At 63.4% G+C, this 56438-nt stretch carries 56 protein-coding genes, 1 tRNA gene and 1 pseudogene (2 of these 58 only partly in view); 23 read left to right on the top strand and 35 right to left on the bottom strand.

All coding sequences use genetic code 11. The features are described from left to right. The 4 genes from ACRECX_RS02220 to ACRECX_RS02235 all read left to right on the top strand — a co-directional run. Positions 1–903, top strand: the 3' portion of a protein-coding gene (locus ACRECX_RS02220; protein WP_431557176.1) for an ATP-binding protein. 633 nt of this gene lie to the left of the window's left edge; 903 of the gene's 1536 nt are visible here — the last part of the coding sequence; its start codon lies off the left edge, out of view; its stop codon occupies positions 901–903. Positions 904–1038: 135 nt separating this feature from the next. Further along, complete coding sequence (locus tag ACRECX_RS02225) at positions 1039–1458, top strand: DUF1801 domain-containing protein (protein WP_431557177.1); 420 nt, start codon at positions 1039–1041, stop codon at positions 1456–1458. 343 nt (positions 1459–1801) lie between these two features. After that, the gene (locus ACRECX_RS02230) at positions 1802–2389 is read left to right on the top strand and encodes a PAS domain-containing protein (protein WP_431557178.1); all 588 of its coding nucleotides are present in this window, start codon (positions 1802–1804) and stop codon (positions 2387–2389) included. Positions 2390–2520: 131 nt separating this feature from the next. Continuing rightward, positions 2521–3192, top strand: coding sequence for a PilZ domain-containing protein (locus ACRECX_RS02235; protein ID WP_431557179.1), 672 nt, complete (start codon positions 2521–2523; stop codon positions 3190–3192). A gap of 53 nt (positions 3193–3245) precedes the next feature. Here ACRECX_RS02235 and ACRECX_RS02240 read toward each other — a convergent pair whose 3' ends face one another. Further along, positions 3246–3818: a TetR/AcrR family transcriptional regulator gene (locus tag ACRECX_RS02240; RefSeq protein WP_431557180.1), complete on the bottom strand. Its 573-nt coding sequence runs from the start codon at positions 3816–3818 to the stop codon at positions 3246–3248. A 135-nt stretch (positions 3819–3953) separates the two neighbouring features. On the opposite strand from ACRECX_RS02240, the gene ACRECX_RS02245 reads away from it, so the two are divergent. The 3 genes from ACRECX_RS02245 (at position 3954) to ACRECX_RS02255 (ending at position 5503) form a co-directional block, all read left to right on the top strand. Beyond that, the gene (locus ACRECX_RS02245) at positions 3954–4235 is read left to right on the top strand and encodes a hypothetical protein (protein ID WP_431557181.1); all 282 of its coding nucleotides are present in this window, start codon (positions 3954–3956) and stop codon (positions 4233–4235) included. 113 nt (positions 4236–4348) lie between these two features. Next, complete coding sequence (locus ACRECX_RS02250) at positions 4349–4999, top strand: hypothetical protein (RefSeq protein WP_431557182.1); 651 nt, start codon at positions 4349–4351, stop codon at positions 4997–4999. Between the two features lie 48 nt (positions 5000–5047). Beyond that, positions 5048–5503 carry a nuclear transport factor 2 family protein gene (locus tag ACRECX_RS02255; protein WP_431557183.1) on the top strand — a complete coding sequence of 152 codons (456 nt, stop codon included), beginning with the start codon at positions 5048–5050 and terminating at the stop codon, positions 5501–5503. Between the two features lie 247 nt (positions 5504–5750). On the opposite strand, the gene ACRECX_RS02260 is transcribed toward ACRECX_RS02255, so the two are convergent. Then, complete coding sequence (locus ACRECX_RS02260; protein WP_431557184.1) at positions 5751–6170, bottom strand: hypothetical protein; 420 nt, start codon at positions 6168–6170, stop codon at positions 5751–5753. 19 nt (positions 6171–6189) lie between these two features. After that, positions 6190–6819: a TetR/AcrR family transcriptional regulator gene (locus tag ACRECX_RS02265; protein ID WP_431557185.1), complete on the bottom strand. Its 630-nt coding sequence runs from the start codon at positions 6817–6819 to the stop codon at positions 6190–6192. A 269-nt stretch (positions 6820–7088) separates the two neighbouring features. Between ACRECX_RS02265 and ACRECX_RS02270 the strand changes: the two genes are divergently transcribed. From ACRECX_RS02270 to ACRECX_RS02280, 3 genes are all read left to right on the top strand, one after another. After that, positions 7089–8057, top strand: coding sequence for an efflux RND transporter periplasmic adaptor subunit (locus ACRECX_RS02270; RefSeq protein ID WP_431557186.1), 969 nt, complete (start codon positions 7089–7091; stop codon positions 8055–8057). Next, the gene (locus ACRECX_RS02275; RefSeq protein WP_431557187.1) at positions 8054–11200 is read left to right on the top strand and encodes an efflux RND transporter permease subunit; all 3147 of its coding nucleotides are present in this window, start codon (positions 8054–8056) and stop codon (positions 11198–11200) included. Before ACRECX_RS02270 ends, ACRECX_RS02275 begins: the two co-directional genes overlap by 4 nt. A gap of 333 nt (positions 11201–11533) precedes the next feature. Next, the gene (locus ACRECX_RS02280; protein WP_431557188.1) at positions 11534–12187 is read left to right on the top strand and encodes a transglutaminase-like cysteine peptidase; all 654 of its coding nucleotides are present in this window, start codon (positions 11534–11536) and stop codon (positions 12185–12187) included. A 132-nt stretch (positions 12188–12319) separates the two neighbouring features. Here ACRECX_RS02280 and ACRECX_RS02285 read toward each other — a convergent pair whose 3' ends face one another. The 4 genes from ACRECX_RS02285 to ACRECX_RS02300 all read right to left on the bottom strand — a co-directional run bounded on the left by ACRECX_RS02285 (position 12320) and on the right by ACRECX_RS02300 (position 14640). Further along, entirely contained in the window at positions 12320–12631 is a 312-nt protein-coding gene (locus ACRECX_RS02285) for a DUF6949 family protein (protein WP_431557189.1), read from the bottom strand. 107 nt (positions 12632–12738) lie between these two features. Continuing rightward, entirely contained in the window at positions 12739–12954 is a 216-nt protein-coding gene (locus tag ACRECX_RS02290; protein WP_431557190.1) for a DUF3126 family protein, read from the bottom strand. 28 nt (positions 12955–12982) lie between these two features. Continuing rightward, positions 12983–13828, bottom strand: coding sequence for a serine O-acetyltransferase (cysE, locus tag ACRECX_RS02295; RefSeq protein WP_431557191.1), 846 nt, complete (start codon positions 13826–13828; stop codon positions 12983–12985). A 59-nt stretch (positions 13829–13887) separates the two neighbouring features. Further along, the gene (locus tag ACRECX_RS02300; RefSeq protein WP_431557192.1) at positions 13888–14640 is read right to left on the bottom strand and encodes an alpha/beta fold hydrolase; all 753 of its coding nucleotides are present in this window, start codon (positions 14638–14640) and stop codon (positions 13888–13890) included. 75 nt (positions 14641–14715) lie between these two features. Between ACRECX_RS02300 and ACRECX_RS02305 the strand changes: the two genes are divergently transcribed. Beyond that, positions 14716–14979: a zinc-finger domain-containing protein gene (locus tag ACRECX_RS02305; protein WP_431557193.1), complete on the top strand. Its 264-nt coding sequence runs from the start codon at positions 14716–14718 to the stop codon at positions 14977–14979. Positions 14980–14988: 9 nt separating this feature from the next. Next, positions 14989–16173, top strand: coding sequence for an FAD-dependent monooxygenase (locus ACRECX_RS02310; RefSeq protein WP_431557194.1), 1185 nt, complete (start codon positions 14989–14991; stop codon positions 16171–16173). On the opposite strand, the gene nhaA (ACRECX_RS02315) is transcribed toward ACRECX_RS02310, so the two are convergent. Next, entirely contained in the window at positions 16166–17368 is a 1203-nt protein-coding gene (gene nhaA, locus ACRECX_RS02315; protein ID WP_431557195.1) for a Na+/H+ antiporter NhaA, read from the bottom strand. The genes ACRECX_RS02310 and nhaA (ACRECX_RS02315) overlap by 8 nt on opposite strands. 161 nt (positions 17369–17529) lie before the next feature. Then, positions 17530–18063, bottom strand: a complete 534-nt coding sequence (locus ACRECX_RS02320) for a Dps family protein (RefSeq protein ID WP_431557196.1) — start codon at positions 18061–18063, stop codon at positions 17530–17532. A 223-nt stretch (positions 18064–18286) separates the two neighbouring features. On the opposite strand from ACRECX_RS02320, the gene ACRECX_RS02325 reads away from it, so the two are divergent. Then, positions 18287–18619: an antibiotic biosynthesis monooxygenase family protein gene (locus ACRECX_RS02325; RefSeq protein ID WP_431557197.1), complete on the top strand. Its 333-nt coding sequence runs from the start codon at positions 18287–18289 to the stop codon at positions 18617–18619. 22 nt (positions 18620–18641) lie between these two features. Here ACRECX_RS02325 and nhaA (ACRECX_RS02330) read toward each other — a convergent pair. Together nhaA (ACRECX_RS02330) and ACRECX_RS02335 are read right to left on the bottom strand one after the other, a co-directional pair. Continuing rightward, positions 18642–19951: pseudogene (gene nhaA, locus ACRECX_RS02330) on the bottom strand (Na+/H+ antiporter NhaA). Positions 19952–20007: 56 nt separating this feature from the next. Beyond that, positions 20008–22140, bottom strand: coding sequence for a molybdopterin-containing oxidoreductase family protein (locus ACRECX_RS02335; protein ID WP_431557198.1), 2133 nt, complete (start codon positions 22138–22140; stop codon positions 20008–20010). Positions 22141–22382: 242 nt separating this feature from the next. Here ACRECX_RS02335 and ACRECX_RS02340 point away from each other — a divergent pair, with 242 nt between their 5' ends. After that, positions 22383–23192 carry a diguanylate cyclase domain-containing protein gene (locus tag ACRECX_RS02340; RefSeq protein ID WP_431557199.1) on the top strand — a complete coding sequence of 270 codons (810 nt, stop codon included), beginning with the start codon at positions 22383–22385 and terminating at the stop codon, positions 23190–23192. Between the two features lie 160 nt (positions 23193–23352). Further along, positions 23353–28317, top strand: a complete 4965-nt coding sequence (locus ACRECX_RS02345; RefSeq protein WP_431557200.1) for a hypothetical protein — start codon at positions 23353–23355, stop codon at positions 28315–28317. A 59-nt stretch (positions 28318–28376) separates the two neighbouring features. On the opposite strand, the gene ACRECX_RS02350 is transcribed toward ACRECX_RS02345, so the two are convergent. The 4 genes from ACRECX_RS02350 to aspS form a co-directional block, all read right to left on the bottom strand. Further along, the gene (locus ACRECX_RS02350) at positions 28377–28709 is read right to left on the bottom strand and encodes a hypothetical protein (protein ID WP_431557201.1); all 333 of its coding nucleotides are present in this window, start codon (positions 28707–28709) and stop codon (positions 28377–28379) included. Positions 28710–28742: 33 nt separating this feature from the next. Continuing rightward, positions 28743–28829: transfer RNA gene (locus tag ACRECX_RS02355), tRNA-Leu, on the bottom strand. A 105-nt stretch (positions 28830–28934) separates the two neighbouring features. Continuing rightward, a complete protein-coding gene (locus ACRECX_RS02360; RefSeq protein WP_431557202.1) occupies positions 28935–29966 on the bottom strand; it encodes a ceramidase domain-containing protein in 1032 nt (343 codons plus the stop codon). 228 nt (positions 29967–30194) lie between these two features. After that, positions 30195–31973, bottom strand: coding sequence for an aspartate--tRNA ligase (gene aspS / locus ACRECX_RS02365; protein ID WP_431557203.1), 1779 nt, complete (start codon positions 31971–31973; stop codon positions 30195–30197). Positions 31974–32109: 136 nt separating this feature from the next. Between aspS and ACRECX_RS02370 the strand changes: the two genes are divergently transcribed. The 3 genes from ACRECX_RS02370 (at position 32110) to rnd (ending at position 34111) form a co-directional block, all read left to right on the top strand. Next, on the top strand, positions 32110–32400 hold the full coding sequence (locus tag ACRECX_RS02370) for a hypothetical protein (RefSeq protein WP_431557204.1): 291 nt from the start codon (positions 32110–32112) through the stop codon (positions 32398–32400). Positions 32401–32565: 165 nt separating this feature from the next. Next, a complete protein-coding gene (locus ACRECX_RS02375; protein WP_431557205.1) occupies positions 32566–32799 on the top strand; it encodes a hypothetical protein in 234 nt (77 codons plus the stop codon). Positions 32800–32926: 127 nt separating this feature from the next. Beyond that, positions 32927–34111: a ribonuclease D gene (gene rnd, locus ACRECX_RS02380; RefSeq protein ID WP_431557206.1), complete on the top strand. Its 1185-nt coding sequence runs from the start codon at positions 32927–32929 to the stop codon at positions 34109–34111. On the opposite strand, the gene ACRECX_RS02385 is transcribed toward rnd, so the two are convergent. The 8 genes from ACRECX_RS02385 to ACRECX_RS02420 all read right to left on the bottom strand — a co-directional run bounded on the left by ACRECX_RS02385 (position 34079) and on the right by ACRECX_RS02420 (position 42049). Then, positions 34079–34276 carry a DUF2905 domain-containing protein gene (locus tag ACRECX_RS02385; RefSeq protein ID WP_431557207.1) on the bottom strand — a complete coding sequence of 66 codons (198 nt, stop codon included), beginning with the start codon at positions 34274–34276 and terminating at the stop codon, positions 34079–34081. The two genes, rnd and ACRECX_RS02385, sit on opposite strands and share 33 nt — an antisense overlap. A gap of 3 nt (positions 34277–34279) precedes the next feature. Further along, positions 34280–34606, bottom strand: a complete 327-nt coding sequence (locus tag ACRECX_RS02390; RefSeq protein ID WP_431557208.1) for a MerR family transcriptional regulator — start codon at positions 34604–34606, stop codon at positions 34280–34282. Further along, positions 34606–35538 (bottom strand): DnaJ C-terminal domain-containing protein, encoded by a 933-nt coding sequence (locus ACRECX_RS02395; RefSeq protein WP_431557209.1) that lies wholly within the window; start codon positions 35536–35538, stop codon positions 34606–34608. Before ACRECX_RS02395 ends, ACRECX_RS02390 begins: the two co-directional genes overlap by 1 nt. 188 nt (positions 35539–35726) lie before the next feature. Beyond that, complete coding sequence (gene ppx, locus ACRECX_RS02400) at positions 35727–37244, bottom strand: exopolyphosphatase (protein WP_431557210.1); 1518 nt, start codon at positions 37242–37244, stop codon at positions 35727–35729. 10 nt (positions 37245–37254) lie between these two features. Beyond that, positions 37255–39432 carry an RNA degradosome polyphosphate kinase gene (locus ACRECX_RS02405; RefSeq protein WP_431557211.1) on the bottom strand — a complete coding sequence of 726 codons (2178 nt, stop codon included), beginning with the start codon at positions 39430–39432 and terminating at the stop codon, positions 37255–37257. A 113-nt stretch (positions 39433–39545) separates the two neighbouring features. Then, positions 39546–40217, bottom strand: a complete 672-nt coding sequence (locus ACRECX_RS02410) for a chromosomal replication initiator DnaA (protein WP_431557212.1) — start codon at positions 40215–40217, stop codon at positions 39546–39548. Beyond that, a complete protein-coding gene (locus tag ACRECX_RS02415; protein ID WP_431557213.1) occupies positions 40214–40825 on the bottom strand; it encodes a CDP-alcohol phosphatidyltransferase family protein in 612 nt (203 codons plus the stop codon). Before ACRECX_RS02415 ends, ACRECX_RS02410 begins: the two co-directional genes overlap by 4 nt. A 108-nt stretch (positions 40826–40933) precedes the next feature. Then, complete coding sequence (locus ACRECX_RS02420; RefSeq protein WP_431557214.1) at positions 40934–42049, bottom strand: DUF2066 domain-containing protein; 1116 nt, start codon at positions 42047–42049, stop codon at positions 40934–40936. 193 nt (positions 42050–42242) lie between these two features. Between ACRECX_RS02420 and purM the strand changes: the two genes are divergently transcribed. The 4 genes from purM (at position 42243) to ACRECX_RS02440 (ending at position 46108) form a co-directional block, all read left to right on the top strand. After that, a complete protein-coding gene (gene purM, locus ACRECX_RS02425) occupies positions 42243–43331 on the top strand; it encodes a phosphoribosylformylglycinamidine cyclo-ligase (protein ID WP_431557215.1) in 1089 nt (362 codons plus the stop codon). Then, entirely contained in the window at positions 43328–43996 is a 669-nt protein-coding gene (gene purN, locus ACRECX_RS02430; RefSeq protein WP_431557216.1) for a phosphoribosylglycinamide formyltransferase, read from the top strand. Before purM ends, purN begins: the two co-directional genes overlap by 4 nt. Positions 43997–44252: 256 nt before the next feature. Then, a complete protein-coding gene (locus ACRECX_RS02435; protein ID WP_431557217.1) occupies positions 44253–45617 on the top strand; it encodes a cytochrome P450 in 1365 nt (454 codons plus the stop codon). Positions 45618–45730: 113 nt separating this feature from the next. Beyond that, positions 45731–46108, top strand: coding sequence for an ester cyclase (locus ACRECX_RS02440; protein WP_431557218.1), 378 nt, complete (start codon positions 45731–45733; stop codon positions 46106–46108). A gap of 9 nt (positions 46109–46117) precedes the next feature. On the opposite strand, the gene ACRECX_RS02445 is transcribed toward ACRECX_RS02440, so the two are convergent. Further along, complete coding sequence (locus ACRECX_RS02445) at positions 46118–46837, bottom strand: vWA domain-containing protein (RefSeq protein ID WP_431557219.1); 720 nt, start codon at positions 46835–46837, stop codon at positions 46118–46120. 8 nt (positions 46838–46845) lie between these two features. Next, positions 46846–47268, bottom strand: a complete 423-nt coding sequence (ndk, locus tag ACRECX_RS02450) for a nucleoside-diphosphate kinase (protein WP_431557220.1) — start codon at positions 47266–47268, stop codon at positions 46846–46848. Positions 47269–47408: 140 nt separating this feature from the next. Here ndk and ACRECX_RS02455 point away from each other — a divergent pair, with 140 nt between their 5' ends. Then, on the top strand, positions 47409–47759 hold the full coding sequence (locus ACRECX_RS02455; RefSeq protein WP_431557221.1) for a DUF3147 family protein: 351 nt from the start codon (positions 47409–47411) through the stop codon (positions 47757–47759). Positions 47760–47768: 9 nt separating this feature from the next. Here ACRECX_RS02455 and ACRECX_RS02460 read toward each other — a convergent pair whose 3' ends face one another. From ACRECX_RS02460 to ACRECX_RS02505, 10 genes are all read right to left on the bottom strand, one after another. Continuing rightward, positions 47769–48218, bottom strand: coding sequence for a DNA polymerase III subunit chi (locus ACRECX_RS02460; protein ID WP_431557222.1), 450 nt, complete (start codon positions 48216–48218; stop codon positions 47769–47771). Next, complete coding sequence (der, locus tag ACRECX_RS02465; RefSeq protein ID WP_431557223.1) at positions 48215–49570, bottom strand: ribosome biogenesis GTPase Der; 1356 nt, start codon at positions 49568–49570, stop codon at positions 48215–48217. Before der ends, ACRECX_RS02460 begins: the two co-directional genes overlap by 4 nt. A 53-nt stretch (positions 49571–49623) precedes the next feature. Beyond that, entirely contained in the window at positions 49624–50895 is a 1272-nt protein-coding gene (locus ACRECX_RS02470) for a PQQ-binding-like beta-propeller repeat protein (RefSeq protein ID WP_431557224.1), read from the bottom strand. A gap of 96 nt (positions 50896–50991) precedes the next feature. Continuing rightward, complete coding sequence (locus ACRECX_RS02475; RefSeq protein ID WP_431557225.1) at positions 50992–51672, bottom strand: tetratricopeptide repeat protein; 681 nt, start codon at positions 51670–51672, stop codon at positions 50992–50994. A gap of 159 nt (positions 51673–51831) precedes the next feature. Further along, a complete protein-coding gene (gene panB, locus ACRECX_RS02480) occupies positions 51832–52692 on the bottom strand; it encodes a 3-methyl-2-oxobutanoate hydroxymethyltransferase (RefSeq protein WP_431557226.1) in 861 nt (286 codons plus the stop codon). A 93-nt stretch (positions 52693–52785) separates the two neighbouring features. Next, the gene (locus ACRECX_RS02485; protein ID WP_431557227.1) at positions 52786–53358 is read right to left on the bottom strand and encodes an NnrU family protein; all 573 of its coding nucleotides are present in this window, start codon (positions 53356–53358) and stop codon (positions 52786–52788) included. Between the two features lie 26 nt (positions 53359–53384). Further along, positions 53385–53741 carry a DUF805 domain-containing protein gene (locus tag ACRECX_RS02490; RefSeq protein WP_431557228.1) on the bottom strand — a complete coding sequence of 119 codons (357 nt, stop codon included), beginning with the start codon at positions 53739–53741 and terminating at the stop codon, positions 53385–53387. Between the two features lie 168 nt (positions 53742–53909). Beyond that, the gene (locus tag ACRECX_RS02495; protein WP_431557229.1) at positions 53910–54299 is read right to left on the bottom strand and encodes a hypothetical protein; all 390 of its coding nucleotides are present in this window, start codon (positions 54297–54299) and stop codon (positions 53910–53912) included. A gap of 75 nt (positions 54300–54374) precedes the next feature. Further along, positions 54375–55364, bottom strand: a complete 990-nt coding sequence (locus tag ACRECX_RS02500; protein WP_431557230.1) for a hypothetical protein — start codon at positions 55362–55364, stop codon at positions 54375–54377. Positions 55365–56050: 686 nt separating this feature from the next. Next, positions 56051–56438, bottom strand: the 3' portion of a protein-coding gene (locus tag ACRECX_RS02505; RefSeq protein WP_431557231.1) for a hypothetical protein. Its footprint extends 656 nt past the window's final position; 388 of the gene's 1044 nt are visible here — the last part of the coding sequence; the start codon falls outside the window, past its right edge — the gene reads right to left on this strand; its stop codon occupies positions 56051–56053.

A 56438-nucleotide genomic window follows, 5' to 3' on the forward strand; every position in this document is an offset into this window, starting at 1 on the left:
CCGCTCATGCTGGACCATTCGGATACGGATATCTATTCCGACGAATTGTATCCTATTGAACTTGGTGACGGTGCCGACAAAACTACCGAACAGATTCGGGTTCGCATTGCACTCATCCCGCCGGATTTTGCCGCGGGCGAGAATAGGCTAGCGAAGGCACTTCAGCATCAGGGCTTTTACCTGATGCGCAATAACCGGCAAATTCAACGCGCGGCGACATTGGACTACTTTTCTAAGCACAACGATTTCAACCGCATGCGCGGAGAGATCTTTCTTTCCGGAAATTTAGACAGGTACGTTGGCATTGAGTTTACCAAACGTACCGTGGTGTTCGACCAGTCAATCCAAGACAAACTGGGTCAGCACCTTCGCGCTCAGTGCACTGCAATAAAGAGGCGCGAGTCTGGTCGCGGAGTCGAAGCGACTTCCGCCGAGCAGGACAAGTTTCACGAGCAGGCGTCCAAGGCGATCACCGAAAAGAGTCACCTGCTGATGACGCCCAAGGCAATCGTCGAGCGCAGAGCACAACGGACCGAGACGCACGGCCGAGTTCGTCCCAGCGACGAGCATAACGGCAGCGAGCGTAAGAATTTAAGCAACACACAGCGTAGTGGCGTTGCAGAGCGCTGTCGATTTGTGAAGCAGGGGCTCGGCCCCAACGGGCAAATCTTCGAGTGTGATCTTGAAGGCCGTACCGTAGTCATTCGGTGGAACGTTGAACATCCTTTCTACAAGCGGTTTATCGTAGACAATCAGGATGACGGTCGCCTCGTCACGGCTGTTGATTTTCTGGTCTACTCAATGGCGTGTGCAGAGCTTCGGGAGCGCGATGAAGATCACGTTGAGTTCATCAACAATATGAAGGCTGTGATCTCGGCCAATCTGCGGACGCTGCTAACCTGAGCGATGCCGTGGTGGCGCTGAATGGGGCGAGCGCTACCGCTCGCCCCGCCACTCCCGGAAGAGAACCGTAATGGGCGTAACCCGGGTTGCGCTTCGCTTCACCCGGGCTACGACAACAAGAAAGCAACAACACCCATGAAGAAGAGCGGCGCGAAGGAGGGACAACGAGAAGCCTCCCCCTCCCGGCTCATCGATGCGCGCATCAAGGCGCTCGGCGATTGGCGAGGCGAGACGCTTGCGCGGGTGCGCGCGCTCATCAAGGAGGCCGACCCCGACATCGTCGAAGACGTGAAATGGCGAAAGCCGTCGAGCCCGCTCGGCGTGCCGGTGTGGGAGCACGCCGGCATCGTCTGCACCGGCGAGACCTACAAAGACAAGGTGAAGCTCACCTTCGCCAAGGGCGCGGCGCTCGAGGACCCGTCGGGCCTCTTTAACGCGAGCCTCGACGGCGGCACGAGGCGCGCCATCGATCTCCATGAAGGCGACAAGATCGACGAGAAGGCGTTCAAGGCGCTCATCCGCGCCGCAATGGCGCTGAACACAAGCAGCAAGTAGCAAGTAGCCCGGGTAGAGCGCAGCGAAACCCGGGGACAAGGAAAACGTAGCCCGTAGGATGGGGTTAGGCGCGAAAGCGCCGTAACCCACCATCGGAACCCGCGGCAGACTCAGCCGGTGGGTTACGCGCCTTCAGCGCTAACCCACCCTACGGCTTCACCCCCGGCAACCTTAACGGCCGCCGCCTCTGCCCCCGGCCCCCACGCCCGCGGCGCTGGCATGCTCCCTGCTTAACAAATCCTGAGTACGCCCGCCGGCGTGTGCCAAAGCGGGATTTACCCTGGATTGGCCCAAACATGTGCGGGCTTAAGAGGAGCATGTAGCGTTTTGCGTCGGGTGGGTCATGCAGCAGCCAACGAGTAGGCAGCTTTACGCGTATTGGGACGGCATACGCAACGGCCGCATCGCGCCGCGCCGTTTCGAGATCGAGCCGGCCAAGATCGCGCCCCTCCTGCCCGAGACCTTCATCGCCGAATGTAGGGGCCTGCTCGGCTTCCGCTTCCGCCTGGCGGGCACTAAGATCTGCCAGCATTTCGGCCGCGAATTGCGCGGGATCGACTTCTTGAGCCTATGGGCGGGGAACGACCGGGATGCGCTGGCCTCGCTGGTGCGCACCGTGCTGACCGACGGCGCCGTGGGCCATGGCACCTTCCGCGCCTATTCGCAGACCCGCCGCGAGGCGAGTTTCGAATTGACACTCATGCCCTTGATCCACACCGGCCAGACGGTCAACCGCCTGCTCGGCGCCATCACCGCCATCGAGCCGCCGTTCTGGCTCGGCGCCGAGCCGCTCACGGCGCTCGAGGTCGCCGAGTTGCATCTCCACTGGCCCGACGGCGTCCCGGCCTTCATGGCGGGTGGCGGCGCGGATATCGTGCGCCTAGCGCGGCGGCGCTTCCGCGTCGTCCACGGCGGCCTGAGCAACGACTGACGCCGAATTGCCTGGATTAGGGCCGCTTTTTGCCAACACGCTTAGCCGTTCCTTAATGCATGCCCACTTAGCGTGACGGGCAGCCGCCTGCTTTCGATTCCCACTCGGAGCCGGCGCCAAGGCCGCCAGCCATGAGCGTGTTGAAGATGGAACAGTCCGCCCCGCCGCAATCCGCGAGGCTTCGTGAGCGCCGCGCCGAGCGCCGCAGCGGTCGCCCCTACCCGGCGATCGTGCAGGACCGGCGCCGCTATCGCCGCGTGCCCGTCGATCTCCAGGGCCGCTTCATGCGCGAGGACAAACAGGAATATCCCTGCGAGGTGCGGGACATGTCGGCCGGCGGCATGTACCTCTCGGCGCCCGTCTCGTGCCACCGCGGCGAGCGCATCGTCGCCTATCTCGACAATCTCGGCCGCATCGAAGGGGTGGTGTCGCGCACCTTCGAGGGCGGCTTCGCCGTCAAGATCAACGCCAGCCAGCAAAAGCGCGAGCGCATCGCCAACCTGCTCACGTGGTACGTCAATCGCGAATATCTCGGCCTCGGCGAGGAGCGCCAGCACGAGCGCTTCCCGCCGCGGGTCAGCGCCTCGAAGCTCATCCTGCCCAACGGCGAGGTCCACGACTGCCGGGTGCTCGACGTGTCGATGAGCGGCGCCTCGGTCGCCATCCGGCAGAAGCCGGCGATCGATACGGTGGTGGTGCTCGGCCGCTTGCGCGGCCGCGTCGTCCGCCACCACAACCAGGGCGTCGCCATTCAGTTCGCCGACCTGCAAGATCCCGACAGCCTCGCCCGCTCCTTCGGCTAAAGGCGCCCGTTCTGCCATCGGCAGACCCGAGCTTTGGCGACTGCTCGTAATTGCTACTTGGTGGGAACGTAACCCAAATAGCTCCTGAATTCGTCGCTGACTGCATCGATGGCGTGGGTATCTCCAGTTAGGCGGCCGATCAGCAGCGCGCCCTGAACGCCGGCGAAGACCTGCATGGCGACATCGCGCGGGCGCTGATCTTTGATGTGGAATTGGCCGCGCTCTGCGCCTTCGCGGACGATGCTCTCCAGCAAATCGAGATGCAGCTTGGTGAAACGGTGCAATGTGCTTTGCACGGACGAAGAGATCCCATCAAACACCGACGCGAACGATCCACCAGGGCACATGCGTTCGGCCTTGCCGTGAATATGTCGGAACATGTCGAAATAGCGCTCCAGCCGCGCGGCAGGATCTTTGCCCTCGACTTTCGCAGACTGCGTCCGTACCCAGTCCGCCGCGCGCTCGAGCACGGCCACGGCGATAGCGTCCTTGGAGTCGAAATGGTGATAGAGGCTTGGCTTTCGGATACCGACCCGGTCGGCGAGGTCCTGAAAGCTGAAGCCGTGAAAGCTGCGCGTCTGGATCAGATCCTGCGCCGCATCTAGGATTTTTTCCTTGGTGGTCATAGCTACCTAACGTAAGGTAGCTCAACGTCAACGTCAAGCCCATTTTCCCGAAAATTAGCCACTTGACTTTCTACCTACCAATCGTTAGATAGCGTAGACTACCGAATGGTCGGTAGGCAAGCAAGGAGAGAACCAATGACCAACATTGCAAAAATCCTCACAGTCGCTGCGACCCTGACGGTCGGCACCGGCGCCATCAGTGGGATGGCTCTGGCATCTGGGAGCGGTATCCCGGCCCCCTATCGGCTCGGCAATCATGTCGACGGGCCAAGCGTCTCCGTTCCGTCATCTAACGAGGGGAGCGGTATCCCGGCCCCCTGGCGGGTCGGCAATCATGCCGACGAGCCAAGCCTCTCCCTCTTCCGTTCACCTGGAGCGGCGAGCGGTATCCCGGGCCCCTATCGGCTAGGCAATTAAGGTGATGGGGAGCCCTAGGCCACCTCGTTCTAGGCGCCGAGCGCACGAACGAGACTCTCGCGCCCAGGGCTCCCCCTTCCAAAGAGCTTGAGCGATTGATTGGAGTAACCGCCATGTCAACGCAAGCAGACCTACAACCGAGCGCAACGATACTGCCTTTCATCAGGGAGCCGAGTATATGGCATCCGGTGATCGTGGCCGGGGCTCTGCGGCAGGTCACGCGGGAGCTGTTCGACACCTATCATCCCGAGCGCCACTATATGCGAGGGCCGGGGCCAAGATGGCATGAGAAACACGCGCCCGACAGCATCGCCGTCCGGCCGAAGCGTGGCTCGTTCGTCCTCCATACGATCCTGCTCTTCCTCGTTCTTCTGTCCAGCGGCGCGTTGTCGAGCTTCGCCCTCGCGCAGGAAACGGCTCCCCTCAACATGGATCCACCCTATGTGGAAGTCATTGTCACCGCCTGTCCGGTGATCGAGGCTCCGCTTGAGCCGATCAACCAGGGAAAGGTGTACGACGACGAACGGTCGTTGACGCGGGCTGAGCGCGTTGCCTTCTTCCGCGCGTCCGGCTGCATCGACGTTCCCATTCCGCCGGAATACATGATGCAAGAATTGTCATACCAGCAGTGCATGGGCCATGCGGGCTACCTCGCCGCCATGCAGTATCTCGAGCAGAACAAGACCCTGGTCAGAACGCCGGTGATCGGACAGTGGGCGTGCATCCCGGGCGGCACCCCGTTTGTCGGCGTCGCCTACCAATAGTACCCGCGTCGTGTCGGCCATCCCTTCGCATAGTTGGAGGACCTTCCAATGCTATACAGTTACATCGTCAAGAAACGAATCCGAGAGACCTTCGACCACGTCAACAACCATCGCTGGGACGAGGCGGTGAAGGCAGCCTCGCCACATGTTCATCACCGCGTTTCCGGCATCCACGCGCTTGCTGGTGAGCGCCACAGCAAAGAAGCCCTGCGTCGCTGGTTTGAGCGCCTCGGCCGCGTCCTGCCCGATCTCCGTATCAAGGTCAACAACGTCTGGGTGAAGGGCTGGCCGTGGTATACCACCGTGTTTGCGCAGTGGGACGGCACCGCGACGCTGCTCAACGGCGACCCATACGTCAATCGTGGTCTCCACGTGTTCACCCTGCGGTGGGGGAGGCTCCATGCACTTGAGGAATTTTACGACTCACAAGCAACGGCCCGTGGTCTTGCCGCCCAAGCAGCGGCTGGCCTCGAAGAAGCTGTCGCCGAACCAATTGTAAGCTAACAGAAGCGCAGTCAGGGGCCCGTAGCGGTTATCGACATCGGCAAGAACACGTTCCATCTGATCGGCCACGATGAGCATGGAGCGATCGTGCTGCGCCAGAAGCTATCCCGTGTACCAGGACAGTTCGTGAAGCCCCTCCTCAAGGGCTAAACGCCGACGGTGTTCGTGCTCCATTTTGTCGCGCGCCCCCGCAGCAAATAGGCAAAGATGAGGACGTGAACGACCACCATGGCCGGCACATTGAGAACTACAAGGTAATAGGAAGCGCCCCATTGCGCGGGATCGACTCCGCCACCAATGAAGAGATGTTCGCATAGACCAGGTCGAGAAGGCCGACCACATTGAACAGCCAAATCACCGGCACTGCGAAACCGCTCTCAAATCGAACGCAGGCAAGCGAAAGAAGCGCAAGAAGAACAGCCGCCAAATCACCGTAGGCAGTCGGTACCGCAAAAGCGCTCGGTAACTCCGGCGAGACAAGTCCCGGCATTAGGAACATCAAACCATTGATGCGCAGGCACGCGTAGAGCAGGAGCGGAGTGAGCGCGCTCTTGATCGCTCGATCCTTGATGTTAGGCCATATGTACCATCTGCCAATGAGGCCGAAGACAAGCAATGCCACGCCGTAGCTAATGAAGAAATGGATATAGTTGGCGGTAGTCGACATCGGGTCCGCAGTTGCGTTGCTAAGCTCGTTGCGCGCACATGCTAGAGGAACGTACGTCTCCGATGCTGTTCGTAGTTGTTACTTGGTGGGGAACGTAACCCAAGTAGTTCCTGAATTCGGCGATGACTGCATCGATGGCGTGGGCATCTCCAGTTAGGCGGCCGATCATCAGTGCACCCTGAGCGCCGGCGAAAATCTGCATGGCGACGTCGCGCGGGCGCTGGTCTTTGATGTGGAACTGGCCGCGCTCCGCGCCTTCGCGGACGATGCTCTCCAGCAAATCGAGATGCAGCCTGGTGAAACGGTGCAATCCACTTTGCACGGACGAAGAGACCCCATCGAACACCGCCGCGAAGGATCCACCAGGGCACACACGCTCGCCCTTGCCGTGAATGTCTCGAAACATTTCGAAATAGCACTCCAGCCGCGCGGCCGGATCCTCGTCATCGGCCTTCGCAACCTGCGTCCGTACCCAGTCCGCCGCGCGCTCAAGCACGGCCAAAGCGAGGGCCTCCTTGGAGTCGAAATGGTGATAGAGGCTTGGCTTTCGGATGCCGACCCTGTCGGCGAGGTCCTGAAAACTGAAGCCGTGAAAGCTGCGCCTCTGGATCAGATCCTGCGCCGCATCTAGGATTCTTTCCTTAGTCATGGCTACCTAACGTAAGGTAGACACGCTTTACCGTCAAGACATTTGTTCGATAATTTTCCCCTTGATATTTGGTCTACCGAACGTTAGGTAGGGGACTGTCTCGATTGATAGGAGCTTATTCGATGTCAAGGAAACCCGGACAGAAGGTGGTCACCAGAATCCTAAGCGGCGGCATTGCCGTTGCGCTCCTTGGTGTGGGGCTGAGCGCGTGCAATCCCACCGAGGCAGCAGACCCACGACAAGAGCCGCCGCTCGTCCGCATTGCCACGGTGGAGCTGGCCGCCCCGAGTGAGCGGGCCTTCACAGGCGTCGTCTCCGCACGCATTCAGAGCAATCTCGGCTTTCGCGTCGGAGGTAAGATCATCGAGCGCCTCATCGACACCGGACAGTCGGTGAAGCTTGGCCAGCCCCTTATGAAGATCGACCGTGCCGATCTCGATCTGGCGATTGCCGCGCGCGACAAGGATGTCGAAGCTGCCCTGGCGACGGCGGTTCAGACCCGTGCCGACGAAGCGCGCTACCGCAAACTGTTGGCTGATGGATGGGTATCGCGTCAACGCTATGAGCAGGCCAAGTCGGCGCTCGACAACGCCGAGGCGCAGCTGGCGGCAGCCGAGGCAAATGCTCAGGTTGCAAAGAACGAGGGAGACTATTCTGTCCTCTTGGCCGATGCCGACGGCGTGATCGTTGAGACACTCGGCGAGCCCGGGCAGGTGGTCGCCGCAGGGCAAATCGTTATCCGGCTTGCGCACACGGGTCCGCGCGAGGCGACTGTAAATCTGCCGGAGGCAATCCGGCCCGCGATCGGCTCGGAGGCGAGCGCGACTGTCTATGGCGATCACAGGTCGCGTTTCCCAGCGCGGCTGCGGCAGTTGTCCGATGCTGCGGATCCCGTGAGCCGCACATACGAAGCCCGCTATGTCCTGGAAGGCGCAGCCGCGGACGCGCCCTTAGGCGCAACCGTTACGATCCGGATTCTTGACGACGGCTTGGCAAAGATTGTCGCAGTTCCCCTTGGCGCGATCGCCGACAAGGGCGCCACTTCGGGGGTCTGGCTTATCGACCAGAGCACGTCGACCGTCACGTTCCGTCCCGTGACGCTTGCAGGGCTCGGAGATGAGACGGCGCTGATTGTGCAGGGTCTCGCTGTTGGCGACCAAGTGGTGGCGCTCGGCGCCCATCTGCTCCACGAGGGCGAGAGCGTGCGAACGGCAGGAAAGGAAATGGCATCGCGATGAACAGGTTCAATCTTTCCGCAATTGCCGTTCGCGAACGGGCCGTCACCCTGTTCTTCCTCCTCCTGCTGGTGGCCGCTGGCGCCTACGCCTTCCTTATGCTCGGACGGGCGGAGGACCCCTCCTTCACCATCAAGACCTTGACGGTCACGACGGTATGGCCTGGCGCGACGGCGCGCGAGATGCAGGACCTCGTCGCCGAACCGTTGGAGAAGCGGATTCAGGAGCTGACTTGGTACGACCGGGTGGAGACGACCGCACGGCCAGGTTATGCGTATATGACGGTTACGCTGAAGGACAGCACACCGCCATCTCTCGTGCAGGAGGAATTCTACCAGGCCCGCAAGAAGCTCGGGGATGAAGCGCGGAACCTGCCCCCCGGCGTGTTCGGCCCCTTCGTCAACGACGAGTATTCGGACGTGAGCTTCGCCCTTTATGCACTCAAGGCCAAGGGCATGCCGATGCGCGAGCTGGTGCGGCAAGCCGAGATTATCCGCCAGGACCTTCTGCATGTGCCTGGCGTCAAGAAGATCAACATCCTCGGTGAACGTCCCGAGCAGATATTCGTCGAGTTTTCCTTTGCCAAGCTGGCGACCCTCGGCGTGTCGGCACAGGATATTTCCGCCGCCTTGCAGCGGCAGAACACCGTCACACCGGCGGGTTCGATCGACACCCAGGGCCCGCAGATTTTTATACGGCTCGACGGCGCTTATGACAGCGTCCAGGCGATCGCCGCCACGCCGATCGTCGCCAATGGGCGGACGCTCAAGCTGTCCGACATCGCAGAGGTTCGCCGCGGCTACGAGGATCCTCCCACCTTTGTCATCCGACACCAGGGCGAGCCGACCGTCATGCTGGCCGCCGTGATGCAGGAGGGCTGGAACGGTCTTGAACTCGGCGAGGCGCTGGAGGAGAGGTCCGCGGCTATCGCACAGACGCTGCCGCTCGGGATGACGCTCGACAAGGTGACCGATCAGGCCGTCAACATCACGCACGCGGTTGACGAATTCATGATGAAGTTCGCAATGGCGCTCGGCGTGGTGCTGCTGGTGAGCCTGCTCAGCCTCGGCTGGCGGGTCGGCATTGTCGTCGCGGCTGCCGTCCCTCTGACGCTTGCCGTCGTGTTCCTCATCATGCTGGAAACCGACCGGTTCTTCGACCGCATCACGCTCGGCGCCCTCATCCTGGCGCTTGGTCTTCTCGTGGACGACGCCATCATCGCCATCGAAGTGATGGTGGTGAAAATGGAAGAAGGCATGGACCGCATCAAGGCGGCCGCCTATGCGTGGAGCCACACTGCGGCGCCGATGCTGTCCGGAACACTCGTGACGGTCGCCGGGTTCCTGCCGGTGGGCTTCGCGAGCTCGTCGGCCGGCGAATACGCCGGCAACATCTTCTGGATCGTGGGGTTCGCCCTCATCGTCTCGTGGATCGTCGCTGTGGTCTTCACGCCGTATCTAGGCGTAAAGATGCTGCCCGAAATCAAACCCATCGAAGGCGGCACCCACGCCATATACGGCACACCCAACTACCGGCGCCTGCGCCGGCTCATCGCCTTTGCCGTGCGCCACAAGTTCGTGACCGTCGGTATCGTTGGCATCGCCTTCGCGCTGTCCGTCGTCGGCATGGGCGCCCTCAAACAGCAATTCTTCCCGACATCCGACCGCCCTGAAGTGCTGGTGGAGGTTCGCCTGCCGGAAGGCACCAGCATTGAGACGACGACCGCGGCGGTCGAGAAGCTCGAGCACTGGCTGGACGACCAGCCCGAGGCTGAGATCGTCACGAGCTATGTCGGTCAGGGCGCGCCCCGCTTCTTCTTCGCGATGGCGCCGGAACTGCCTGATCCTGCCTTTGCCAAGATCGTCGTGCTGACCCCGGACGCCGAGGCGCGCGAGGCTTTGAAGCAGCGGCTCCGAGAGGCGGTGTCACAGGGGCTTGCCCCCGAGGCCTATGTGCGCGTCACGCAGCTCGTGTTCGGACCCTACACGCCGTTCCCGGTCGAGTTTCGGGTCATGGGACCTGATCCCGCACAATTGTACAGCATCTCCGAGAAGGCCCTCGACATCATGCGGGGCGTTCCGGACGTGCGGCAGGCCAACCGCGATTGGGGCAATCGCACGCCGGTACTCCGCTTCATCCCCGATCAGGATCGGCTGAACCTCATCGGCCTCTCGCCGGCGGAGGTGGGCCAGCAGCTCCAGTTCCTCCTCACCGGCGTCGCCGTTACGCAGGTCCGCGAGGACATCCGCAATGTCCCCATCGTCGCGCGCAGCGCCGGCGGCGAGCGGCTGGACCCGACGCGTCTGGCGGATTTCTCGCTGATGAGCCGGGACGGCCGCCAGATTCCGCTCGACCAGATCGGCCATTCGGAAGTCCGGCTGGAAGAGCCGATCCTGAAGCGGCGCGATCGCACACCTGTCATCACGATCCGCGCGGACATCAATGAGGCGACCCAGCCTCCGGAGGTTTCCAAACAGATCCAGACGGCCCTTCAGCCGCTGATCGCATCGCTGCCGGCGGGGTACCGCATCGAGATGGGCGGATCGATCGAGGAGGCTACCAAGGCCAACACCGCGCTGGGTAAAATCTTCCCGGCCATGATCGCCGCCATGCTGATCGTCATCATGCTGCAGGTGCGGTCCTTCTCGACCATGGCCATGGTCATGCTGACGGCACCGCTTGGTCTCGTTGGCGTCGTGCCAATGCTGCTGGCATTCAACCAACCCTTCGGATTCAACGCCATTCTGGGCTTGATCGGACTGGCGGGAATCCTAATGCGCAATACGCTGATCCTGACCGAGCAAATCAAGGAGAACCGTGCTGCCGGCCTCGACGACTATCACGCCGTCATCGAAGCCACGGTGCAACGCACGAGGCCCGTGATCCTGACCGCGCTTGCCGCCGTGCTGGCCTTCGTTCCCCTCACCTCCTCCGTCTTCTGGGGATCGATGGCCTATACGCTGATCGGCGGCACGGCGGTCGGCACGGTGCTGATCCTGCTCTTCCTTCCCGCGCTCTATGCCGCGTGGTTCCGGATCAAGCCGACTGCCGATGACGTCCATGAGTCATCTGCCGATGACGTCCATGAGTCATCCGTCTCGATGCAGGAGTTGGGCTCCGCCGATTTGTCACCGGCGGCCGCATGAAAGTCGCCTCGGTTTCCATCCCGACATGATTGACGAAGCGTTGCGCGCCACAGCGCCCGCCAACGCGCCATAACGGCCGCCAAACCCGCCGCAACCGCCGGCAAACGCGCCGTAACCGCCGCCAAACCCGCCGCAATGGGAGATTAGAGCGCCGTTTCGCGCAGGTGCGCGCTTTGTTCTATATTGTCTAAAATTTTAGCTAATGGCGGAACATTCAGGTTTGAGTAGGTCTCACTAAAAAACAACTACCAATAATCCTTCAAAACGCGGGCTTGTTTTATCAGGATCGCAAATTCTCTTTGCGATAGTGCCTCCCAACAACAGGGGGGTGTAATGAAACAGTTTGTTCTAGGGTCCGCGTTTCTGATGTTTATTTCGTCGTTACCGGCGGACGCCACCAATAATCATGCGATCAGCCTCAAGCCGCAGCTTGAGCCGCAGAAGATCGCGTTCCTGCAATCGTTCGGCGATACCTTGCCGCCTATCGGCTACGTGAACTTTTGCCGGGAAAATGGGGCCGAATGCCGCCCGTCTCCGCGCTTCGCCGACCTGGTTCAATTGAAGGCCACAAGGTTCGACCAGCTCGCGGAAGTCAACAAACGGGTCAATGACGCAGTTGCGCCGATCACGGACCTTGAGCTCTACGGCAAGGTGGAGCAGTGGGCCTATCCCGCCGAGGGCAAGGGCGACTGCGAGGATTATGTCCTGCTCAAGCGCCGCATGCTGATCGAGCGCGGCTGGCCCGAGAGCACGCTTCTCATCACCGTCGTACGCGACGAAAACAACGAAGGTCATGCCGTGCTGACCGTCCGCACCGATCGCGGCGACTTCGTCCTCGACAACAAGCAGCCCGACGTCATGGCGTGGGCCGACACGCCCTACACCTTCGTCAAGCAGCAATCGGCGCACAATCCCTTGGTTTGGATCTCGCTCCTGCCGCCGAATCTGGAGCCGCAACCAGCGCTCTCAGCCTCGAACCGGAATTAAGGAGAATTCGATCCCGCCCGCGGGACCCAAGTTTAAAGGCCCGGTGACATCCCCCACCCATCCCCGACCCAACCGGGCCTTTCCTAGAGCCGGTCTCGCAAGAGACCGGCTCCTTTTTTTCGGGGCTTGGTCCTAGAGCTTCAGAATGAGATCGATCAACAAGGCGCCGGAGAACAGGCTCCATACGGCGGCGATGGCGAGAGACACGCCGAACCAGACCCTCGGCCGCGCCTCGACCCGCATCCCCCGCCAGGCATTGCGCATGAGGATGGCAGGTCCCGCCAGCACGCGTAAAAGGACACCGCCGAGCGAAGCAAGGATCGACTTCGGTTCGAGGTTGAACCGCATCGGCTCGCCGGAGACGAGCTGGACGAAGCTCGCCAGCACGCCGGCCATAACGAAGCCGACGGCCATAACGTAGAGATAGAGTGCTACGGACAGCATTGGGCCCCTCGCCGTGCTTTCCCGAGCACTCTAGCGAGAGGCGCCTTGCCCTTTGCGTGAATTCTTAAGGACTGGTTAACGCCCGTGCCGCTGCGGCACGGAGACCGTCAGTTCTGGAGGTCGTAGTCGAGAATCGCCATCTGGAATTGGTAGGCCGTCTCGCCCTCATCCTCATCGTCGCGGAACAGGACGCCGATGAATTCCTCGCCGATATAGACCTCGGCGGAGTCCTCCTTCTGCGGCCGCTGCCGGACCTGGATGGCCGGCAGACGGAACGTCTTCTTGAGATAGTGCTCCAGCTTGAGTATCTCGTCGCGTGTCAATGCTACCCCCTCGGAGCCGCGAGCCGGCTCACGTCTTATCCCCAGTGGCGGCTTGGTCATCGCCTGAGAAGAACTGGTCCATTGTCAATGCGGGCTCCTCGCAGCCGGCGACCCCGATTTCGCGGGCAGGCACGCCAGCCACGGTCCGCTTCGACGCCACATCCTTGAGCACGACGCTGCCCGCGGCAATGCGGGCGCAATCACCGACAGAGATATTGCCGAGGATCTTGGCGCCGGCGCCAATCATGACGCCACGGCCAATCTTGGGATGGCGGTCGCCCTGCTCGTTGCCGGAGCCGCCGAGCGTGACGCCGTGCAGGAGCGAGCAATTGTCGCCGATCACCGCGGTCTCACCGATGACGATACCCGTGGCGTGGTCCAGCATGATGCCTCTGCCGATCCTCGCCGCCGGGTGGATGTCCACTTGCAGGAACCGCGAGGTCAGGCTTTGTAAATAGAGCGCGAAGTCCTCACGGCCCGCCTTCCACAGCCAATGCGCGATGCGATACGTCTCAAGCGCGTGGAAACCTTTGAAGTAGAGCAGCGGCTCGATCAGCCGGGCGGTGGCCGGATCGCGCTTGGCCACGGCCATGAGATCGGCGCGGAACGCATCGCCGAGCGACGGCTCCGCCTCCAGCACCTCGTGAAACGTCTTGTGCATCAGGCCGGCATCGAGGGCCGCATGCTGCAAGCGGCGCGCAAGGCGATGGCACACGGCGTCTTCGAGACGGTCGTGACTCAATACCGTTGCGTAGATGAAGCCGCCGAGCGCAGGCTCCGCCGCGCTGATCTCCTCGGCCTCGCGCCGCACCTGACTCCAGACGGGGTCGTAAGCTTTGATCCGCGGCTCTGCCGCCACCCCGGGCTTGTTCATAGCTACCTCACTTCGCCCCCCTAGCAGGGTCGGGGGGCACTAGTCTACCAGTCAAAGACCTAAGCACGCGAAGTTAAAAAGTCGAGCACGCCCTGCTTGAAACGCGCATCTCCCACGGCTTTCATATGATCGCGGCCGGCGATGTCCAGAAATTTGGCGCCGGGAATCAGGGCTGCAAGCTCCGCGCCCGACCCGCCGATGACATCCTCGCTACCGACCGCCACCAGAATTGGCACGGAGATTCGGCTGAGTTGGTCCGCGTCGACCTTCTCGCGCGGCCCGCGCATGCAGGCAGCGAGCGCCTTCAAGTCGCTCTTGGTCTGTTCAGCAAACGCCCTGAAGCTACGCGCCGTCTCGTTGGTCACGTCCTCGATGCGAGGCGCTTCAAGAGCGCGGGCAAGCGGCCCGGTGCCCACCATCCCGCGCACCATGTTGATGCCGAGGCCGCCGAACACGACGCTCCTCACCCGCTCCGGATGCGCGAACACGAGGAACGCGGCAATGCGGGCGCCCATGGAATAGCCGAGCACGTCGACCCGGTCGATGCCGAGATGGTCGAGCAGCCGGCGCGCGTCCTCCGCCATTGTCGGCGCTCCATAGAGGCTCGGATCGTAAAGCTTCTCGCTTTGCCCGTGCCCGCGATTGTCGTAGGCAATGACCCGCCGGCCGGATTCCTTGAGCGCGCGCACCCAACGCGGGTCGATCCAGTTGGTGAGGACGTTGGAGGCGAAGCCGTGGATGAGAAGGATCGGCTCGCCCTCCCCCTCGTCCATATAGGCGATCCGCACGCCATCTGAATCGAAGCTCTGCATTCTCGCCTACCGCTTTGGCTCAAGGGTCACTATGCTGCCCACGAAATCCCGTCCAAGCGACCGCGAACCGACATCATGACTCAAACCCTCGTGCCACACTTGGTGAATGACATAGGCGTCGACCGGATCAAGATCGGCGTCAAGGAATTCCAATGCATGGGAGCCGCGCCGCCTTACGATCACCCGCACGTCTATCTCGATATGGGGCACGACCAGGAAATCGTCTGCCCCTATTGCTCAACGCTGTTCGAATTCGATGGTGGACTCAAGGCCACTGAGAGCGAGCCCGAAGGGTGCGTCTACGTCGCGACCGCCCCGCCAGGCCCGCCCGCAGCCTGACGCGCGTCGATGGCGAAGCCCCAGCGGCGCGTTCTTATCGCCGGCGGCGGCATCGGCGGACTGTCGGCATCGATCGCCCTCGCGCGCTACGGGATCGAAACGACCGTCCTCGAGCGCTCGTCCTTCGCCGAGGAAACCGGGGCCGGCATTCAACTTGGGCCGAACGCCACGCGACTGCTCCGCGCGCTCGGCGTCTTGGACGCGATCGAGCAGGCCGCGTTCGAGCCTGAAGCCGTCTGGGTGTTCGATGGCCTCTCCGGGCGCCGTCTCGCCATAGTCCCACTCGGGCCTGAAGCTGAAGAACACTATGGCGCCCCCTATCTCACTCTCCACCGCGCCGACCTTCATGCGGCTCTGCTCGCGGTTGCGCGGCAGCTCGCACTGGTCGAGATCCGGCCGAACTTCGAGATCGCGCGGTTCGAGGCGGATGAGGAGACCGTGGCAGTGGGGACCGCGGGCGGCAGCAGCATCGAAGGATCGAGCCTCGTCGGCGCCGACGGCCTGTGGTCAGCAGCGCGCAAATGGATCGCTCCCGACGCGCGGTTGCGTTTTACCGGCGGAACCGCATGTCGCGCCCTGCTTTCGGTGAACGGCCTCCAGGGCGTCTTCGGCGAACCAATTGTCGGGCTATGGCTCGGACCCGGATCACATCTCGTCCACTACCCCGTCCGTGGCGGCAAGGCGCTGAACGTCGTGGCCGTGATCGATAGCGGCAGCGAGACTCAAGGCTGGAACCAAGCCGCCGATCCGGACGCTTTGCGTGCCGGATTCACACACTGGTGCAAGGACTCGAAATCATTGCTCGAACAGGCCGAGGGCTGGCGGCTCTGGTCGCTCTATCGCCTTCGCCCGCTCGGCCATTGGAGCCGCGGGCCGACGACGCTCCTCGGCGATGCCGCCCATCCCGTGCTGCCTTTCCTGGCGCAAGGCGCGGCCCTTGCCATCGAGGATGCGGTAGCGCTTGCCGCAAGCCTCGCCGCCAACCGGGATAACGCGGCCGAAGCCTTCCTCGGATACGAAACCCTGCGCCGCCGTCGCACGACGCGGGTGCAGCGCGTCTCTCGCCGCTTTGGTTGGCTCTATCATTTGCGCGGCCCCGCGCGTCTCGCGCGCAACTTCGCGCTCGCACGCCGGGACGCCACGACGGCGCTCGATCGGCTCGACTGGCTCTACGGCGAAAGGACGCTCAGTTGACCGGCACTTCGCGGCGGCGCTGCGGCCACAACAGCACGGCGGCGCCGACGAAGGTCGACAGCAGCGAGCCGGTGAGCACAGCGAGCTTGGTCATGGCGATATGCTCCGCGTCACTGAACGCGAGCAAGCCGATGAACAGGCTCATGGTGAAGCCGATACCGCATAGGATGGCGACCCCATAAATCTCGCGCCAGGAGGCCTGCGCCGGCAGCTGCACCAAGCCCAGCCGATGGGAGGCCACCACAAAGGCCATGATGCCCAGCTGCTTGCCCACGAAGAGGCCGAGCACAATGCCGAGCGACAGCGGCGCAAGCAGCATGTCTACGGTCACGCCAGCGAGGGAGACGCCCGCGTTGGCGAACCCGAACACCGGCACGATGAGGAACGCGACCCATAAAGCAAGCGCGTGCTCGAGACGGTAGAGCGGCGATCCACCAATGTCGCCGAGATGCCCGCCGCCTCCGCCGCGCCCCATCCCGGCGACGCCAAGGGGGATGGTCATCGCCAGAACCACGCCGGCCAAGGTGGCGTGAATGCCAGAAAACAGCATGGCCGCCCACAGCGCGGCACCAACGGCTATGTAAGGGAACAGCCGGTTGACGCCGAACCAGTTGAACACGGTGAGCACGGCCGTCGCGAGTGCCGCGACCCCGAGCGCCTGCATCGAGAGGTCCGAGGCATAGAACACGGCAATGATGAGGATGGCGCCAAGGTCATCCATGATTGCAAGAGAAGTAAGGAAGACCTTGAGTGAATTTGGAATACGTGAGCCGAACAGCGATAGGACCCCGAGGGCGAACGCAATGTCCGTGGCCGTCGGCACCGCCCATCCCCGCCACGTCTCGGGTGTCTCATAGTTGATGGCGAAGAAGATTAAGGCGGGCGCAATCATGCCGCCAATCGCGGCAATGAGGGGCAGCGCGCGGCGCGGCCAGCTATTCAACTCCCCCACGAGCATCTCGCGCTTGATCTCGAGCCCGACCAAGAGGAAGAACACCGCCATCAGCCCGTCATTGATCCAATGCAGGATCGAAAGTCCGCCAACTTTGGTATGCAGGATATGATCGTAGTCGGCGGCAAAGACCGAGTTGGCAACGATCATCCCGAGCGCCGCACTGACCATGAGCACGAGTCCGCCGGAAGCTTCGGACTGGGCGAAACGTTGGAAGATTGATCGCGCTCTGCGGAAGGGCATGGGGAACTGGGAGGGCTTTGCGGACCCCGTTCCTATACAGGCCGCGTGCCCAAAGGCAAATGCGTCCGCGCTGTTTCATCGCATACCCGGAGACACAAAAAAGCCGCCGCTCAGGCCCGAGCGGCGGCTTTTTCAACCCGTTCTGGCGCCGACGACGACCCCTAGTGGCCGCTTGGATCGCCGCGGCGACTCGTCTCGAACAGAAACCAGACGCGCTTCTCGGCCTCGTCGATCCAGTTCTCGATGAGGCTCGCGGTGGCCACGTCGTTTTCCTCGTCACACAGCTCATGCACCTGGCGCATGCTTGCGATCAGCGTCTGGTTGTCCTCGCGAAGCTCCGCCAACATATCGAGCGGATCCACATAGTCCGCATCATTGTCGCTAATGCGCTGAAGCCGGACAATATTGCCGATGGAATGCAGCGTCGTGCCGCCAATCTTGCGCACCCGCTCCGCAATCTCGTCGGTCATGGCGAACAGCTGATCGCCCTGCTCGTCGAACAGCAGGTGGTAGCCGCGGAAATGCGGCCCACTCACATGCCAATGAAAATTCTTGGTCTTCATGTAGAGCGCGAACACATCGGCAAGGAGCGCGTTGAGCGCGCCGGAGATATCGCGGGTGGCATTGGAGCCGAGATCGGTGGGCGTATCGAGTTTGACCTTTTGGCGCTCTTTGGCGGTCATTTGCTTGTTCATGTATGGGACCTCCTTGGACTTCTGCAGCGGAAGCGTCGTACCTCGTGGCTAGAAATGGGGAGCGGACATCGCAACGGCCAGCAGCCTTAGATGCCTGAGACGCCTTGTCACGCCTTGAGCCAAGTCAGAATTGGCAGGCCCTTAAGCGTTGTTTCGAAAGAGCTACGCGAGGACGGCGGCGTTCGCTATGGTCCCGGCGAACCCCTTAAAAGCGGAGTACCTCATGTTCATCGCCATGAACCGGTTCAAAGTCAAAAACGGGGCAGAGCGCGATTTCGAGCAGGTCTGGCTTACACGCGAGACGCATCTCGAGGACGTGCCGGGCTTTATCGAGTTTCATCTGTTGAAAGGGCCGGAGCGCGACGACCATGTGCTCTACGCCTCCCATAGCCTGTGGCGCTCGCAGGCCGCCTTCGAGGCGTGGACGCGGTCGGAAGCCTTCCGCAAGGCGCATGCCAGCGCCGGGGGCAACAAGCCGCTCTATCTCGGGCATCCCGAATTCGAGGGCTTCACTGTCTTACAAGAGGTGACGGCAAAGGGTGTCTCGGTGGTTTAGGCCGCCGCGGTTGGGCCGCAGGTCATGTCCTTTTCCGCAACATGAAGAGGAGGGCCGTACCGACCACACCGGCGAAAAGCGACGCAAGCAAAATGCCGAACTTCGCCGATTCCAGCGCATTTCCCTCGAACGCAAGATTCGCAATGAAGATCGCCATGGTGAAACCGATGCCGGCGAGCATTCCGGCGCCGAGCACCTGAAACCAGCCAACATCCCGAAGCTTCCGGGCTACTCCGACCACCACCGCCAGCCATGAGAACGCGAGTATGCCGACCGGCTTGCCGATGACCAGGCCGGCGATGACGCCAAGGGTAATGGCATCGAAGATGTCGACGGCAGTAATCGCCACGCCGGCGTTCGCCAGGGCAAAAAGTGGAAGCACCACGAAGGCGACCAGGGATGCACACTGTTCTCGAGCCGGCGTTGCGGCGAGATGCTTTCACGCGCCGCCCTGGCAATCGCCCGGCGCAAGGACTCCGATTTGTGCGCGGAAGGGACCTCGGAGGGTCCAGCGGCCTGTCGCGCCCACGCCAGGAACTGTTCAAGCCGGGTTTCGTCCACCCAAGACCTGGTTGGCGTGAGCAGCCCCAGCGCAACACCTGCGATGGTGGGATGGATTCCCGACTCGTGAAGGGCCGCCCAAATGAAAATTCCGACGACCCAGTAGGCCACCACCGGCCGCACGCCGAGCCACTGCATCAGCGCCGTCACCCCAAGACCGAGGAGCGCCGCGACAAACGGAAGAAGATGGAAGCCGTGGCTATAGCCTATGCCGATCACCAATATCGCACCGATATCGTCGATGATAGCGAGAGCCAGCACAAAAATCCGGAGGCTGTCGGGAACGCGTTTCCCAAGAAGCGCCATGCAACCGACGACGAAGGCAATGTCGGTGGCCATCACCACCCCCCACCCCTGGGGCGCATCGGAGACCAAGGCAAGATAGACCGCCGCGGGCACGAGCATGCCGCCGATTGCTGCGGCGAACGGCAGCGTGGCAGCGCCCCGCTTGCTCAACTCGCCGCTCACCAGCTCGCGTTTGATCTCGAGGCCGACGACGAAGAAGAACAGCGTCACCAATCCGTCGTTGACCCAATGACGCAACGAGTAGTCCCAGGAGAAACCGCCGATACGCAGCCCCACGTTCGTGGACCAGAACGCTTCGAAAGCCGGTCCGAACGGAGAATTGGCAATGACGAGCGCGGCAATTGCCGCAAGAAGAAGTACGGCGCCACCCGCTGCCTCGGTATGGATGAACCGCTGAAACGGCGTTACCAGCCGATCGATCGGCTCGCTCGGAAACGCCGGGCGCGGAGTCTCTGACTGGCTCATGCAAACTCCGGGCCTTGCAGCCCAATAAGCTCCCTACGATGCCGGCAGAGCGCGGCTTAGTTCACCCGAACCACCTGGACGAGATTGTCGGAGAACGTCGGCGCACGGCCGAGCCCGCAATGCGCGTCCGAGGAGATCGAGTTTACCGACCCGTCCGAGCGGTTGAGGCTCCGCCAATAGCCGAGAGTTGCCACGACGATACCCGCATTGACGTCGTCTGTTACCTTGGCCACGCCTTCGAAGTCGCCGCGGTCGTTATAGACGCGCACGGGATCGCCATCGCGGATCGCACGCGCCGTGGCATCCTTCGGGCTGATCAGCACGAACTGCTCGCCCTGGCCTTTGATTTTGTGCTTCTCGTTGGCATAGCAGGAGTTGAGGAAACCGTGGCTCTTCGGCGAGATGATGCTGAGCGGATAGAGCTTGGCGCGCTCGGGGTTCGTCTCCGGCGCTTCGCGGTTTGGAACATAGCCCGGCAGTGGATCGACGGGCGACCCGTCCTGGTCACCCTCATGCATGGCGCGGAACGGTCCGGCGACGAAATTCTTGGCGTCGTGCAGCAGGAACTCGACCTTGCCTGAAGGTGTCGGAAACTTGCCATCCTTGTGCGGCGCACGCGTGTCGGCGGCACCGACATCGATCTTGTAGTAGCCGTGCGTCTTGAAATGCTCCATGTCAACGCCGCCCATCTTGGGGTCGTCCCAGTTGATGTAATGAGCGGCGAGCTCGCTGTCGGTCATTTTGAAGACCGGATCATCGAAGCCCATCTCCTCGGCGAGCAGCCGCCACATGTCGCTGGTCGGCTTGCACTCCCCGGGCGGGTCGACAGCCTTCTGATTGTACGTGAAGTAGAAATGCCCCCACGACCACATCATGTCCTCTGCCTCTCCCGCCATGGCGGCGGGAAGCACGATGTCGGCATATTTTGCCGTATCGGTGAGGAAGTGCTCGGCCACCACGGTGAACAGGTCCTCGCGTTGCAATCCCTTGACGATCTTGTTGGTCTCGGGCGCCTGGCTCACTGGGTTGGTGCAAAACACGAACAGGCTCTTGAGCGGCGGATCGAGCTTCATTTCGCCGGTCAGCGCCGCGCCGAGTTTGAGATTGTTGATCGCCCGCGTGCCAGGCTTGACCCAATCGCCGCGCGACACCTTCATCCAGTCTACGGGGAAGTCCCAAAGCGGCATTTGCAACAGGCCGCCGCCGACATGCCGCCATGACCCGACCAGCGCCGGCAGTGCGCACACTGCACGAATGGTCTGTCCGCCTCCCGCGTGCCGTTCGAGCGCGACGCCAAGGCGGATCACCGACGGCTGAATGGTGGCGAACTCGCGCGCGAATTGGGCGACGTCCGCCGCCTTAACGCCGGTAATGTTCTCCACATACTCGGGTGTGAATTCGGCCGCACGCGCCTTCAGTTCCTCGAAGCCGTGCGTGTGCTGCTCGACATAGTCTCGATCGACGAGTCCCTTCTCGATGATGGAGTTGATGAAGCCCATCGCTAAGGCGCCGTCGGTTCCCGGCCGCGGGCAGATATGCCAGTCCGCCGCTTTGGCGGTGCGCGAGCGATAGCTGTCGATCACCACGATCTTGGCGCCGCGCTTCTGCGCTTCGAGCACGAACGGCCAATGATGCAGATTGGTCGAGATCGAGTTGCAAGCCCAGAGGACGATGAATCGGGAATGCACGAAGCTTTCCGGGTCCACGCCGCCGGTCGGGCCGACGGTCAAGAGCCAGGCGGTCGACGAACCCGACGCACAAAAAGTTTTCTCGTTCACCGTCGTACCGAGACGGTTGAAGAACGGATCGCCCGAATTGATGCCCTGCACGAGGCCCATATTGCCGAGATAGGAATAGGGCATGATCGCCTGGCTGCCATAGGCAGCGATGATCTCGCGCCAGCGCCGGCCGATTTCGGCGATCGCCTCGTCCCAGGAGATGCGCTCGAACTGCTTTGAGCCTTTCGGCCCTGTGCGGCGCAGCGGGTAAATCAGCCTGTCGGGATTGGCGTGATGGTCGTGAAAGTCTTTGAGCTTCACGCACAGCCCGCCGCGCGTCATGGGGTGCTCTTTGTTGCCTCGCACCTCGACGAGCTTGCCGTCCTTGACCTCGTAGATCATGGCGCACGTATCAGGGCAGTCATGGGGACATGCCCCGAAAAACGTCGTGCGTGCTGGTAGTTCGTTCATACCCGGCTCCTCCCGATCTCTTCCGCGGCTCTTTGGCGGCCGCTGATCCAGATCAAGGTACGTGGGTCCGGGCCTGTTGTCGATTCGGGTGAATTTCGCTTGGCAGCGCCGGTGCGCTGGCAGGAAACCCCATTCAGAAATTTGCGCAAGTTACTGCCAGGACATTCAAACTCCGATTTACATTTCCTAGAGGCCTTCGAATTAGGCTGCCGCCCGTCGCCGACGAGAAAATTGTGGATCTCATGACTGCCAGTATGCTTATCAGAGCGATTGCCGCCAATCCGCGGGCGAGCCTGCAGGACGCCTTGCTTCTGTTCTGCCTAATGATCGTCGCGCTTCTGCTCGCCCTCCAATACGACCTCTTCTATTTCATTCAGGAGCTCAGCGCGGAAGAGCGCCAGCTTTCGCTGGCTGAGGCAATTTTCCTCACGACGTTGCTGGGGGCCAGCATCTTCATGTTCATCGTTCGCCGGTTGCACGACCTAAAACGCGATATCGCGCTCAAGGCATCCGCCGAAACGGAGGTGCGCGAGCTCACCGCATTGGCCATGCAGGATCCCCTGACCGGGCTGCTCAATCGCCGCGCTTTGCTGTCGGCGCTGGGCGCTGCGACCAAATCCAAAGGCGCCCAACACGCCCTGTTTCTGATCGACCTCGACGGTTTCAAGCGAGTCAACGACCATTACGGTCATTCGGTCGGCGATGAAGTTCTGGAGGTCATTGCCAGCCGCTTCCAGGCCGCATCGCGCCCGAGCGATATCGTATCGCGGCTCGGCGGCGACGAGTTCGCCGTCCTGTCCTACGACGTCGACCGGGAGACCGCTCACGAGATCGGCATGCGCCTGCTCGAAACCTTGAACAGCAAGATCCAGGCGGGCGGCCATGCTCACAAAGTCGGCATGTCCATCGGCGTCGCGCTCATCCCCGACGACGGCGTAACCGCCGAGGGAGTCCTACACCATGCCGACATTGCCATGTACCGCGCAAAAGAGCGGCAAAACTCGCTCATGTTCTTCGAGCCGGTCATGAGCCAAAAACGGCAAATCGCTTAATCCATTGCCTCGCGTACGGAACCCGTTGAGTTAAACGGCAAGAAAGCACGCCGCGGAAATTTCTCCGCCGGCCGTCGCTCCAGCATGGCTGAACCAGCCGCAGAGGGGTATACTGATTTTCAGTCAAGGCGGAGCAGCCTCACGGGGTCCATCGAGCGTCATGGGCCGATTGTCGCCACACTTCTGGTTTGGGCTCTCGCTGCTCGTCGCGGCGCTCGCCTTGCCGCCCCAAAAAGTCCTCGCCCAAGGCGCGATCGAGCCCGGCGAAGCGGTCGTTACGGGCTTCTCCGGCACCAGCCAACAGGACGGCCGCAAGGTCATCGACATTGACGGCGCCGTCGGCAGCATCGTCGATCTTCGCCGTCCAAGCGCTGCTCCTCTCGGCGCCAACTGGAAAGACGTCCCGCAACATACCGCGGTCACGGCCGGGCAAGTCGGTCAGGTGTTCGGCGTCACCCTCGACGACGCCGATCCGCCCAATATCTATATGACCGCAACATCGGCGTTCGGGCTCCATCGCAACCCGGACAATACCGATTGGATGGCCGGCATGTGGGGAGCACCCGACGGCGGTCCCGGCACTGTCTGGAAGCTCGACGCGGCCAACAACTATCAGCCTGAGACCTTCGCAGACATAAAACTGGACGGGCGCACCAATACGGGGGCCGCGCTCGGCAACATCGCCTTCGATCGATGGAACAAACAGTTCTACGTGTCGGATCTCGAGACCGGCATGATCTACCGGCTGCGCGCCTCGGATGGCGCCGATCTCGGCCACTACGACCATGGCGTCGACGGACGTGCCGTCTTCTTCGATCTTGCGGGGTCTGGGCTCTCCCAGGGAGAGTTTCGATCGCTGCCGACTGTTCCCTTCGATCCGGCTTCGGCCGCGAAGGTCGCCGACTGCCCGAGCGGCGACTTTTCACGCACGCCGTCTTGCTGGAACTTCGCCGACTTCCGCCGCCGCGTCTGGGGCGTGGGCGTGCGCCGCGATCCCGCAACCGAGCAGGTGAGGCTCCATTACGCGGTCTGGGGCAGCCAAGGGTTTGGCAACCCCGACTATGCTGCCGGCGAGGACGACCAGCGCAACTCGATCTGGTCGGTTCGCATCAAAGAGGACGGCACGTTCGACACAACGAGTGCGCGCCGGGAGTTCTTCCTGCCCGACTTCTTCCGCTCGCCAGAGGCCATCGCCCGCGCTGGGCGCAGCCATCCTGTCGCAGATATCGCCTTTCCAGCGTCCGGCGACCAGGATGCGATGCTGCTCGCCGAGCGGGGCGGCGTGCGTAATCTCGGCCTCGCGGCGGAAGACGCCTTCGCCTATCCCCACGAGGCGCGCGTCCTTCGCTACGAGCTCACCGACCAAGGCTTCTGGCGCGGCGCCGGGCGCTACGACGTCGGCTATTACGACCGCAGCGAAGCGGGCCCGCCTTACCTCCGCGGCAGCGCTGCCGGCGGTGTCAGCTTCGGCATGGGCTACGACGATGGCTGGAACATCAATCCGGCCAAACCCGACGCCTTTGTCTGGATGACCGGCGATGGACTGTGCTCGCCGCAGGGGGCCTGCTTCGATCCCGAGGCGAACGATCACACCAATGCCGCGCCGGTCGACGGGCTCGAGGGACGCGCCGCGCGGCCCTATGAGGCGCTCGAACCCGTCACTGCATTCCAGCCCTACCCTGCCCCCGGCCCAATTACGCCTCCGACCGGCCCGGATCAGTCTTTCATCATCGAACTCGGCGCGGGTGCGCCGGACCAGAGCGACTCCACGCGGATCGGCGATGTCGTCGTCTATCAGACGATCCCAGCCGAAGGTTTGCCCGGCGAAGCCATCCCGCCGGTCGAGTGGCCGGTCGCAGAGGCGCCTGTCGAACCTTACCCGGGAGCGCCACCGGAGGGCTGGGACCCGGCACCCTTGCCGCCTGATGGCTGGCCGGAGCCGCCACCGCCATTGCTGGAGACCAATCTCGCCATCGAGAAAACGGGACCGGCCCTCTGCCAAGAAGGCGTCACGTGTGTTTACGCGGTCAAGATCACCAATCTCGGCGCGGTTCCTTATGTGGGTCCACTGGCAGTCAATGACACCATGCCCGACGACGCCGCCCTCGTCGCCGCCTCGGCAGGTTGGAACTGCGCGGTCGCCGCACCGGTCGTGAGCTGCGTCACCGCTGGGCCCGCACTTCTCAATGTCGCGACGTCGGCGACCCTGACCTTGACGATCCTGCTACCGGCCGATGTGGCGGAAGATCACGTCAAGAACTGCGCCGGCATCGACTGGTTCGAGATGGGCACGGATGACGGCCCCGGGGACGGCGATGATTACGACTGCGTCGAGACGCCGGTAATCGACGGCTTCGATCTCGGCCTGCAGAAAGACGGGCCCCCGCAATGCAGCGAGGCCGCCAATTGCCTATTCGGGGTCACGATCACCAATCACGGGCCAGGGGAGTTCAACGGCGTCTTGGCCGTACACGACACCTTGCCCGCGGGTGCGTCCCTTTTGGCGAATCAACTCGGCTGGAGCTGCGTGCAGACCGATGGGGACGTTCACTGCACCAGCGAAGTCCTCACGCTCCCCGCAGCAGCGGTCGAGGCGTTCGGCCTTCTGATCCACCTGCCCGATGGCATCGCCGGGGCTCCGGTCGAGAATTGCGCGCTGATCGACTGGGCGGCGATGGGCGCCGATGACGGCGCCGCCGATGCCCATGTGGATGAGGACTGCCACAGCGTCGACGTCATCGACGGAGCCGGATTCTTCGACCTCACGGTCACCAAGGCTGGACCCGCGCACTGCGATGGCGGCGGCAATTGCGACTATGCCATCACCGTCACCAATAACGGCCCCGACGACTACGCCGGCGAGGTCGTCATACGCGACACCCCGCCTGCCGGTTCGGCTTACGTGGGCGTCAGCGCCGGGTGGGTCTGCGGCGCCGTGGTGCCAATCGATTGCAGCCTTCTCGGCGGACCCCATGTCTTGCAGCCCGGAGACTCTCACAGCCTTACCCTGACAATACAGTTGCCCATGCCGCCACCGGATGTCGTGGGGAACTGCATCACCTTGCAATGGGGCGCACCGGGGATGCCGCCCGATGATAATCTTCCTCCCGGCGCCCTTGACGCGGTCGACGGCGAGTGCATCCCCACTGCCCTCGATGCCGGCTTCGACGTCGAGATCGCGAAAACCGGACCGTCGGAGTGCTACGAGGGCGGCATTTGCGAGTACTCGGTCAGCCTGACCAATCATGGCCCGCAATGGACCGCGGGCGTCCTGTCGTTCATCGACGCGCTGCCGGCCGGCGCCACGCTCGAAGCGGCGCTGGGTGGCTGGCTCTGTCAGCCTGGGCCGGCGGCCGATTCGGTCAGATGCGACCTAGTGTTGATTCCGGAACTTCCCGCCGGCACGATCAAGACGGTGACCTTGCAGGTCCGTCTGCCAGACCCGGTCGCCGGCGATACCGTGACGAACTGCGCCACGATGGAGTGGAGCGAGTCCTCCTTCGGACCTATGTTCTACACGGGCGACGACGATCCCGCGACCGACGGCCCTGCTTGTGTCGACACACCGGTTCTGGCAGCCGACCTTGCGCCGTTTGGCGGCACGACCTGCAAGCTCGGCGAGACGTGCAGCCTCGACGTCAGCATCGAGAACCGGGGCGGAAAGCTATTCAAGGGCAGCGCCGGCTTGAAGGGCACGCTCGATCCGGCCGTGTCCATCGAGAGCATCAAGTCGCTGACCTCCGGTATGACTTGCAACGTCACCGGCAATGGCGCGTATGAATGCCGTGCCGACGAGCTCTCCTTGAAACCTGGCGACGCCGCCAAGCTCGAACTCTCCGTCGCGATCCCCGGGGACTTCCCGCACGAACGCATCGTCCACCGCAAGGAAATGCTGTGGCCCGATAGCCATGTGAAGGACGCCAAGCCTGAAAACGACCGTCACACCAGCACCATCATGATCGAGCAGCCGGAGGAGCCGGAGGCGCCCCCGCCGCAGTGCGACGAAGGCTGGCTTGAGGTCGATCCCGGCAAGGCCGAGGGGCTGCGCGCAGAGGGCTGGGAGATCAAGGAGGTCACAAGAGGCGGCAAGACCATCCTCTGCGCCAAGGCCCCGCCACCACCGGAATGTGTGGGCGGCAGCATCGTCGGCCGCGACTGCGTCTGTCCGAAGGGCACGGAGCGCGAGAAGATCGGCCCAAATGCCTATCGCTGCGTGGACCTCCCGCCGCCGATTACCTGCACGGGCGGCACGATCAAGAACGGCGAGTGCGTGTGCCCCAACGGCTATGAACGCAAGGAAGTCGGCGACCACGCCTATCGCTGCGTCAAACTCCCGCCGCCGACCACCTGCGAAGGCGGCACGGTTAAGAACGGCGAGTGCCTGTGCCCCAACGGCTATGAGCGCAAGAAGGTTGGCGACTACGCCTACCGCTGCGTGAAGCTCCCGCCGCCCATCACCTGCAAAGGCGGCAGGGTCGACGGCGGTGCCTGCTACTGCCCGAAGGGCACCGAGCGCAAGCAGACCGGGCCTAATGCCTATGAATGCGTGAAGCTTCCGCCGCCCATCACCTGCAAAGGCGGCAGGGTTGACGGCGGCGTCTGCTACTGCCCGAAAGGCACCGAGCGCAAACAGACCGGACCCAACGCCTATGAATGCGTGAAGCCGCCGCCGCCTATCACCTGCAAAGGCGGCAGGGTAGACGGCGGCGTCTGCTACTGCCCGAAAGGCACGGAGCGCAAACAGACCGGGCCTAACGCCTATGAATGCGTGAAGCTTCCGCCGCCTATCATCTGCAAGGGCGGCAAGGTGGACAAGGGCGTGTGCTACTGCCCGAAGGGTACCGAGCGCAAACCGACCGGGCCCAACGCCTATGAATGCGTGAAGCTTCCGCCGCCCATCACCTGCAAAGGCGGCAGGGTCGACGGCGGCGTCTGCTACTGTCCCAAGGGCACCGAGCGTAAGCAGACCGGGACGAACGCGTATGAGTGCGTAGTGCCGCCTCCTAAGCTCACCTGCGAGGGCGGCAAGATCGCCCAGGGCCGCTGCGTCTGCCCGAAAGGAACGAGCCTCCAGGCGCTCGGCAATAATAAATTCCGCTGCCTCGCGTTGCCCACAATTCGTTGACCGGGCGCGATCTCCAGATGACGTCGGCGGCCGGTGGTCACTAGCCTTGCGAGACGGCTTTAGGCTGCAAGGCTTTCGCTCGTCGGAACAGGAGCCTTGTACAAATCCATTCCCGCCAGCACCTTGTCGCTGAGTGTGTCAAAATCGATCGGACCTGTGCCCGCTAAGCTGAATATCTCCTTACGCAGCGCGTCCTGCTCCTTGGCCGTGTCCCTTACTCTGGTACAGCACAAATTGTCCGCCTCTAGGTAAAGACAGGCGAGCGCATAAACGCGGTCGAGCATTTCCAAATCTAAGGGGTCGAACTTCCGGCTTGTGGTCACGGAGCCCATTGCAGCCTCCAATGTCCTCTGTCCGCCGATCGGGCGGTTCGGTTCACGCTCGGCGATCACTTTTCGGCGCCCCCGTAAATCCGTTGTGTTGCTTGGTGCGGACGGCGGGAGTTGAACCCGCACGGCCTTTCGGCCTCAGGATTTTAAGTCCTGTGTGTCTACCAGTTCCACCACGTCCGCGAACTTGGGCCAAGCCACTAGAGCGCTATCGCGACCATAAGTCTAACGATAGCGCCCTAGCATTTTGTTCAGGCGAGAACTTCCGTAAGCGCCCCGGCGACGCCACTAAGCCGGAAAGAAGGGCTTTTTCTTCGATTTGCTCTTTGACCCGGCGGTCGTCTCGGTTTCGGCGGGCTTAGGCTCGGCCTCACCCTTCGCCGCCTCATGTATCACGTCCTTCGGTTCTTCCTCAGACACATCGTCCTCCGGCTCTTCGCCCGGCGCCAGCTCCGCAGGTGCTTCCGCCTTCACCACCGCCTCTTGGCCGGCAGACGAGACCTCGGGTGTCTCCTTCGGTTCGGACTTGGCCGGCACCATTTCCACTGGTGCTACGGCCGGTGCAGTAGCCTCCTCCTCGGGCTCCGGCTCGGCATGGACCAATTCGGCGGCCCCGGCTTCAAAGCTCGCCCGCAGCAGCAGGAAAAGCACCAGCGCGTTGAGCAGGTGCCAGATGAAATGGGTCCCGACCTTGCGCCCGTCAATCACCACTTGATCGCAGAACGCCATGTCGAGCGACCTGAGCAGGATCGATACGGTGAAGACCACCGCGGCCCACAGGACGTAAGGCGCTGCCCGATGATGGCGTTCGGCGAGCAGCATGCCGACGACGATCAGTGCGGCGAGCGCGGGTAGATACCCTACACTGCCGTTGAGGCACGGCTTCGCGCCGGTGACGTCGGCCCCCGCCACGCCGACCCCGCCCTCCCAGCACTGGACCTGACCCGCGAGGGCGATGAGCGCGGCAAAGCCGATCACGAGCAGCACCGTCCAGCCCGGCGGCACGCCGAGGAACCGGTTCAGCGCAAAGCCGAGATAGACGAGCATGAAAACGCTGATCGGCACGACGTCGGCCAGCGCCGTCCCCTCATCGGCGTAGACATGAAAGGCGAGACTGCCGAACCCGATCAGGAACACGAGTCCGATCAGGAGAAAATGGTCCGCGTTTCGCGTTTCGCGCGGCCGCCATAGCAGGACCTGCCAGGCGATGAGTGCGGCAAGGAAGAAGCCTGCGTTCGAAATGGCATTTATCGGCTCGGCCCAGAGCGCGGCGTTGGTCCCGCGTTCGCAATAGAGGAAGACGTGCTCGCCAAAAGTCATGGTCCCTTGTCCTTTCGACCCGTGAAACAGGAAAGAGGCCCTCCCTCTCCGGCCTGCCGCCTACCGGAAACGTCCAGTCTTTTGTTTTTGAATGTCCCACCGTCCATGAGCGCGGCCCATGTTAAACGCGAAACGCGCACAAAGGCAGCATTGTCATGAATCTCATGCGAATTCGCCGCGACCGCCGCCAAGGGGCCGGCAAGTGAACGCCTCGATCTACCAGTTGGTTCAGCCCTTCGGCTTGGGCAGCGCGAGCCGAATATGCAGCTCTTGCAGCTGCTTGGGGCTGACCTCCGACGGCGCGCCCATGAGCAGATCTTCGGCCTGCTGGTTCATGGGGAACATCACCACCTGGCGCAGATTCTCCTCGCCGCATAAGAGCATGACCATGCGATCGATGCCCGGCGCGATGCCGCCATGGGGCGGCGCGCCGTATTGCAACGCGCGCAACATGCCGCCGAAGCGCTTCTCCAGCTCCTCTTTCGGATAACCGGCGATGGCGAAGGCCTTCTCCATGATCTCAGGCTTGTGGTTGCGGATGGCGCCCGACGACAGCTCCACCCCGTTGCACACCACGTCGTACTGGTAGGCGAGAATCTCCTCGGGTCTAATGCTATTGAGCGCCTCGAGCCCGCCCTGCGGCATGGAGAACGGGTTGTGGGAGAAGTCGATCTTCTCCTCGTCCTCGTTCCACTCATACATGGGGAAGTCGACCACCCAGCAGAACTCGAAGCGGTCGGTGGCGGAGAGGCCGAGTTCGGTGCCGATCTTGACGCGGGCGCGCGCGGCGAAGTCTGCAAACTCGCCCGGCAGGCCGACCACGAAGAACACGGCGTCGCCGTCGCCGAGCCCGAGCTGCGTGCGGATCGTTTCGGTACGCTCAGGCCCGATATTCTTGGCAATGGGCCCTGCCCCCTCGCCGTCGCGGAAGAAGATGTAGCCCAGGCCCGGCTGCCCCTCTCCTTGCGCCCAGGCGTTCATACGATCGCAGAAGGCCCGTGAGCCGCCGCTCTTGGCCGGGATTGCCCAGACCCGCGTGTTGACGTCCATCTCGATCATGCCGGCGAACAGTTTGAAGCCCGAGCCGCGGAAGTGCTCGGTCACGTCCTGCATCTCGATCGGATTGCGCAGGTCCGGCTTGTCGGTGCCGTATTTGCGCATCGCCTCGGCATACGGAATACGCGGAAACTTCTGTGTGACTGGCTTCCCGTCGCCGAACTCCTCGAACAGGCCGCGCAGGATCGGTTCGACGGTGTCGAACACGTCCTCCTGGGTGACGAAGCTCATCTCCAGGTCGAGCTGATAGAACTCGCCGGGCGAGCGGTCGGCGCGGGCGTCCTCGTCGCGGAAACACGGCGCAATCTGGAAGTAGCGGTCGAAACCCGCGACCATGATCAGCTGCTTGAACTGCTGCGGCGCCTGGGGCAGCGCGTAGAACTTGCCGGGATGCACTCTGGAGGGCACCAGATAGTCGCGTGCGCCCTCTGGGCTGGACGCGGTCAGAATCGGCGTCTGGAACTCGAAGAAGCCGGCCTCGCGCATGCGGTTGCGCAACGACCAGATGATCGCCTGCCGCTTCATGATGTTGTCGTGCAGGCTCTCGCGGCGAAGATCGAGGAAGCGGTATGTGAGCCGCGTCTCTTCGGGATAGTCGGGCTCGCCGAACACCGGCAGCGGCAACTCGGCCGCCTCAGACAAGACTTCGAGGTCCTTGGCTCTGACCTCCACCTCGCCCGTGGGCAGGCTGGGGTTGATGGTATCGTCGGTGCGCGCCACCACCGCGCCGTCGATCTTGACCACCCATTCGGGTTTCAGCTTCTCGGCAACGGCGAACACCGGCGACTGTGGGTCGGCCACGATCTGGGTAATGCCGTAATGGTCGCGCAGGTCGACGAATAGGAGCCCGCCATGGTCGCGTACCCGATGCACCCAGCCGGAGAGGCGGACGGTCTTGCCGACGTCCCCGGTGCGGAGCTGGCCGCAATTATGGGTGCGATACGCGTGCATTGGCTGGGGGGCTCGGCGCAGGAAGGTGGGCTTTGCAGTGCCGCGGAACACCGCACGGGAAGCGCGCCCTTGTCAAGGCAGGGGGCGGAACGATGGTTGCCGTCCGAGGGTTTTCCTACCGAAAGGGAGAAAACCTTTGAGTAAGGCCGAGACAAAGACGGTTAGTGCGGCAATCGTGCTTCTTGCCGCCATTGGCCTCGCAAGCCCCGCCCTTGCAACCGAGGGCAAGAGCGAGCCGGTCCCCGGTGTCGATGAGGACAAGACCTTGAGCGAGCAGCTCGATGAGAGCAAAGGTGTAATCGATCCGCCTCCCATTGGCGACGAGGGCATCCATGCCGATGTCCCCAACCCTGACGCGGGACATGACGAAGAGGTCATTCCTCCGCCCGGCACGCCGGGCGGCGATCCCAGCGTAGAGCCCAAGTAGGAGGAGGCCCTGCGCGTGGCAACTTTCCCCGCCGCAGAGCATCGGAGGTAAGCGACTTAAAGGATCGCAAGGTCTGCCGTTGCGATTTTTCCCGATGCTGCCGGGAACTCTACTCGTCACTCAACGTTTGTTGGGCAGGCACTAACGTTGAGGGAGATCACGACGATGAGAGTTCCCGTCAAAACTCGCTTGCCTGTCGAGGCGTGGGTCTTCGCCGTGCTCGTGACGTTATTTTCGCTCACGTCCTCCATCGTGCAACAGCCGAAGACCGAGACGAAGGTTCAGTTCGCTACCGCCGCCGACACGTTAACTTCTTCCTTCGCATTACTCTCTAGCGGCATCAGCGATCTGACTGCCTATTCGCGGCGCGCTTTGTCGCTGGGGAAGGACCGCGGCTAGTTTCCGCGCCAACGCAACCCCCGGCACACAGCCGGGCGTTCAAGCTGCAAATATCCCCGTTTACTCCGTGTTTGCGACGTCGCCGCTCTTGGCCTTGCGCTCAGGCTTGGGCTATATCCGGCCCACCATGGATCTGATCACCCGGACCGAGGATCTCGCCGCCGCTTGCGCCAAGCTCTCGGCGGCGCCCTTCATTGCCGTCGATACCGAGTTCATGCGCGAACAGACGTTCTGGCCGCGCCTCTGCCTGATCCAGATCGCCGCCGACGGCGAGGAGGTGCTCATCGACAGTCAGGCGCCGGACCTCGACCTAGCGCCGTTCTTCGACCTCATGGTCGATGAGAAGGTCTTGAAGGTCTTTCATTCGGCCAGACAGGATATTGAAATCGTGCATCATTTGGCCGGCGTCATTCCCCACCCAATCTTCGACACGCAAGTCGCCGCCATGGTCTGCGGCTTCGGCGAGGCGGTGAGCTATTCGATGCTGGTCAAGCGCCTGCTCGGCCGCAACCTGGACAAGACCTCGCGCTTCACCGATTGGAGCCGGCGCCCCCTGTCCGACCGCCAGCTCACCTACGCGATCGGCGACGTGACCTACCTCCGCGACCTCTATCCGAAGCTTAGGGCACAGCTCGACGCCTCCGAACGCGCGACCTGGCTCAACGAGGAGATGGGGGTGCTCACCGACCCCGCCACCTATGAGCTTCACCCCGAACAGGCCTGGCGGCGGCTCAAGATGCGCATCAAGACGCCAAAGGCGCTCGCCGTGCTCATGGAGCTTGCCGCCTGGCGCGAGCGCGAGGCACAGGCCCAGGACGTGCCGCGCGCCCGCATCCTGAAAGACGAGGCGCTTTACGACATCGCCGGCCAAGCCCCGCGCACAGTCGAGGATCTCGGCTCACTCCGCTCTTTGCATAATGGCTTCGCCCGGTCGATGCGCGGCCGCGCCGTGCTCGAGGCGGTGGCCCGCGGCCTGGAGCGTGACCCCAAGACGATCCCGCCAGTCGAGCGCGGCGAGCCGATGCCGCCTGAGGCGCAAGCCGTGGTCGATCTGTTGCGCGTGCTGTTGAAGGCGACCGCCGGGAAGCATGGCGTCGCGCCGAAGCTCATCGCCACGAGCGATGAGTTGGAGGAGATTGCCCGGTCCGACGACGCCGACGCGGCGCCCTTGCGGGGCTGGCGCAAGAAGTTGTTCGGCGACGATGCTCTGGCGCTGAAGCGCGGGGAGCTCGCGCTTGCCATTCGCGAGGGCGAGGTGACGGTGCTCGCGCCGGACGGCTCACCGGCGCAAGAGCCAAAAGACGAAGCCTAGCAGCACGCTGACGACGATCATGGTGGTGATCGGCAGATAGAAATAGAACCCGCCGGTGTCGATCACGATGTCCCCCGGCAGCCTGCCGAGGCCGTATTGCACGCTGGCCATCGTCAGTAGAATGACCAGCAAGACATAGAAGACGACGACGCCCGGAGAGCGCATGGTCTATCTCCGCCGCCGCTGCTCGATCCGCATCTTGACCGTGGTGCGGACGTCGGCGGGAAGATCGTCAAGGGCTTCGAGCAGGCCGCGCAGCTCCGAGCGAAGCCCGTGAATTTGGTCGATCAGATTGAGCAGCACCGGTACGTCCTCCTCCGCGAAGCCAAGCTCGTCCTCCAGATTGCAGATCAGGGCCGCCCGCGCGAGGTCAGCCTCTGAATAGCCTTGCGCCGCCTCACTGGCGGGCTTGATGAACCCCTGACGCACCCATACTCTGAGCCTGGTGACGGTCAGGTGCTCGACCCGTGCGATGACGTCTTGCTCGGTCAGCATCACGCCTGCTCCTTAAGCTTGCGCCGCGGATCGTAGCCGTGGCTCGCGCGCCATTTCTCCGCGAAGCTCTTGAGGTCCTCGTCGATCGTGTCCGGCAGCACCACGCTCAGTTTCACCAATTGGTCACCGGCGCCACCCTTCGACTTCACGCCGCGGCCCTTCAGCCTGAGCGTCTGCCCGGAATTGGAACCAGGTGGCACCGTCACCGATACCCGCCCGCCGATGGTCGGCACCTCGATCTTGCCGCCCAGCACCGCTTCGTCGAGCGTGATCGGCACCTCGACGACGATGTCACTGCCCTCACGCTTGAACACCGGGTGGGGCTTCACGCTGATCTCGACCAGCGCATCGCCCGGTGGTCCATCGCCGAAGCCGGGCATGCCCTTGCCCTTGAGGCGCAGCACCTGCCCCTCGCTGACCCCGGGTGGAATGGTGACGTCGAGCGTACCGCCGTCCGGCAAAGTGATGCGTTGCTTGGTGCCGTTCACTGCATCCAGGAAGTTGACCTCGAGCCGGTATTGTGCGTCCTGGCCCGGCATGGAGAAGCGAGTGTCGCCCCGGCCGCCGCGCCTGCCGGCCGCGCCGCCGAACATGTCGCCGAACAGGTCGCTGAACGCGCCGATGTCCTCGAAGCCCGCGGTCGAGTGATAGCGCGTCCCCTCGGGTCCGCCGGCATATTCGCGGTAGTAGCGCTGCTGCGGCCGTTCCTGCCCGGAGGCGTCGATCTCGCCGGCGTCGTAGCGCTTGCGCTTCTCCTCGTCGCCAATGATGCCGTAGGCGGCGGTAATCTTCTTGAACTTCTCCTCGGCCGCCTTGTCGCCCGGGTTGAGGTCGGGGTGCAGCTTTTTGGCGAGCTTTCGGTACGCCTTGGTAATCTCGGCGGCGGTCGCGGTTTTCGCCACGCCAAGAACTGAATAGAGGTCCTCTGCCATCGATCAATCTAACTGGGCTAACGGCCAGTGCTCTGGCCTTCGTTGTCCCGTCCGGTTTGCCATACTTCGTCATTCCGGCGAAAGCCGGAATCCAGGGAAGCTCGCAAAGAGTCAATTTGTTGGATACCGGCTTCCGCCGGTATGACGCAATCACTTGAGAAGGGAGGCTTCATCCCTCAAGGAAACGACTAGCTCGCCGCAAGCTGAAACGGGGTGCCGACGCGAATCTCGGGCTCGCGGTCCACGAGATTGGCCAGCGCCTTGAAGCGGCGCTCGACCCGCTCGCCGTCGAGATTGGAGTAAGGCTCGGGCAGCGCCCATATCAGACGGTTGCCCTCGTAGCTGACTGGCGTGTTGGGCAGAACGCCCGGCATGGCGGCGGAGACCATGTGCGCGGCGCGGAACGCCGCACCCAGGATGCGCGCCCGCTTCAGCGTATCTTTGTCGACGAGCTCCACCAGCTTCTGGCTCAGCTCGTCTTTGACCAGCCCCTCGTTGCGGTAATAGACGGTGAGAGCGAGGAAGGCGCGGCCGGGATGGTCGACGCCGACGAAGTCACCGTGGGCCACGAGGTTCAAGCTTTGCACGCCGCGATAATCGGGGTGCGCGCGCCAGCCGATATCGGAAAGGAGGCAGGCCGCATGGCGTAAGCGCTTCTGCTCCGGCGTCTCGACCGGTCCAGGCGCGCGGAACAGAGCGTCGGTCCAGTTGCAGAGCTCATAGGCGTTGGCGACCGACCGGGACCGTTGCCGGGCGAGGTTGGCGCAAGCCTCGAGCAGTGGGTCCTTCTGCCGCTCCTCCTCGCTCAACAGGCTGTACAGCAGGCCCTCGCGGATGCCGAGGACCGAGATCACGACCGAGCGCGGCTTCATCTGCTTGATGAGCCGCTCCAACACCAGCGCCCCATAAGGAACGGTCTCGCGCCGCGCGCTGGAAATGTCGCGGATGCCGGCGAGAGAGCTTTGCGACTGGTGGTCGAGCAAGGCCGCAAACCTCAGCGCGTCTTCGGCGCTGATGCGATAATTGTGCATCACGCTCAAGGGATAGTTGGTCTGCGTCATGTGCAGCCGGGCGAGTGCGCGCCACGTGCCGCCAATGGCATAGAAGTCGCGGCCCCTGCCCTTCTCCAGCCAATCGACCTTGGCGAACTCGGCATCGACGATCTCGCGCGCCTTCTTGAGATTTCCACCGGACGCATCGATCAGTCGCAACCCGCCGAGCGGCATGGTGACGGCGTCGGACAGCCTCCCGCCGCGCACGTCGATGAGCTCGAGGCTGCCGCCACCGAGATCGCCGGCGAAGCCGTCGGCGGCATAAATGCCGGAGACGACGCCGAGCGCCGCGAGCTCCGCCTCCATTGTCCCGGACAGCACGTTGATGTTCCGGCCGAGCACTCGCTCGGCCTGCGCAATGAATTCAGGGCCGTTTTCGGCGTCGCGCGCCGCCGCAGTGGCGATGACCTCGACGTTCGCAACTTCGAGCTGATCGATCAGGGCACGAAAGCGCCGCAAGGCCCGCAATGCGCGCGACACGCCGTCGGCGGCAAGCCTGCCGGACGAGGCAATGGTGCGTCCGAGGCCGCACAGCACCTTCTCGTTGAAAAGTGGCGCCGGCGCCCGGCTCTCGTCCTCATAGACGATGAGCCGCACCGAGTTCGAGCCGATGTCGACGACGGCAATGGGGGCCCGATCGTTGCCTAGAGCCATGCCGCCCGCTCTAGCCGGTCTCGACCAGCCGCGTGAAGCGCGGCGGCATGCTCTCGGTGAGCGACGTGCCGCGGCCGGACAGGCTCGGATTGGTCATGAAATAGTCCTGAGCGCTGAAGGGTTCGTGCCCCTCGCCGGGCCTCATGCGCTGCGAGCTGCCATCGGGCATCACCCGCCAGCTCTGAAGGTTGTCCTTGAGGTTCGCAACCATGATCTGGTCCAGGATCTGCTCGTGCACCGTCGGATTCCTGATCGGGGTCATGGCCTCGACGCGGCGGTCGAGGTTGCGCGGCATCATGTCCGCGGAGCTGATATAGACCACCGCCTTGCGATGCGGAAGCCCATGCCCGGCCCCGAAGCAATAGATGCGCGAGTGCTCGAGGAAGCGGCCGACGATGCTCTTGACGTGGATATTCTCCGATAGGCCATGCACGCCGGGGCGCAGGCAGCAGATGCCGCGCACCACGAGGTCGATTTCGACCCCGGCCTGGCTCGCCTCGTACAGCGCGTCGATGATCTCGGAGTCGACCAGCGCGTTCATCTTCATCCAGATGGCCGCCGGCCGGCCGGCCTTGGCGTGATACATCTCCTCGCGAATGTGATCGAGGATGCGCGCCCTGATGCCATGGGGTGATACCGCCATGACCTCGAGCTCCGCCGGCTCGGCATAGCCGGTGACGTAGTTGAAAATGCGCGACAGATCGTTGCCGATGGTCCTGTCGGCGGTAAAGAACGACAGGTCGGTATAGATCTTGGCCGTCACCGGATGGTAGTTGCCAGTGCCCACGTGGCAATAGGTGGCAAGCTCGCCGCGCTCGCGCCGCACGATGAGGCTGAGCTTCGCGTGCGTCTTCAGCTCGATGAAGCCGTAAACCACTTGCACGCCCGCGCTTTCGAGATCGCGGGCCCATTTGATGTTGGCCTCCTCGTCGAACCGCGCCTTGAGCTCGACCACGGCGGTGACCGACTTTCCGGCTTCCGCCGCGTCCTTCAGCGCCTCGATGATGGGTGAGGTCTTGCTCGTGCGGTACAGCGTCCATTTGATCGCCACCACGTCCGGATCAGCCGTCGCTTGCTTCAGAAACTGCAGTACGACGTCGAAAGACTCGTAAGGGTGGTGAACGACGATGTCTTTCTTGGCGATGGCCGCGAAACAATCGCCCTGATGCTCGCGGATGCGCTCCGGAAACCGGCTGACGAAGGGCTGGAACTTGAGGTCGGGCCGGTCGGCGACGATGAGCTGGTTGGTGTCGGCGAGGCCGATCAGGCCCTTCTGAACGAAGCTCTCGCGTTCTGTGACCTTGAGCTCCTGCATGACGAAGCGCTGGAGCCGGGACGGCATGGTGGCTTCCATCTCCAGCCGGATGACCGAACCCCGCTTTCTTCGCTTCAGTGCCGACTCGAACAGACGCACCAAATCTTCCGCCTCTTCCTGGACCTCGATGTCGCTGTCGCGCACGACGCGGAATGCGCCCTGGCTCCTGACGCGGTAGCCGTGGAACAGTCGCGACACGAAGATACCGACGACCGTCTCCAGTCTGATGAAGCGAATGTCTTTGCCGCCCTCCTCGCTCGGCAGGCGGATGAACCGGTTGAGCTGCGGCGGGATCGGCAGGAGTGCGTGCATGGTGCGGAACGAGCCCTCGCGCACCAGCTCGAGCCCCAGGGTGAAGCCAAAATTCGGAATGAACGGGAAGGGATGGGCGGGATCGACAGCAATAGGCGTAAGCACGGGGAAAATATGATTCAAGAAGTGCTGCTCGAGCCAAGTACGCTCCGCCTCCGAGAGTTGGTCGGCATGGAGCACGTGGATACCCGCCTCGCCGAGTAACGCCTCGAGCGTGACCCAGTCCTCCTGTTGCTCAGCCGTAAGATCGTTGACGAACTGGTTGATGCGGTCGAGTTGTTCCGCGGGCGTCAGCCCATCCTGGCTCGGCGTTTCGATGCCGGCGACGACCTGCCCGCGCAAGCCGGCCACGCGCACCATGTAGAACTCGTCGAGGTTGTTAGCCGAGATCGACAGAAAGCGCAGGCGCTCCAACAGCGGATGGCGCTCGTTCTCGGCCTCCTCCAACACTCTCTTGTTGAAGTTGAGCCACGACAGCTCACGATTGAAATAGCGCCCAGGGCCGAAGCCGGCGACGCGGTTCTCCGCCCCTTCCAGCTCGACCTTTTCCGGCAAACTCATCGATAACCCCTTGGTAATCCGGCGGCTTCCGCCCCTCCACATCTGGCCGGTCCGGTATGTTACGCCTGAAAATGTATCACTAGCGTTACGGAAAACGCCAATTCGAGGGCCGCTTACTCGGCCGAAGCTTGGAGCACCTCCAACACGAGTTGACGGCTGATCTTGCGGCCGGAGGCCAGCGCCGCGCGATCGACCGCCTCGACCGCGGCGGCGGCGGCTTCGAGCGAGCGGTCGATCCTGAGCGCGATGAACTCAAGCACCTTGGGGTCGACATCCAGCTGGCGGTCGGCGAAATGCTTGAGCATCACCGTCCGCAGCAGAGCCTCATCGGGCGCGCCGATCTCGACGACGGGCACGGCACTCAGCCGCGACCGGAGGTCGGGCAACGCGGTGCCCCACCGGCTTGGGCTCCCGCGCGCGGTTAGAAGCACGAACAAGCGCTTCTCGCGTGCGAGGTTGAGCAGATGGAACAGGGCTTTTTCGTCGTAGCCGGCGCGATCGGCGTCCTCCACGACAAGCGGCGTCCCCGCAGACCGGGAATCGATGAAGGCGATATCGAGGCCGGCCGGCGAAAGCGACTGTGCCCCTGACAGCGCCTGCCACACACGCACGAGGTGGGTCTTCCCGCTCGCCGCCGGGCCAGTCAGGAGTTGCACTTGGTCCTGCCAATCCGGCCAAGAGTCGATGAGCCTGACGGCGGCGAGGTTGCAATCGCTGACGAGAAAATCCTCCGCGCCGAGGGCTGCACGATGAGGCAAATCGAAGGCGAGCTGCGCGAGCGTCACGATGCGCGAACCCGCGAACCCTGTCCGCCGACGCCGACCGGCTTCCGGCGGCGAGGCAGAGGCGCAGGCGCCGGCTCGTAGCTCGCCATGTGCTTGAGCCACGCCCAGAAATAGGCTGCCGCGGACAGAATGGTGAAGGTGCCCGTGACCCAAATGAGAATCCACACGAGTTGATCGAGCCCAAGACCGAGCCCGAGCTCGGCGAGGACGACCCCGGCCAGCGCAATCTGCGCGCACGTGTTCACCTTGCTGATGAGCAGCGGCTGCATGCTGACCGGCCGCGACATCATCCAGGAGAGCACGACGGCCCCGACGATGAGGATATCTCGGCTCACCACGGCGATGACGAGCCATACGGGAATATGGCCGGCAAGGCCCAGGGTGACGAAAATGCTGACCAGAAGCGCCTTGTCGGCGATGGGATCGAGATAGGCGCCGAGCTCCGTGTTCCAGCCGTAACGCTTGGCGAGGTAGCCGTCCGCCGCATCCGAGAAGCCCGCCAGCATGAACACGAAGAACGCCGCCAGCATCTCGTTGTCGATGATCAGCCACACGAGGAGCGGCACGAGCACGATCCGCCCAAGCGTGAGCGTATTGGGAATATTCACCGGCGCTTCTCCCAGCAGCCTCCAGCCCCTGCCGGCGTGGCGGGGGCATTGCCTGCAGATTCTAGCAGATTCCGCGGCCCGTAGCGCCCAATCGGATCTCGTCCCGGATTACTGGGAGCGGAGCACGAAGGTGCCATCTCTCTCATGGAGCGCAAATCCGTTCTGGCCGAGCGCGGCCTGAAGCCGGTCCAGCGACCCGGCGAAATCGAAGGTGATCGAGGCCGTCCTGGCCGAGAGCGCGTTGACCTCCAGCGCCTGAAGCCCGGCGATCTGCGTCAGCCTCGTTCGAATCTCTTGCCAATCCTTTAGGCCCGAGAACTCAACCAACGCGACAACATTGCGGGGGACCTCCGCCGGGGCGCCCTCGGTCTCCATGCCAGGCGGCGGCTGGCCCTCCTCGTAAGCCGCCTCGTCCGGGAGCTGTCCGCCCCCTTGGGTCGTCTTCCAGCGGTTCTCGATGGCGGCGAGCGCGGCAGCGGCGGCTTGACGCGCCACCGTCTTGCCATCGCCGGTCATAGCATCGTCGCGGCTGAAATCGATTGCGCCAACGCCGTCTTCCCCTGCGAGCCGGGTGGTGAACTTTTTGCCCTTGATCTCGCCCACGGCGATGACGAGGCCACCATAGCCATACGCGCTCTGCATCGTGGCAAACGCCTCGGCATCCCCTGCAAGCGCCGCCTTGACCGTTGCCGCGTCGAGGTCGGGCCGCGGCTGCAAAACCGTCGCCGGCGAGATGCTGTGGGCGAGATCGAGTTCCTCCCAAGCCGTTCGCCACGCCACCGAGCCTTCGCTCGATACGCCCTCGGCCGATAGCATCAGCGGCAGAATAGAGATCGGCGGCCCGCGTTCCTCGCTGTAGGGAATGCCATAGTTCGCCAGAAACTGCTGCACCGCGTAAGGATTGAAGTTCACGTCGAGAGTGGCGATGTAGCGCGTCGTCGAGGCCTGTTCGCTGCGGATCGCGACGCCGCTCACCAGCCCCTCGACCTCTTCCTTGGTGAATTCCGGGAGCTGCTCCAGCACGGTGAGCGGCACGACTCGGCCAAGCATGATCTGCATGGCCCGCATTTGCGCCTCGGTCATGCCCATAGCCCTCGCCGCGACCGCGTCCTTGGCCGTTGTGTCGACGGTGATCTTGGCGACGTCGTAAAGGCTGTCGGCCGCGTGGGCTGGGCCCGTGGCGCCCCAGAGCGCCGGCCCCCCGAGCAGAACGAGGAGACTCAATCTGCGAGCAAGACGCTCTAATCCCCTGAACCGCATGCTGAACTCGACCGTTGACATTGACCCTCGGCGCTCGCCCTCCGGCGCCCCGATTAACCGTTGGAATGTGGCGTGCCCACGGCCTTTCCGCCTTGACGGGCCTCGTCCGGCACGATTGTTATGCCAATTCTTCTGAACTTGCACCCCGAGTGGCCAGGTGCCCCCGAAATCCCAATCATCGGACAAAGATCCTCTGACCTACCGCGATGCGGGCGTCGACATCGATGCCGGCAACGCGCTGGTGAAGGCGATCGGCCCGCTGGCGGCGAGCACAAGGCGGTCGGGAGTATTGGGCGGCATTGGCGGCTTCGGCGGCCTCTTCGATCTCAAGGCGTGCGGCTATGAAGACCCCATTCTCGTGGCCGCCACGGACGGGGTCGGCACCAAGCTCAAACTCGCCATCGAGACAGGGCTCCACGACGGCATCGGCATCGATCTCGTCGCCATGAACGTCAACGACCTCGTGGTGCAAGGCGCCCAGCCCCTGTTCTTCCTCGACTACTTCGCCACCGGCAAGCTCGATGTGGGCGTGGCCGCGCGTGTTGTTGCCGGCATCGCCGAAGGCTGCCGCGAGGCGGACTGCGCCCTGATCGGCGGCGAGACGGCCGAGATGCCGGGCCTCTATGCGCCGGGCGACTACGACCTTGCGGGTTTCGCCGTGGGCGCCGTGGAACGCGGGCGCCTTTTGCCGCGCGACGATCTTGCCATCGGCGATGTTCTCCTCGCCCTGCCCTCCTCCGGCGTCCACGCCAACGGCTTCTCTCTCGTGAGGCGCATCGTCTCCGAAAGCGGGCTCGGCTGGAACGATCCGTCGCCGTTCGCACCAGGCACAAAGCTCGGTGCGGCGCTCCTCACACCGACGCGCATCTACGTGCGCCCGATACTTGAAGCGATTCGTGCAACCTCCGCCGTGAAGGCCCTCGCCCACATCACCGGCGGTGGCCTGATCGACAATCTGCCGCGCGTACTACCCGACACCCTTGCCGCCGCCATCGATCAGGACTCGATCCATCTCCCCCCGGTGTTTGAATGGCTCCAGGTCGAGGCGAGACTGAGCGACCACGAGATGCTCAGGACCTTCAATTGCGGCATCGGCATGGTCGTCATCGTCGGTGCGGACGACACGGAGCGAGTCCGCGCAGCCCTCGGTTCGCTTGGAGGTGAAGCGGCCACGATCGGCACCCTTATCGCCCGCGAGGGCGGCGCGCCTCTCCGCTTGAAGGGCAAGGCTTGGTCGCCGTCATGACTGCGAAGAAGCGCGTCGGCGTGCTCATCTCAGGCCGCGGCAGCAACCTTCAGGCGCTGATCGACGCGGCGAAGGCGCCGGACTATCCCGCCGAGATCGTGCTTGTGATCTCGAACGTGCCGGGTGCCCAAGGTTTGGCCCGCGCAGAGGCCGCCGGAATTCCGACTTGCGTCATCAACCACAAGGACTTTGCCTCGCGCGAAGACTTCGACCAAGCGCTCGACGCGAAGCTAACCGCGGCCGGCATCGAGCTTCTCTGCAACGCCGGCTTCATGCGCCTCCTCACCGAGGGCTTCGTCACCCGCTGGCAAGACCGCCATCTCAATATTCACCCCTCGCTTCTCCCTGCGTTCAAGGGCTTACATACCCATGCTCGCGTTCTGGACGAAGGGGCCAAGATCACCGGCTGCACGGTTCATTTCGTTCGGACGGCCATGGACGATGGCCCCATTATCGCCCAGGCCGCGGTCGCGGTTCACCCGGGCGACACCGAGGAGAGCCTCGCGGCGCGGGTGCTGCAGGCCGAGCATCTTCTCTACCCTCACGCGCTCAGGCTGGTTGCCTCGGGGGTGGTGCGGGTCGAGGGTGACCATGTGGTCGGAATGACACGGCAAAGTGGCCAATCTGCCCTCTTTTCGCCCCCTCTCCACGGCACCTTTGATTGAAAGTATTAACGGCCGTAAGATTGGGGTTTGGACGGTGATCTCGACGGAGCGCAAGATGCCGCGCTGCCGACGATGGACAATATTGACGGCCGGATGTTAGGAACTGGCCATATTCGACACAATTCGCGCTCGCTTTTTGCGACGGGAGCGATGCCGTCCGAGCAGCGCGGAATACCGGTCCTGGCCCGGGCCACTCGATCGTCCGATCGCGCCCGGCACCAAGGCCAACGAGCAGGAGTTAGGGGGAAAGGCATAAATGGCGGATATGACAGTCGCCTATTCTCCATCGCACGGGCTCGGCGAAGAGCAGAGCATCTGGTTCAAGCTGTCCTCGCTCTTGAACCAGGAGAACCCCATGCAGGTTCTCATGTGGCTCAGCGAGAAATATGGCGGCGCGGTTCCCATCAACCTCAAGAACCACCGCATCGTGATTCTGTCCGAGCCGGCGCATGCTGAGCGCGTGCTGGTCACGAACGCCGACAATTACGTCAAATATTTCGACGGCCTGCGCCCCATCTTCGGCAAGAGCATGATCACCGTCGACGGCGCGCTCTGGCAGAAGATCCGTGCGCCGCAGCAGCCTGCCTTCCACCCGCATATGTTCGAGGAGTACTTCCCCTACCTCATGTCGGCCATCGATTCCAAGATGGCCCGCTGGGTCAAGTTCGCCTCAACCGGCGAGACCATCGAGATGGTGGAGGAGACTTGGACGCTTGCCGCCGAGATGGTGTGCAAAGCGCTGTTCGACCGCGAGATGCCGTTCAATCCGCACTTCATCTTCGGCCAGGTCAAGACCTACACTGACGTGATGAACCACAAATCGATCCGCCTCAAGAAAATGCACGGCGAACTCACGGAGATCACCGACGAAGAGACGGCCAAGGCCATGGAGGTCTGGGGCTCGATCCCAGAGATGGTCACAGGTGCCGGCGTGCTCGAGCATCGCGAGAAGACACTGCTCACGATGCTCGAGGCAGCAGAGGCCGATCCCGAGTTCCCCGAGTTTGATCGCCAACAGGTGATCGACGAGATGAAGCAATATCTGTGGGCCGGCACCGAGACCACGGCACTTACCCTCGCCTGGTCGCTCTACCTCCTGTCGCAGCACCCCGAGGCGATGGAGCGCATCCGGGCTGAAGCCCGCGCCGTGTGTGGCGAGCGCGACCCGCAATGGAACGAAGTCCAACAGCTTGGCTTCACTCGCATGGTGATCCAGGAAACCATGCGTCTCTTCCCGCCGATCTGGGGCCTAATCCGTATTGCCGCCGGCGACGATGACATCGAGGGCCAGAAGATCAAGGCCGGCGACAAGGTGGTGATCGGCACCTATGTGATGCATCACAGCCCGAAATATTGGGAGGAGCCCGAGAAGTTCGATCCCGAGCGTTTCGCACCCGAGCGCGCAAAGAAGCGGGTGAAGTACTCATACTTGCCGTTCGCGGCAGGCAAACGTGCCTGCATCGGCGGCGCGCTGTCGCAGATCGAGAACACACTGGCGCTGGTGCAGTTGCTCCGCCGCTTCACCCCCGAATATGCGGGGCCGGTGCCGGCCAAGATCCACGCCACGGTGACGCTCTGCCCCAAAGGCGGCCTCCCCTTCCGTATCCGCGCGCTGAGCTAGACGGTAACGTCTTTGTTACGCCCAAGAGCGGCCTTGTTACGTCGAGTGATCTCCTCGCCTGTTAGGTTGCGCCCTTCTCGCTCAGGTCAGGCGTACGAAGAGGAGGAGTTACCATGCCCGCCATCGAACAGAACAAAGCTCTCGCGAAGCGCTTCATCGAGGAAGTCTGGAACCAAGGGCGCCTTGAGGTCGCCGACGAGTTGCTCCATCCCAACCTCATTACGCATGACGCCGACGGCGGCGTGACCAAAGGGCGCGACGCGTTCAAGCGGTTCATCTCCGATTTTCGCGCCGCCAATCGCGGGCTTCATTTTTCCGTCGAGGATCAGCTTGGCGAAGGCAGCGAAGTAGCGACGCGGGTGACGATCAAGAGCGACAAGACGAACCTGACCGGGATCGGCATCGTGCGCATTGCCGACGGCCGCATTGTCGAGCAATGGGCGGATACCGATCCACTAAGGGCGTCAGCGAAGAGTGCCGCGTTCGGCTAGGGATTTGGCTCACGGCTCGGCGCGCTCAGTGACCATCGGGCAGCCGAGCGTCTTCTCGAGTGCGTCGATCAGTTCGTCTTCGGTCTCGACCGTCGAGTAGAGCCCGCCGGTTTCCTCTGCAAGGCATCTCGTTTCGACCACCGCTTGCTCACCCATCCAGGTGATGCCGCGCACACGCAGGCCAATGACGTGAACGGTAAGCCGGAGCGCGTTTTGGCGAAGCTCTTTGCCGAGGTTGCAAGGGGCACCGCCGCAAGTTTCCTCGCCGTCGGTGAGCACCACGATCACGCCGGGCCTGGCGCGGTAATCGAGAACATTCGCAGCCTGGGCCACGGCCGCCGAGAGCGGTGTTTTGCCGGCCGGCGTCAAAGCATTGACGGCTTCGAGGATGCGCTCGGCGGCCCCCGCCACGGGCCGGAGGTCAAGCTGCACATTGCATTGCTGATAGGGCCCCGGACCGTAGGTAATCAGGCCAACGCGGCGCATGCGCGTCACCCTCGGTAAGATCTTGGCAAGCGCCTGGCGCACCTTGTCGATGCGGCTGACGGCGGTCGGGTTTTCGCTGCCATAACCCCAGCCGTTGCCCGACATCGACCCCGAGGCGTCGAAAACCAACATGGCGTCCTCGGTGCAGGGCGAACGCTCGCCCTCCGTTGCGCGCGCCATCCCCGCGCCGCTCGCGACGCAGACCGCCACGGCAAGCACGGCATGACTGAAGCGCCACGCCAATACGTGGCCTAGCCCACGATCTCGCTTTTCTTGAAGCACAGCGCGATCTCCCGCTTCGCGCTTTCGAGGCTATCCGAGCCGTGCACGGAATTCCGCTGCATGTTGATGGCGAAATCCTTGCGGATGGTGCCGGGCTCAGCGTCGACGGGATTGGTCTTCCCCATCACAGCGCGGTTCCTGGCGATGGCGTCGTCGCCTTCGAGCACTTGCAGCACGATCGGCCCCGACGTTATGAAGGCGATGAGGCCTTTGTAGAAATCCTGGCCCTTATGCATCTCATAGAATTTCTGGGCGTCCTTCTTCTTCCACTTGACGCGCTTTTGCGCGATCACGCGCAAGCCTGCCGCCTCGAGCCGGGCGATGATCAATCCAGTGATGTTCCGCTCGGTGGCGTCTGGTTTGATGATTGAGAGCGTGCGTTCGCTAGCCATGGCTAAGTCCCTCTAGCCCCCGGGAATCTTTGCCGGGCTTATAACTGCCGGGAATGACAGCCACAAGGCGGTCAGGGTAAACAGCTGCCGGTATCAGGGATGCCGAAGCCTACCCGCTTCGGCCGATGGAGGTAAAGCCGATGCTCTATGTCACCCTCAAGGTCCTCCTGACGAGTGTCCTCGTCGTCGCGGTCTCGGAAGCCGCAAAGCGGAGCGCGCTGTTCGGCGCCATCATCGCCTCGATCCCGCTGACCTCGGTGCTCGCCATGATCTGGCTCTATATCGACACCGGCGATACGGAGAAGGTGGCGCGCCTTGCCACCGGCATCTTCTGGCTCGTACTCCCCTCCCTCGTCCTGTTCGTGAGCCTGCCCATTCTGCTCCGCCAGGGCGTCGACTTCTATACGAGCCTCGCCGCCTCCATCGCGCTCACGGTCGCGGCCTACTTCGCCATGCTTTACACGTTGCGGCTCGCCGGCATCGAGATTTAGGCGAGAGGCTCAGGCCTTCTGCTGCCACCTTCCGTCGCCGTCCTGCTGCCAATAGCTCACCTCATAGCCGTTGGCCTTGGCCGCGGTCCAAGCCGCGCGCGCCTCAGCCACGGCGCCACCGTCGCGGCCGTCGAACACGTAGACGACGCGGGTGTAGGACGAGGCGTCTTCCAGCTTCGCCCCGTCGACCAGGAACCGCACCGCCGCGCCGTTCGGATTGTCCTCGTCGTCCGTTAGGTAGATCGGATGCTCGGCCGCAGAACCATCGCTTGCCGCGCCGTGCGGCAGGAAGCTGTCCTCGCGATAGGCCCACAGCAGCGAGTTCAGCGCTTCGACCCGCTCCTTGCTCGCCGCCTGCACGGCCGCGCGCCAGCCCCGCTCGAGCGAACGCTCGAGCAAAGTCGGCAGCACCTGCTCGAGCGTCCGCTGCTCCAGATGGTAGAAATAGACCTCCGTCATCGACTCCCCTTGGCGAACGGGTTCGCGCCTTTGCGCATGTTGAGCCTGATTGGCACGCCGGGCAAGTCGAAGGCCTCGCGTAGACCGTTCACCAGATAGCGTGTGTAGGAATCCGGCAACGCCTTCGGCTGCGAGCAGAACACGACGAAAGTCGGTGGCCTGGCGTTGGCTTGTGTGATGTAGCGGAGCTTGACGCGGCGCCCCGAAACGGCGGGCGGCGGATGGGCGTCGACGGCAGCACCGAGCCATTGATTGAGCGCGTGGGTCGGCAGCCTCCGGTTCCACACCTCGTCGGCGGCGAGCACCGCGTCCATGAGCTTGCCGAGACCCTTCCCGCTCAAGGCCGAGATGGGCACGAGCGCCACGCCCTTTATCTGCGGCAAGAGGCGCCGGCAGGTCTCGCGCAGCTCGCGGAGTCGCTTCTCCGGCTCGCGAACCAGGTCCCATTTATTGATTGCGATCACGAGCGCGCGGCCTTCCTGCGCAATCAGGTCCGCAATCTGAAGATCCTGCTTCTCGAACGGCTGTGCCGCATCAAGCAACAGCACCACCACCTCGGCGAAGCGGATCGCCTTCAATGTATCGCCGACGGAAAGCTCCTCGGCCTTCCCCTCGACCCGCATCTTGCGCCTGAGCCCCGCCGTGTCGAACAGGCGCAAGGGTCTGCCGTCCCATTCCGCTTCCGAGGCGATTGCGTCGCGCGTAATCCCGGCTTCAGGACCTGTGATCATGCGCTCCTCGCCGAGCAGCGCGTTGACGAGGGTCGACTTGCCGACATTCGGCCTGCCAACCACGGCGATGCGAAGGGGGTGCGGCGCCGACTCGACTGCCTCCGTCTCGGCGGTCACGCCGCCCTCATTCTCCTTGCACACGCGCTCGATCGCTTCGCTGAGATCGCCGGTTCCGAGATCGTGCTCCGCCGAAATCGGCAGCGGCTCGCCAAGCCCGAGCGCAAAGGCCTCGTAGAAGCCAGCCTCGCCTGCCCGGCCCTCCGACTTGTTCGCAAGCAGGATCACCGGCTTGCCTGACGTGCGGACGAGATCGGCAAAGATTTCGTCGGTGCCGGTCACGCCGGCGCGCGCATCGATGAGAAAGAGAACGAGATCGGCTTGCGCGATCGCGGCTTCGGTCTGCTGGCGCATGCGCGCGGTGAGTCCCGTATCGCCCGGTTCCAGGCCCGCCGTATCGACCAGGGTGACCGCGCAGGTTCCAAGCTCGGCGTGCGCCTCACGGCGGTCGCGCGTCAGCCCCGGCTGGTCATCGACGAGCGCCAGCCGCTTGCCGGCAAGCCGGTTGAACAGAGTGGACTTGCCGACATTCGGCCGTCCGACGATGGCGACTGTGAAGGGCATGGGAACCGTTTGGGCGGAGTTCGGGTGGGCGTCAGTCTCTGCCGCGCTCGTGATCAGTTAAGGGCAATCAAGTCGGCATCGTCGGACAGGATATACATCCGGCCGCCCGCCACAACCGGGGCGACGAAGACGTCGGTGTTGAGGTCGACCTGGTTGGCCACCTGCCCGGTCCGCGCATCTGCGCCCACCAGCAGCCCCTCGCCCGAGACCACCCATAGCTTGTCGCCGGCGAGCACCGGCCCACTCCACCGCGTGCTCGTGGGAAGCTCGCTCACCCAGCGCACCTGGCCGTCGCTTCGGCCTAGCGCCATCAGCCGCCCTGCCACGTCGACGACGAAAACTGCATCTCCTGCCACCCACGGCATCTGCGTGCTGGCGAGATTGCGAGTCCACACCCGCGCGCCCGACGAAGCCGATGTCGCGATCATCCTGCCGCCGTGACTTACCGCGAACACGATATCTCGGTCGATCACCGGCCGGGCCGGATCGCCGAGAATGCCGGACGCCGTGGTCTCGCTCGTCCGCGTAAGCGAGTCGCTCCACGCGGTCTTGCCGCTGCCCGCCTCGAAGGCGGCGACGTCGCCCGCCGGAAAGGGCGCCACGACGATCCCGCCCGAGACCGCGGGGCTCGCGTTGCTGAGCAGGGTTGCGGTTTGCGGCAGTCCGCGAGCCTTCCACAGCTCTTGGCCGTCGGTGCCGTTCAGCGCGTGCAGCGTATTCGCGGTCGAAACGAAATAGACCTTGCCGCCGGCCGCGGTCGGCGAATTGCGGATGGGCTCGCCGACCGACTTGGTCCACTGGACCGAGCCGTTGCCCGCATCGAGAGCCACTACCGTGCCGTAGCCCGTCGTGACGTAGAGGCGACCGCCGTCGAGGGCGAGTCCCCCGCCGAAACCTTCGCTGCTCCTCTCGTTCTCGGGCGTCACGCTCGCCCGCCAAACCGTCGCGCCGCTTGCCGACGAAAAGGCCGACACGTTTCCAGCCGCGTCGAGGGTGAAGACTTTGCCTTCGGCGACGAGCGGCACGGCGCTCAAGCGGCCACTCGAGGATGAGCCGCTGCCGGCATCCACGGCCCACACCTTCCGCAACGAGCCCCCGAGCGCAAGGTGGCCGAGATTGTTCGCTGGAACGCCCCCCGGCTGCGACCAGGCGGCGTTGGTTTGAGCGGGTGGAAGCGAGACGGGTTTTGCCGCGATCTGGTCGGCCCTGAATTCGCCGGGGTCGGTGATGACGGCGATGCGCTCGCCGGGCAATATCGTCTCCTTGTCGGCGAACGGATTCTTGATGTTGGACAGAGCCCCACCTCCGCAACCACCCAGGGCCAAAGCTACCGCCGCGGTGAGCCCCGCGCCGAGAAGGCGACTGCCCCTACTCCGTCCTCTACCCCGGCCCACTTTCCGAATCACCCTTCGGTTCTGGCGCTAGTTCGTTGTCGGGCCCTGCGCCGGCTGACCTCCCACGATGAGCGCGAGCATCACATTGGCACGTTCCCGCAAATTCGGCGGCGTGGCCTGATCGCTCAAGAGAGCGCTGAACTGCTGCTCGGCCCCGCGCATGTCGTTGTGCCGGTAGGCCGAAAGACCGAGCAGCTCCCGCGCCGAGAACCGCCAGGCACTATCGTCCCCGGCGAGACCCTTGAGCCGGCGCTCCATTTCGGCGTAGTCGGCGCTGTCGAGGCGGAGCGCCGCGGCCTGGAGCGTGGCAAGGCCCTTTAGAATTTTATCGACGCTCGCGTCCGCGGCGAGCGCGTCATAGGCCGCCACCGCCTTCTCGGTCTCGCCCGCCTTCGCCTCGAGGGCGGCGAGTTGGAAGCGCGCGAGCACTCGGTAGCCCGCAGGGCCGTTCTCGGCAAGCGCTGCGAACGCCTCCTGCGCCTTGGCCTGATCGGCGCCCGCCTCAAGCGCGAGGGCTTGCGTGAATTCGGCCCCGGCCTGTTGCGCCCGGTGCTCCTGCCAATAGGCCCAGCCACGATGGGCTGCGACGCCCACTACGATGAGACCGGCGAGGACGAGGATGTAGACCCCGTATTTGTCCCACAGCGCCTTGTACCGGTCCTGGCGGACAGCTTCGTCCACCTCGCGAAAAAAACTATGGTCGCTCATCGGGTTGCGGCTCTTGTGACATGATTAAAGGGGCGCATGCGGCAGGAGCCGTGCTGAAAGCTCCTCCTCTCCGCCGTATAGTGAAGGCCACTTGCTCGCGCAAGGCTGAAGCCCCACCCCCCTCTGACAAGCTTCGGTTAATGCGTCAGCTCGGTTGAGCTAACTGCCTGTCATTTTGGTCTTTTTCGTGGCCTCCTCGGCGTCCTCGCACATCGGATAGGTGTATGCGTCCGACGGGAAGACGCGACTGCGGACCTCGGTGGAATAGGCCTTCACAGCGCCCTCGATGGCCGCGCCGAGCTGAGCGTATTCCTTCACGAATTTGGGCACGCGCGGCGACAGCCCGAGCATGTCCTCGAGCACGAGGATCTGCCCGTCGCATTCGGCGGAGGCGCCGATGCCGATGGTTGGTATGGAGATCTGCTTGGTGATGCGCGCGGCGAGCAGTTCGGCAAGCGCCTCGAGCACGACGGCGAAGGCGCCCGCTTCGGCAACAGCCTTGGCATCCTCCTCGAACGCGGCCCACTCCGAGCGAAACCGGCCGCGCGGCTGGAAGCTGCCGATCGTGTTCACCGCCTGCGGCGTGAGCCCGATATGGCTCATCACGGGAATGCCGCGGCTCGACAGATAGCGGATGGTCTCGGCCATGTGCACGCCGCCTTCGAGCTTGATGGCGCCGCAGCCCGTCTCTTTGAGCACGCGCGCGGCGTTGCGGAAGGCAACCGAAGGGCTCTCCTCGTAGGAACCGAACGGCATGTCGACGACGACAAGAGCGCGGGTCGAGCCCCGCACCACGGCCTGAGCGTGCATGATCATGAGATCGAGCGGCACTGGCACCGTGGTCTCGTAGCCGTGCATCACCATGCCGAGGGAATCGCCCACGAGCAGCATGTCGACATAAGGGTCGATGATCCGCGCCGTATGCGCGTGATAGGCGGTGAGCGCCACGATCGGCGCGCCGCCCTTGCGTTTGGCGATCTCCGGCGCGGTCACCCGCTTGGCATCAAAGTTTTGCGACACGGCTCAAGCCTCGCAAGTCTGAACTCGCTGATCTTATGACAGAAATATGGGCATTTGTGCAGTGCAAAAAAGTGCCGCGGGGGTTGATTCTTATCAATGCGGCAGGACCGCCCGGCCGATGAGGAGAGGATGGAGCCATACGAGGAACACGACGTAGAGCACGACGCCCAAGACCACGGCGATGACGTCGTTGCGCGAAGGCCCCGACCCCGGCGTCTCCACCAGGGCCGTCGGCTGCCGCCCCTTGATGGCGATGCGGTCGTAGACGGCATAGGCCAGGAACGAGCCGAACAGGATAATGGAGGCGAGGTCGCCATTGGCGATGAGATGGGCAAGCGCCCAGGTCTTGATGCTGACGAGGAACGGATGCTTGACGGCCGCCTTGATCCGCCCAGGCACATAGGCCGCAACCAGCAAGATGAAGGCGGGCAGCATGAGCACGATCGCCACCCACCGCGTCCAGGCGGGCGGCGACCAGACCTGAATGACCGGCGCGGATGCGAACCCCCATACGAGCAGCGCGAAGCCGGCGAGCGACAGGACCGAGAAGACAGCTCTATAGCCCGCAATGCCCAAGCGGCGGACCAGGCCCTCGCGGACGTGCGGGAAGGTCGGCAGCAGATGGATGCCGAGAAAGACGACGATGCCGAGGACAAGGAGGGTCATGGCGCCCAGCGAGCCACCCCCTTAGCTCAATCGGTGACCGGCGGTCCGTATTTGTTGGGCCCCGGCGTTCCGGAGAGGAAGCCGAGCTCGATCAACAGCCAGATCGCGCCGATGATGGGAATGAGGCCGATCAGCACCCACCAGCCCGACTTGTCGCGGTCGTGGAAGCGCTTGATGTAGACCAGGATCGACGGGATCAGGATGATCAAGGTCCAGATGCCGCTCAACAGGCCAAGCCCCGACTCCGGATCGAACGTGCCGAGCGCCCCGTCGATGATCGACAGAATCAGGCTGCCCACGAACACCGGCAGGATGAGCCACAGCCAGAACTGCTTGCGGTTTACCCGGCCTTGCGCCGACAGATAGAATTTTTGGAAGTCCATGTGATTGCCCCCTTTGTTTCCCGGTAGGAGCAAATCTTAAGGGCGGCACGCCGTCAACTGGTCCCTTGTGTAGATGCTCGGGGTGACGGCGATTTGAAGGCGGGGTTAAGCGAGAACGGCACGCACGCCGCTTTTCCCGAGGCGGATGAGCCGCAGCGGCTCGTCCGGCTAGAACGGCCGAGTCTTGGCTTGCCCGTCGTTGGACGGAGGCGCGGCCCGGCTCGGCTCGACGGCGAGCTGTTCCCTGGCGAGATCGATGCTGATCTCCCCGTGCTCGTTATCGCTCGCCTTGTAGACGAGGCCAAAGATGCTCGCCGCGGTGCGAAGCCACTTCGCACGATTGTCCAAGGACCAGGTGCTGTCGGGCTTGGGCAGCCGGTTCACCAGCCCCCTGATCAAGAGGTCCGAGGTCCCGCACCCGTCGTCCTCCGGGCCGCTCGAGCGTTCGTCGAGAAGGACGCGGGGCTCGAGACCTTCGGGGTGCGCCAGCCCGGGCACAGTGCCGCGGCCCTTGCCATGCAGAGGCGTGCATTCGCGTTGTTGCTTGGAACCGAACATGGTTTGGAGTGTCCCATAGGTCTCGGCGCTCCGTGAACACATTGTTTAATAGTTGGTTAAAGCTCGGAGCGCGCGTCACTGCCCCTTGCAAATCGGCGGCGGTTGGGGCGGGGGCGCCGGATGATCCTGCTTGTACTTCATGAGGAGCGGCTCGAGCTCCTCTCTCGGCCAGAATTTCGGCGAGCGGATTTCCCGCAAGCAGGAGGCGTTCCAATATAGCCCCACGCCCGCCGGCGACTTGCCTGCCTTCACCGCTTGCGCGACGGCGTCGATGTCTGCCGATTCAGGATAGATATAAAGCGTCGTCGGCACGCCCTGCACCAGGCCGACGATCTCCTCGGAGTCCGACGGCGTCCAACTGGTGCAGCCGTTGCTGCGGCCGGCGCTATAATTCACCAGGTTACCAAACGGGACGTAACCCTTGTCGTCGGCGTAGGGGCTGTCGGGGTTCTTTCGCAGACACACGCCCCGCAACAGCACGGCCGGATGCCCGCCTATCGCGCGCGGTCTGGCGTTTGCGGTGTCGCCCCAGCCCTCGAACTGCACGAACGAGCGGACCAAAGGCGCGGTATTTCCCGAGGCACGATAATATCCTTTGAACGACGTTCTGATCTCGGCCGTCACATAGGAACCGCCGGTCGTCAGCTTGGAATCCTGCGCATTGCTGAAGTTCTTCGCGCACCGTATGCCGTTCGAGAAATTGGCAATGCCGCGCAAGTTGCGGCCGTTGCCATGCCCGGACGAGACCGCGCGAAACGTCTGATCGATTTCGCAGATCACGTAGAATCGCTTGCCCAATCCGGCGGGGCGCGTCGCGTCCATGGCGAGATAGCAGACATTCCTGACCGCACCTTCGCTCACCTTTTGCAGGTAAAGCGCGCGCGCCCTCTGCAACACCACTTGTGAGATTTGCCCCTCGCCGTCGCCGACATGGGCCTGAAGCCAAGCCGGAATATCTGACTGCTGCTCCGTGGCAAAGGATCGGGTCGACCCCGTCACGGCATCGGCGGCAACGATGAGGCCGGCGATGGCGGCGATTGCTGGAAGGAGCGGTCTTGACGGCACTGGATCAATCCCTCGTCGAGTGCTTTGTAATTGGCCCGATATTGCGACGAACCAACTCAGCCGATGCGGGCGGCCCCAATCCCTCAGATAATCCGAGTCTTCTTGTCCATAATTTGGACGATAGACCCTCAAGCCGTGCACCGACACTCCCGCGATGCGGTCTGCATCCGGGGTTTGCTCCTTTCTCCCCCGTCCTTCGAGACGGGCCTTCGGCCCTCCTCAGGAGGAGGGGGTGGCGCGCCGAACGGCGCAGTCCGTAATGGTGTCGTGTCCTTGGCGAGGACACGCGGGCGCCTTCCGGCGCGCCACATGCGCAATCCGCACAAACGGCACGGGCCGCGCATGTCATTTGCGGCGTTGGTCGGCGGCGGACCCCACTTGCAGTGGCCGTCTCGCTTGCATCGCGCATCAGGGCCAGAGGCCGGTAGCGCGCACATAAGAGACAACCACATCTCCCCGACATCCGGCGGGGGCTCGTAGTAGCACCCGGGGGGTAGCCCGCACCGCCCGGAGGCCTTGGTCGCGTAACCAGGCCCGCGGGCGCCGCACCCCGTCCCGCCACTCAAGACGCCTCTAGAGCAACGCCCCTTCAGCGGACGAGGTGCATGCAGTGTAGCGCAGGCTCGCGCGGAGGTAAAGGATTTTTTTCCTAGCCCGCAATTTCAGCCGGCGAGTGCGAGGATAACTCACGGGCTCTTGCAGATCGGCAACGGTTCCGGCCGCGCCGGCGGGTTATCCTCTTTATATTGAACGAGGGCCGGCTCAAGGGTCTCCCGCGGCCAAAAGTTCGGCGCCCCGATCTCGCGCAAACAGGACGCGTTCCAATACAATCCGGCACCCGACGGTGACTTCCCGGCCCTCACGGCGCGGCCCACGGCGACGATGTCGCTAGCTTCGGGATAGATGTAGACCGTCGTCGGCTTGTTCTGCGCCAACGCCAAAATGTTTCCGGCGTCCGACGGCGGCCAGCTGGTGCAGCCATTGCTGCGCCCGGCACTGTAGTCGATCAGCTTGCCGTACGGCACGTAGCCGTCCTCGTCCGCGTAGGGGCTCGATGGAGATTTTATCCGGCAG

The organism is Methyloceanibacter sp. (genome assembly GCF_050726195.1).
In the GTDB taxonomy this organism is placed as follows: Bacteria; Pseudomonadota; Alphaproteobacteria; order Rhizobiales; family Methyloligellaceae; genus Methyloceanibacter.

What these genes read in the sequence shown, in the direction of transcription:
- ACRECX_RS02240 (WP_431557180.1), bottom strand. Translation starts at nt 3,818, where the DNA reads ATGACCACCAAGGAAAAAATCCTAGATGCGGCGCAGGATCTGATCCAG.
- rnd (WP_431557206.1), top strand. Translation starts at nt 32,927, where the DNA reads ATGGATCTGATCACCCGGACCGAGGATCTCGCCGCCGCTTGCGCCAAG.
- ACRECX_RS02280 (WP_431557188.1), top strand. Translation starts at nt 11,534, where the DNA reads ATGAAACAGTTTGTTCTAGGGTCCGCGTTTCTGATGTTTATTTCGTCG.
- ACRECX_RS02335 (WP_431557198.1), bottom strand. Translation starts at nt 22,140, where the DNA reads ATGAACGAACTACCAGCACGCACGACGTTTTTCGGGGCATGTCCCCAT.
- ACRECX_RS02485 (WP_431557227.1), bottom strand. Translation starts at nt 53,358, where the DNA reads ATGACCCTCCTTGTCCTCGGCATCGTCGTCTTTCTCGGCATCCATCTG.
- ACRECX_RS02260 (WP_431557184.1), bottom strand. Translation starts at nt 6,170, where the DNA reads ATGTCGACTACCGCCAACTATATCCATTTCTTCATTAGCTACGGCGTG.
- ACRECX_RS02310 (WP_431557194.1), top strand. Translation starts at nt 14,989, where the DNA reads ATGGCGAAGCCCCAGCGGCGCGTTCTTATCGCCGGCGGCGGCATCGGC.
- ACRECX_RS02230 (WP_431557178.1), top strand. Translation starts at nt 1,802, where the DNA reads ATGCAGCAGCCAACGAGTAGGCAGCTTTACGCGTATTGGGACGGCATA.
- ACRECX_RS02495 (WP_431557229.1), bottom strand. Translation starts at nt 54,299, where the DNA reads ATGTTCGGTTCCAAGCAACAACGCGAATGCACGCCTCTGCATGGCAAG.
- ACRECX_RS02320 (WP_431557196.1), bottom strand. Translation starts at nt 18,063, where the DNA reads ATGAACAAGCAAATGACCGCCAAAGAGCGCCAAAAGGTCAAACTCGAT.
- ACRECX_RS02340 (WP_431557199.1), top strand. Translation starts at nt 22,383, where the DNA reads ATGACTGCCAGTATGCTTATCAGAGCGATTGCCGCCAATCCGCGGGCG.
- ACRECX_RS02325 (WP_431557197.1), top strand. Translation starts at nt 18,287, where the DNA reads ATGTTCATCGCCATGAACCGGTTCAAAGTCAAAAACGGGGCAGAGCGC.
- ACRECX_RS02360 (WP_431557202.1), bottom strand. Translation starts at nt 29,966, where the DNA reads ATGACTTTTGGCGAGCACGTCTTCCTCTATTGCGAACGCGGGACCAAC.
- ACRECX_RS02390 (WP_431557208.1), bottom strand. Translation starts at nt 34,606, where the DNA reads ATGCTGACCGAGCAAGACGTCATCGCACGGGTCGAGCACCTGACCGTC.
- ppx (WP_431557210.1), bottom strand. Translation starts at nt 37,244, where the DNA reads ATGGCTCTAGGCAACGATCGGGCCCCCATTGCCGTCGTCGACATCGGC.
- ACRECX_RS02225 (WP_431557177.1), top strand. Translation starts at nt 1,039, where the DNA reads ATGAAGAAGAGCGGCGCGAAGGAGGGACAACGAGAAGCCTCCCCCTCC.
- ACRECX_RS02440 (WP_431557218.1), top strand. Translation starts at nt 45,731, where the DNA reads ATGCCCGCCATCGAACAGAACAAAGCTCTCGCGAAGCGCTTCATCGAG.
- ACRECX_RS02475 (WP_431557225.1), bottom strand. Translation starts at nt 51,672, where the DNA reads ATGAGCGACCATAGTTTTTTTCGCGAGGTGGACGAAGCTGTCCGCCAG.
- purN (WP_431557216.1), top strand. Translation starts at nt 43,328, where the DNA reads ATGACTGCGAAGAAGCGCGTCGGCGTGCTCATCTCAGGCCGCGGCAGC.
- ACRECX_RS02455 (WP_431557221.1), top strand. Translation starts at nt 47,409, where the DNA reads ATGCTCTATGTCACCCTCAAGGTCCTCCTGACGAGTGTCCTCGTCGTC.
- ACRECX_RS02345 (WP_431557200.1), top strand. Translation starts at nt 23,353, where the DNA reads ATGGGCCGATTGTCGCCACACTTCTGGTTTGGGCTCTCGCTGCTCGTC.
- ACRECX_RS02435 (WP_431557217.1), top strand. Translation starts at nt 44,253, where the DNA reads ATGGCGGATATGACAGTCGCCTATTCTCCATCGCACGGGCTCGGCGAA.
- ACRECX_RS02385 (WP_431557207.1), bottom strand. Translation starts at nt 34,276, where the DNA reads ATGCGCTCTCCGGGCGTCGTCGTCTTCTATGTCTTGCTGGTCATTCTA.
- ndk (WP_431557220.1), bottom strand. Translation starts at nt 47,268, where the DNA reads ATGGCTAGCGAACGCACGCTCTCAATCATCAAACCAGACGCCACCGAG.
- ACRECX_RS02235 (WP_431557179.1), top strand. Translation starts at nt 2,521, where the DNA reads ATGAGCGTGTTGAAGATGGAACAGTCCGCCCCGCCGCAATCCGCGAGG.
- ACRECX_RS02300 (WP_431557192.1), bottom strand. Translation starts at nt 14,640, where the DNA reads ATGCAGAGCTTCGATTCAGATGGCGTGCGGATCGCCTATATGGACGAG.
- ACRECX_RS02375 (WP_431557205.1), top strand. Translation starts at nt 32,566, where the DNA reads ATGAGAGTTCCCGTCAAAACTCGCTTGCCTGTCGAGGCGTGGGTCTTC.
- ACRECX_RS02305 (WP_431557193.1), top strand. Translation starts at nt 14,716, where the DNA reads ATGACTCAAACCCTCGTGCCACACTTGGTGAATGACATAGGCGTCGAC.
- ACRECX_RS02460 (WP_431557222.1), bottom strand. Translation starts at nt 48,218, where the DNA reads ATGACGGAGGTCTATTTCTACCATCTGGAGCAGCGGACGCTCGAGCAG.
- ACRECX_RS02255 (WP_431557183.1), top strand. Translation starts at nt 5,048, where the DNA reads ATGCTATACAGTTACATCGTCAAGAAACGAATCCGAGAGACCTTCGAC.
- cysE (WP_431557191.1), bottom strand. Translation starts at nt 13,828, where the DNA reads ATGAACAAGCCCGGGGTGGCGGCAGAGCCGCGGATCAAAGCTTACGAC.
- der (WP_431557223.1), bottom strand. Translation starts at nt 49,570, where the DNA reads ATGCCCTTCACAGTCGCCATCGTCGGACGGCCGAATGTCGGCAAGTCC.
- ACRECX_RS02490 (WP_431557228.1), bottom strand. Translation starts at nt 53,741, where the DNA reads ATGGACTTCCAAAAATTCTATCTGTCGGCGCAAGGCCGGGTAAACCGC.
- ACRECX_RS02395 (WP_431557209.1), bottom strand. Translation starts at nt 35,538, where the DNA reads ATGGCAGAGGACCTCTATTCAGTTCTTGGCGTGGCGAAAACCGCGACC.
- ACRECX_RS02265 (WP_431557185.1), bottom strand. Translation starts at nt 6,819, where the DNA reads ATGACTAAGGAAAGAATCCTAGATGCGGCGCAGGATCTGATCCAGAGG.
- aspS (WP_431557203.1), bottom strand. Translation starts at nt 31,973, where the DNA reads ATGCACGCGTATCGCACCCATAATTGCGGCCAGCTCCGCACCGGGGAC.
- ACRECX_RS02250 (WP_431557182.1), top strand. Translation starts at nt 4,349, where the DNA reads ATGTCAACGCAAGCAGACCTACAACCGAGCGCAACGATACTGCCTTTC.
- nhaA (WP_431557195.1), bottom strand. Translation starts at nt 17,368, where the DNA reads ATGCCCTTCCGCAGAGCGCGATCAATCTTCCAACGTTTCGCCCAGTCC.
- ACRECX_RS02245 (WP_431557181.1), top strand. Translation starts at nt 3,954, where the DNA reads ATGACCAACATTGCAAAAATCCTCACAGTCGCTGCGACCCTGACGGTC.
- ACRECX_RS02405 (WP_431557211.1), bottom strand. Translation starts at nt 39,432, where the DNA reads ATGAGTTTGCCGGAAAAGGTCGAGCTGGAAGGGGCGGAGAACCGCGTC.
- ACRECX_RS02275 (WP_431557187.1), top strand. Translation starts at nt 8,054, where the DNA reads ATGAACAGGTTCAATCTTTCCGCAATTGCCGTTCGCGAACGGGCCGTC.
- ACRECX_RS02285 (WP_431557189.1), bottom strand. Translation starts at nt 12,631, where the DNA reads ATGCTGTCCGTAGCACTCTATCTCTACGTTATGGCCGTCGGCTTCGTT.